This window comes from Hymenobacter miniatus (genome assembly GCF_016427455.1).
Taxonomy (GTDB): Bacteria; Bacteroidota; Bacteroidia; order Cytophagales; family Hymenobacteraceae; genus Hymenobacter; species Hymenobacter armeniacus.
On record NZ_JAELXR010000002.1, the window covers coordinates 344,283 to 401,953 of the forward strand.

The following is a 57,671-nucleotide window of genomic DNA, read 5'->3' on the forward strand; positions in this document are numbered from 1 at the left end:
CAGGGCCAGCACTTTGTATTCAGCTTTGAGGAAGGCAATGGCCCCATCGGCGATGTAGCCAGCAATGGTGGTCATGCGTGCGTCGCCCGCGTCTTGTCGGGACACCCAGCCCGCGCGGAGCCAAGTGTAGAGCAGCGCGAAAATGCCCAGGGCGGGCACAGCGTAAAGGAATGGGGTCATAAAAGAGGGAAAGAACTGAAAAAGAGAAAGTATGGGGAATTCGGTCCGCAAAATAGCGGAAATTGGCAGGAAACCTAGCCGTACGGCCACCGCGTCTCGCATTTACAGCCCGATATACACCCGTAAAGTGCATGTGCATCAGCCAATCCAAACGCTAAAGCATTGTCAATCATAAAGCACTCTATTCGGCCTGTACCAGAAAAGAACGAACGCCTCATCCTAAATAATAGCCCCAACAACTGCGATTTTTACGATGAAGCTTACTTCTAGAGCACTTTCTTAGTGGCACTGTTAGCAGGACTCCCACGGCAAAGCTGTTCGGCGTAATCCACGTCAGTTGGCACACCAATGCAATAATATTGCAAATATTTAATGTATATATGTCTTACAAACGCAGGCCCCTCCTTTCAACATTCTTGTGTTAAATTTGCCCCGAGTACCTACCCACTTAGTGAAGTAAAAATCCTCGTGAATGCTTTTTAATTCTATCCAATTTCTGATTTTTTTCGTTGTTGTTACAACAACTTATTTTTTGATTCCCCACCGGTTTCGGTGGTTCCTGTTGTTGGCAGCCAGCTGCGTTTTCTATGCAGCGTTCATTCCTATTTACCTTCTAATTCTATTTGGCACAATTGTCATCGATTACATCGCGGGCATTCAAATAGAAAAGGCTGAAGGGGCGCGGCGCAAGTCATTCTTAATACTAAGCCTGGTAGCCAACATAGGTGTATTAGCCGTATTTAAGTATTACAACTTCTTTATAGACAACATTAATTTCTTGCTACAGCAGTCGCATGTCGCGGCTGATGGCTTGGATTATTTGCGTATTGCTCTTCCCATTGGCTTGTCGTTTCACACGTTTCAGGCCATGAGCTACACCATTGAGGTGTACCGGGGCAACGTGCCCGCCGAGCGCAACTTCGGCATCTATGCGTTGTATGTGATGTTTTATCCGCAATTGGTGGCGGGCCCGATTGAGCGGCCGCAAGCGGTTATTCACCAATTCTACGAAGAGAAGCATTTCGACTTTGAGCGAGTCATCGTCGGGCTGGAACGAATCCTGTGGGGTTTATTCAAAAAAGTCGTAGTCAGCGACTTGCTGGGCATTTACGTCAATTCCATTTATAATCATCACGAATCCAATACCGGCCTGACGCTGTTAGTGGCTACTTATGGATTTGCATTTCAGATTTACTGCGATTTTTCCGGCTATTCCGACATCGCCTTGGGCACGGCTCAGGTGATGGGCTTCAAGCTGATGGAGAATTTCAATTTGCCATACTTCTCCAAAAGCGTGACGGAATTCTGGCGCCGCTGGCACATTTCACTTTCTTCGTGGCTACGCGACTACCTGTATATTTCGTTGGGCGGCAATCGCAAAGGGACGGTCAAAACCTATCGCAACTTGATGCTCACCATGCTACTGGGTGGCTTGTGGCACGGGGCCTCGTGGAACTTTGTGATATGGGGTTTTCTCAACGGGGCCTACCTCAGCCTGGAGAAAATGTTCGGAGTTGACGTGAAAAGTGGCAGTAAATACAGCTTGCCCTATAAGCTATTGCGCATTTTTATCACTTTTCACCTCATTTGCTTCACCTGGGTGTTTTTCCGGGCTACATCCTTCTCGCAAGCCTTCTACATCATCACTCATATCTTTAACCCCACCAATTTTTGGAACCTGCGCATTCAGGACACGGGTATATTCGCGTCTATGTCGTTGGGCGTGGTGCTTTTGCTGCTCTTCGAATACCTGTACTTGCGTAAGCGGCACATTGCCGAAATCACCCCCGCTTATTCCTGGAAATGGCCAATGGCTTTTTCCATGGTGCTCATCTTTCTCATAGTGGGATTTGGCGTGAGCGGCGGTGACCAGTTTATCTATTTCCAGTTTTGATAGGGCCTTACGAGTATATCTAGCTAATGCGGCGATTCTTTTTGTTTATGGGCCTCTTGGCTCTGTTGGTCATCGGAGCCGATTTTGCGCTTACCAAGCTTTTTGACGGCCTCTATACCCGGGTTCGGACTGGCCAGACGGGAGGCGAGATAAACCAGTACCTGGCGATGCCCAAGGTACCGGCCATGTTAATTATGGGAAATTCCCGGGCTCGCTACCAAGTTGACCCGGATAGTTTTGCGGTGCCAAGCTACAGCTTGTGCCATGCCGGCATGGGACAAGTGTTTCAAACAGGGCTGTTGGACGTATTGCAGCTTCAAAAAAAGCTCCCCCCGGTCATCATGCTGCACGTCGATTTTGAGGAGTACATGGGTGAGGACAACACAGAAGACATTGGCAACCTGCGTTATTATTACAACAAAATACCGTCTATTACAAAAGAAATAGACGGTATTTCAAGATACGAGAAGGTCAAATACCTCTTTCAATTTTACAGATATAACGGCCGTATTATCAACACCCTAAAGAATTACGTGCAGTCCAGGAACTACACTTATACGGGAAATGGGTACCAGAAACTAGCCCCGTTGGTTTATGACACCGCCACATTCAGGCAGCCAGCCCTGAGCCCCCCGAACGCGAGGGTGCATCGGGCAAGCCTGCGGCACCTGGAAGCATTCATTGCCACGTGTAAGCAAAACCGCGTCAAGCTGATGTGTTTCACCTCCCCGTACTTGTCTCCGCATGGCTACGCCAAAGCCGCTGGCTTTACCATTGATTCGTTGATGAGGGTAGAGCATGTGCCCTACTTTAATGCGGCAGCTCATCCACTGCCTGTGCTTCTTAACCACGCCAATTACTGGCAGGACGGCGACCACCTAAACGAATTGGGTGCCGGCTACCTGAGCCAACAATTAGCGCAATGGAGCACGCCTTTGCTCACTAATGCTGCTACCGATTCCTTGGTTTATTCACAACACTAGCCAGTCGTACCCCAATAAATGGTTCGGTTGCCGAACGACTGCACCGCCCAATCTTTCTTACAATTGCTCCATAAGCACTTGATAGAGCGCCAACATGCTGGCAATGTCGCGCTTGTCAACTACCTCGTCAGGCGAGTGCACGTAGTTCTCGGGGGCACCAACAAAACACCAGTCCCAAGGCGCAGCGGCGTGTTGTAGTTCTTTTGCATCGGACCCTCCGCTTCCTTCCACTTCAAGTTGGTGCGGGATTCCCGAGGCAGCAGCAATGGCCCGAATACGGTCGACGTAGGCCCGGCGCGGAATGAGCGAGTCGCGCAAGGAGATGGCGCAGCCCTGCCCGGCGTGCACGCCTTCGGTCACCCAGGTAATATCCGAAATCAGCGCTTGGCGTACGCCGTACGTTTCATAAATGAACTTGGCCAAGTAGGCCACCGCCCCCCCGCCGTGCTCTTCCCAGCAGGAAAAAGCCACGATGCCATGCTCCAACGTTTCGCACAGCCGCAGTGCATTCCACACACCGAGGCGATTGTCGAGGTAACAGCTCTGAACGGTTGTATCGGTTTCGCGGAAGTCGCAGTAGAACGTGAGCTCCGTGCCGCGGTCGATGTCGCGGTGGAACGCATAGCCCAGTTCCCCGGTTTCGTCATCTATTGTTAGTGTGCAATCTATCTGTCCTTGCGAATCCTCTCCTACCAAGCGGTAGCCGGCCTCGGCCTGCGGCCCCCCGATGCGCACCAGTTGCCGGCCGTAGCGCACCGTGAACCCAATGCTGTCCAGATGGGCAAACACGGCCGTGCGCGGCTGCCCAAATACCAGCACAATGCAGTCTTGAAACCGGTCGTCGGCGATGATTTGGGGCTGGTGCCGCCAGCTGCCCTGCTGCTCGCGCACGTAGTCGAGCACGAAGCGCGTAAGGGATTTTTCGTTGCCAGAAGGGGCTTGGATGCGGCAAAGGGAGTGCAACAATTGCATAAGGACAGGGAAAGTCGCCCAAAGCTAGGTCAAAGTCCGTACTTTAGCATGCCCGTTTCCCCTGGCCCGCTTTTGGATGGGCTGCGGCTCAGGTCCGCCTTCTACTCGCTTTATATGCTGCGCTCGCTGTTTTGTATCTGCCTGGGGCTGCTCTTTGCGCCGCTGCTGGCCAGTGCTCAGAAGCCCGATACAATTCGCACCCCTCCGCCCATTAAAACGGTGGCCCTCGACACGGTAGGCGTGTTGCCTTCGGCCATCGATACCAAAGGCTGGCTGCTCCTTGATAAAGACATCCAACTGGAGCTCGACGGCGCGGTTCATAACATCTACAATTTCAAGTACGACCGAGCCGAAAAGCAGTTTCGCTCCTTGCGGCGGCGCTACCCTAACCACCCCATGCCGTACTTTCTGCTGGGGCTGAGCACGTGGTGGAAAATCATGCCCACCAACTTCCAGACCAATCAGTACGATAAGACCTTCTTCGCCTACATGGACACGGCCGTGACCAAGGCCCAGAAGCTCTACGACGCCGACAACAACAACTACGAAGCCAGTTTCTTTCTCTCGGCCGCTTACGGGTTCGATGCCCGCCTGCACGCCGAACGGCACGACTGGCGCAAAGCCACGGTGGGTGCCCGCCGCTCGCTCAACTTCTTAAAAAAGAGTCAGGAGGCCAACGGCTTGAGCCCCGAGTTTCAGTTTGGTCAAGCGCTGTTCAATTACTACGCCGTTTGGATTCCAGACAACTACCCCCTGCTCAAACCGGTGCTGCTGTTCTTCCCGAAAGGCGACAAGAAACTGGGCATGCAACAGCTGCGTAGCGTGGCCAACAACGGGTTTTACACCGCCACCGAAGCGCGCGTGTTCCTCATGCGCATCCTTAAAAACGAGGAAAATAACGCCGAAGAGGCCATGCCCGTGGCGCGCTACCTGGCCACCACGTTCCCGGATAACGGCTACTTCCAACGTTTCTACGCCCTGCTGGCCTACGACCAAGGGGAATTTGCCGACTGCGAGCGGGTCAGCAGGGAAATCCTAGACAAAATCAACAAAGGCATGCCGGGCTACGAAGGCATTAGCGGGCGCTACGCCAGCTACTTCCTCGGCTATTTGATGCAGAACCGTTACCGGGACTTGGCCAAAGCAAAGGATTATTACCAGCGGTGTATCGTGTTTGCCGAAAGCACAGGCGACACTTCCGGCGGGTTTTACTTGTTCGCCAACATGAACCTTGCCCGAATAGCGGTACGAGACAAGGACACTGCTGCAGCCAAGCGGTACTACGCTGTCATTGCCGACAAGGCTGACCGCAAATCTGAGCAGTACAAGGAGGCCAAAGCGTGGCTAAAAAAGAACGGAAAAGTCTGATATGCTTAGTTTAAAAGACTTATTTATCACCCCGATATACTTAGGCATCTTGTATCTGATTGCCTATGCGGTGCGTGATAAATTTTCCAATCATTATACGCGCCCTTATTTCATTCGGGCCCTCACCCTCAAATTTGTTGGGGCCATTGCTCTGGGTCTGATTTACGAATATTATTACGGTGCTGGCGATACCACAGGCTATTTCAATCACGGCACGTACATCCAAAATGCCTTTGCCGATTCCTTCCAGGCGGGCATGAAGCTAATGCTCACCAGCGGTGGCACTTACGACCCCCAAACGGTTAAATACACCAAGGCGATGTATTGGTACCAGCCGGGGTCTTCGGAGTATCTTATTGCGCGCATCACAGCAGTTTTGGGCATGCTGTGCTTCAATACCTACACGGTCATTGCTTTATTCTTTGCGCTGATAAGTTTCAGCGGGGTGTGGGCCATGTACCTCACCTTTATAAAAATCAGGCCCCAGGTCTACAAAGAGTTAGCCATTGCTACGCTTTTTGTGCCTTCTGTTTTTTTCTGGGGTTCGGGGCTAATGAAAGACTCGTTGTGCCTAGGGGCACTCGGTTGGGTGTTTTATGCTTTTTACAAAGGCGCTATTCAGAAGAAGAGCATTCTTTTTTGCACAATAGTGGGGTTCTTCTTCGCTTACTTTCTGGTACTGGTGAAGGTGTACATCTTGCTGTGCTTCCTGCCTGCCGCGTTGCTCTGGGTATTTAACGAGAATAGCTCGCGCATCAAAAGCCCGCTTTTGCGGATGGTTGCCAAGCCCGTATTTATAAGCATTGGGGCCGGTATGGCATTTTTTGCGGCTACTAACCTGACAAAGGGAGACGAAAAATACGATGTAGATAAGATTGGCGAACGCAGCAAAATCGTTTCGGAGTACCTCTACGAAACCAGTGTGAAGCAAAATGGCTCGGCCTATACGCTGGGGGAGCAGGACGGCACGCTACTGGGCATGGTCAAGCTTGTACCCCAGGCCATTGTGGTATCGCTGTACCGGCCATTTCTGTGGGAAGTGCGCAACCCGGTTATGCTGCTGTCGGCTATTGAAGCGCTGGTGTTTTTGGTTTTCACGCTTCGCATCATCATCCGCTCAGGATTTTTCAAAACGATGTCGCTCATTCTCAGCACGCCGTCTCTAACGTTGTGTTTTCTGTTCGCGCTGGCATTTTCGGGCACCGTGGGAGTAGTTTCTAACAACTTTGGCACGCTGGTGCGCTACAAAATCCCTATGATTCCGTTTTACGTGGCGGGCCTGTATATCACGCAAAGCATGAGCGTGCCTCGCCGCAAGTCGGCCGCGTTGGCACAGGCCTCGTCTTCTAGGGGGCGACTGATACCTGGCTAGCGCACCCCGGTGCGGCGCCGGTTGGCCCAGTACTGGCTTAGCGTGGGGTGCGACCACAGCCGCGAAGCGCCCTCGGGTGCGGGCCGCAGCTGGATGGTGCCGCGCAAGGCGGCCCGCACGGCCTCTTTCAATAAGGGCATGCCGGCGATGAGTTGGTGCAGCGGATAGGTGGCAAAATTGTCTTCGGGGCCGGGCTGGATGAGCGCCTGCGCGATGATGCCGCCGGTATCGATGCCGGCATCGACTAGGTGCACCGACACGCCGCAGTGGGCCGCGTCGTTGTTGGCCAGGGCCCAGTAACCGCCGTGCACGCCACGGTACAGCGGCGTGATGCCGGCGTGGGTATTCAAAAAAGGGCAGGGCACGCTGGTAAGCACACGTTTGGCAATGATGCGCGTGCCGTTTACCACCACCACGTCGGGGTTCAGGGCTTGAAGCTGAGCAATGCAGGCCGGGTCGTTCACCGACGGCACCCGAATGGTGCGGTCATCGGGCAAGGGCTGGTCGTTGAGCTGGTTAGCTTTCTTCAGCGCCGTCAGGCGCGGCTGCGAGGCGCGCCCTAGCGGCCCGGCCACGGCCAGCTTAAAAGCAATCTGCCCCAGCACGGTGGCCCAGCCCAGCTTTTCGGCCCGGCGCTTGAGCAGTTGCTTTTGGCTCACGGGCGTTTCGACGATGATGCGATGGACCCCAAACTCTGCATCCAGCGCGTGAAACAGGATGTTGGTAGACTCGCCGGGCCCGGCGAGCATCACGATTTTCTTACCGGCAAATTCTGGGGCAACGCTCATGCAGCGGGAGAATTAGAATACGTGGAAAGACGGTCGGCCACTTCGCCCATGCTCAGGCTCTCGAAGCTGTAGCGGGCCTGCAGGCGACGGAAGTGCTGAGCAATGCGGCGCAGTACGGCCATGTTTTCGGCCAGGTTCACGCCAAAATTATGCGGGTGCCACCACAGGTGGAACACTTCGCCGTGCTTAGCGGCGTGCTCCATGCCCGCCAGAATGCGGCGCAGCCGCAGGCCTTCCAGCGCTTTGAGCCGGCCCGACCACGGCCGCAAAAAGCGGCTGGCGGGCACGTTGTACGGGAAGTTGCGCGCCATGTCGGCCCAGCGCGCCGTGTGCTGGCCCGAGAGGTTAACGTAGGCATCGAGCAGCCGCGCGCCGCGTTTGTACAGCGCCTGCTGCTCCTCGCTGCGCTCCTTGTATATCCACGACTGCTCGTTGCCGCGGTAGCTGGTGATGCCCGCCGCGCGGCAGGTTTCGAGGTACTGGGCGTTGTACTGGTTGCGCGGAAACACTAGGCTGCGCAAGGCCATGCCCTGCTCCGCTCCTACCCGCACGGCGGTTTCGATGTCGTGCCGAAAACTCTCCACCGTTTGGCCGCGCTCCAGGCAGTAATAGTGGCAGAAGGTGTGCGAGGCCATTTCTTGCCCCGGCGTAGCTCGAATCTGGTTAATGAGCGAACGGCCGAAATGGTATGGGTCGTGGGCTTCATCTTCCCCCACTTGGTCGAGCACGAGGTAAGGCGACAGGTTGGGGTCGGCGTATTCGGGGCGCACAGCGGGCAAGTGGGCCAGCATCTCGGCCTTGGTTTCGAAGAACAGCAGGCCCACCGTGGCCCAGGTCACGTGCAGGCCGAACTCGGCAAACAGCGCCAGCATGGCCGGGATGGCCTGGCGCACGCCCAGCAGGTTGGCGCCGTACTGGGCCAGGGTCTGTTGGTCGCGCACGCCCCAGTTGATTTCAAAATCGAGCGAAATGACCAGGGCACCGGGCATGGCCGCGGCGGAAGGTGAAGTAGACATGCTTTTACTGAAAGAGAAATAGAAGCTTCCCGGCCAGGTACGCGGGCCGGGAAGCCCCGGCGCTACACCACAGCCGACTCGATGGGTTTGCCCACGGGCAGCAACTGCGTGTAGGCCTCGCGGGCGCGGTTGATGCTGCGGTGCCGCACCGCCAGCCCGCGGATGCGCGTCCGATAATCGGGTTCGCGCAGCAGTGCGTCGAGCCGCGTCAGGGCCGCGGGCACGCTGCCGGGCTGGCTCAGGTCGAACACGGCCCCGCCGCCTTCGGCTTCCATGATGGCGGAGTCGTCGCCCACGCCGGTGGTCACCAGCACGGGCAGGCCGCTGGCCCAGTATTCGCCAATCTTAATGGCCGAACAGAACAGCCGGCAAGGCGCGGGCCGAATGGGCGCAAACGCAAAATCGGCGGCCGACAGGTAGTCCGGCACCTCGTTGTGCGGCGCTTTGGTCACAAACACGCGGTCGGGGCCCAGCCCCACGGCGGCCAGCTTGCGGCGCACGTCGGCTTCGGCATTGGGTGTGAGGATGATGAGCCGGAAGCCGGGGCCGAAATGGTCGGCAGCGGAGCGAAACAGGTCGAAGGCCTCCTGGTCGTAATAGATGTCGCCGAACTTGCCCACGTAAATGCCCACCAGCGTTTCGGGCGCCGTGTAGCCCAGCCGTTGGCGCACTCGCTGGCCGGCATCTGCATTGGGGGCGAAAGCCGCGGCGTTGACCGAGCACGGTACCGTGACGATGCGCTCGGCCCGCACGCCTTCTTTGATGAGCTGTTGCCGGTAATTTTCGGCTACGGGCATCAGGCCCAGCGCTAGCTGCTTCTGGCGCTTTTCCCAGTGCCGCTGGAACAGGTAACGAGGGTCGTAGGCGCGCCACACGCCCGATTCGAGCATGTAGTCGGCGTGCGGCTCGAAGGACTCCACGTAGAAGGGCATCTTCGTCTTCTGCCACACCAGATAGGCCAGCGCGCCGGCCGGGGCGCCACGCGCCAGAATAAAGTCGGGCTTAAACTCCTCCACCTGCCGCACCAGCTCGCCCGGGAAGCGGGTGAAATCTTCAATTTTGTTGAGGATGACGTTGCGGCTGGGCCGGGAGCGCAAGGGCTCAAACGTGATTTTAGTGGGGGTGAAACCGGGGTCAAACGTCAGTTCGGCCTGAGCATCGGCGCCGCGCTCCACCGTCACGAGCCGAATGGCCGACACGTCGGGCCGCTCCTGCAGCAGGCGCAGGTGCGGGAAAACGGTGGACGACGTGAGGCCGTCGTTCAAGCCCCAATAACTCAAAAACAGAATACGCATACGGATAAGCAGTAATGGGAAGCGCGGCGCCAGAAGAGGACTTAGGCCCGCAGCTTTTTCAGCCAACCCACCGCCCCCTGCCCCACCAGGCAGCGCACCAACAAAACGATGGCCTGCTTGGCGGGCAGAAACGGCGCGGCGCGGCGGGCGAAGGCAAACGCCTCGGCGCGGTGCTCGTCGGCGTAGGAATGGATGGCGCAAAGGTAGTAGACCCGGCCCGTGAGCACGCGGCGCTGGGCCGGCGTGAGGGGCACGCGCACCAGCATCCAGGCCAGGGCCAACTGCAGGCGGCGCACCAGGGCCGTGTTGTCGGAGCGCATGGAGCGTTGGTCGTGGTCGTTCATGGTCAGCGTCACGGCGTCGACGAGGTACACGGCGTCGTCCTGCGTGTTTTCGAGCATGAACATCCAGTCTTCCACGGCCGCGTAGCGGCGGTCCTCTTCAAACAGCCGCAGCTTAGGATTCTGGCGGCGCACGCACACGTTGCAGGCCAGCGCGTTGCCGCTCACAAAAGTATCGAGGCCTAACGGTCCTTCGGGCAGGCCGGCGGTGTCGCTGGGTGCCCGCACGCCATCGCGGTCAAAATCGTATTTAGTGGCAATGAAGTTGGGCTGGCCCCGCTCCTGAATCTTGCGGTGTAGGGTGCTCAGGTGGTTGGGGTGCAGCCGGTCGTCGGAGTCCAGAAACAGTACGTATTCTCCTTGGGCCCGGGCCAGGCCGTAGTTGCGGGCGGCCCCGCGCTCGGCGTTGGCTTTGGGGAGGTAGTGCAGGCGCGGGTCGGGACAGGCCTGCACCACGGCGGCGGTGTTGTCGGTGCTGCCGTCGTCGACCACCAGCACTTCAAACGCCGCAAATTCCTGGGCCAGCACCGAATCCAGGGTAGCCCCGATGAGGCCGGCCCGGTTGTAAGTAGGGATGACGATGCTGAAAAACGGGGTGCTCATGGGGCGGAGTTACGGCAGCAGCTTATACCGCGTTTTGAGGTAGTACAGCTCCAATGGGTTGGCGAACACCTGCTTGTCGATGACTTCCATCAGGGCGGGGTGGCGGTCGTACTGGTGCACGATGTTGGCCCGGTGGCCCTGGCCGTCGAGCAGGTAGCCTTGCGCATCGTGCTTGAACGCGTGCTCGTGCCCCACGGTAAGGATGGGCGAGTTGTCGTTGTAGAGCTGGCGCACGGGCTTGAGCGCCCCGGCGTGCAGCAGGGCGTTGTGCACCGCCTGGTCGGCGCAGGCATACGCATCCTTCAGCCCCAGAATGGCCGTGAGCAGGGTGTGCAGGTAGCGCTTTATCTCGGGCAGCGGCCCAAGAGTGGTGCCCGCGCAGCTCACGATGTGGCCGGCCAGTTCGTTGAGCTTTTCCTGGCCGTAGCCGGCCAGCACCCAGCCAGAATTATAGGTGCAGGACCCGATGATTTTCTCGCGGCTTTCCATGGCCACGTACAGCGCCTGCTCGATGGGAAAGTCGAAGGGTTCCTTTTGAAATACCACGTCGCGCACATCGGTCAGCAGCACGTTGCCGAACTCGTTTTCGTGCTTGAGGATGTAGTCGTAGTACAGGAAATGCCGGAAGTTGTAAATGTGAATGGGGTCCGGCAATTGCTTGAAATTGCCGGGGTGCGGGTTGCTGATGTAGGGGAATTGGGGTTTGTAGGGGATGGTTTCCACGCCCATGCTCTGCAGCTTGCTGATGGTGTGCGCCCCGGTGTTGGGCCCCACAAACAGGCACATCTTACCCTTGAATCCACTTTTATATAGGGACTTAAAGAAGCGCGACAGGTGGAAAAAATTATAATTGTCGCTGATGCTTAAAATCAGGTTCGGCTTCATACGGAATCAGACGGATGGAAATAAACTGGAAAGCACTTCCTGCAAGGCAGCATACTCCACCACCAAGTCGGAGTCGTTGGCTTGCCAATCATCGCCGGTGCTAGCGGCCTGGCAGGGCACGCAGTAGTAGTGCAATTGCAAAGAGTTGGCCAGGTAATAATAACAGGGGTTAAATACCGCCTCGTGGGTGCTGTTGTTCATCAGCTCCACCACGGCAGCGTCGGGCCGCAGAAAGAGCATATTGGTGAGGTTGGCGCCGTGCACGCCCACCAGCACGGTGGTTTCGGTCATCAGGCGCACCTGCTCGGCAAAGCTGAGCTCCTCAAAATACACCGTCTCGAACCCGTATTGCCGCAGCAGGGGCTCGATGGCGGTTTCGTTGAGAAGCCGGCGCAAGCGCTGCCGGCTCCGCGACACATATACCCGCCGTTCGCCAGCAAAGCCCTTGAGGTGCAACGCCTCTATCACCCGGTCGCGCGCGGCCAGGCTCAGGGCCCCGTCCTGGAAGCCCGACGGCGCCGGGTAATCGGGCATGGCCAGCTCGGGCACGTTGGCCACGGTTTCGGGCGGCAAGGGCAGCAGGCGCTCAAACCCAAACATGGCCGCGGTCTGGCGCACGTAGGCCGGAACGGGCTCGAACAGCACCAGCGGGCAGCCGGGGTGGGTGCCTTGCAGCAGCAGCAGGCGCGGCAAGGTGTCCACCATCCAGTGGTAATAGTTGCCCGTGGCCCAGGGCCCGTGCACCAAGCCTACCACCTCCGGGGTAGCTACGTCCTGATGACGGCCCATCCACTGCCGCAGCAGAAACGTGCCGTTGAATTCGGGCGGCAGGCGGGGCGTGGCCCACACGCTGGGCAAAAACAGCCGGAGCTGCTGAAAAACCACCCCGTGCCACGACACCACCGCATTGCGCAGCCGATGCACGCGCCGCTCGGCTAGGGCAATGCCGTGCCCGAACAAGGCCCGAAAGCTGGCGGGCAATTGGTCGGCGTTGCGCGGCAGCGGCACCGGCTGGGCTGGCACCGCGGGCAGGAGCACGGGGCCGTCGGCCACCGTCCAGGGGCCACGCAGCCCACCCAGCACCTGAATGCCGCGGTCCGACACCTGTTTCACCAGCCGGTAGATACGTGCCTTCATTTCCTAGGCCATAAAATGATGAATGCCTTCGCGCCCCGCGTAGAGCAACGCCAGCAGGCCGGCGAAATACGCAAACTGCTCGATGGCAATGCGCCAGGAACGCACGCCCATAGTGGCCAGCAGCACGTAGGAATTCAGCGCCGTCAGCACCAAGCTTACCGCGCTATAGGCGCCCACCGCGTAGAGGAAGCCGTGGCTCTGGACTACAAAATAGACGGCCGCAAACCGCGCCACCAGCAGCACGATGTTGAAAATCAAGTCGTACAGCTGCTTGTGCACGATGGTGTACACCGACACGAAGATGTAATAGTTGATGCGGAAAGCGTAGTAGCCGGCCAGCAGGCAGGCCACCACTCCGGCCGTTTGCCACTGGGCCCCAAAAACGGTGGGGAAAATAAGGTCGCCCAGCACGGCCGCAGCCGCAAAGGGAATGGCCAGGCCAAGGAATATTTTCCGGAAGTAGCCCGCGCAGAACTTCCCCAACTGGTTTACGCCGCCCTCGTGGTAGGCCTGCACCGAGTCGCGCATCACCACCGGCGACAAGGCCCCGCCCAGCAGCGAAACCGGCAGCTCCAGCATGCTGGAGGCAAACGCAAACGACCCCACCTCGGCCGAAGTGCTGAACTTTTTAAACAGCAGAATGGGCAGTTGCGACGACACAATGTTCAGGTAAGTAGAAGGCAATACCTGAACGGGGAAGCGCCGGAAGAAATAAGCCGTTTTCCACAAGCGCCGGAACGGGGCCGGCACCGTCAGCAGCCGGGTGATGCGCAAGGGCAGGCGCACCAGCACCACCCCTACCGCCACGAGGCGGTTGAGCATGTCGCCCAGAATGAAGCCGATGGGCGAAGGCCCAAACCACAGCGCGTGCGCAATGGTGTAGCCCTTGCCCGACAGGTTGGCGCTGACGTCGGACACGGCGCGCACGGAGTACTTATTCTCGCGAATGCACAAGGACTGCAAACACGACGAGAGCACCGACACCACCAACAGAAAGGGTATCCAATACACCATGTTCCCGATGCTGTGAATATCGAAGAACGACAGAATGCTGTCTTCGAACAGCCACAGCAGCCCCAGAAAACCCACCGAAACCAGCGTGCTCAGCCACAGCGTGAGCTGGGCCAGCGCCGCAAACCGGTCGTTGCGCTTGGGCAGCAGCAACGCCCCCAAGTAGTTGAGGCTCGACACGATGGACAGGTTGCCCAGCAGGATGCTGAACACCGCGTACTCGCCGTAGTCGGTGGGCCGGTACAGGCGCGAAATCACCGGCGAGAGCAGCATGCCCGCCGCCGTGATGGCCGCCGACCCCGAGAAACCAATCACCGCTTTGCGAAAAACGGGGTTGCTGAAAAACCCCGTTATTTTGGCAAAGGGAGAAGATACTGTAGGCATCAGATAAGGAATTGCCGGATGGCGCCGGGCAAATGAGAGCCGGCCGCGGGAAAGGACTGCGCCGATTCCGCGGCCGGCTCGTGTGCCGGGGGGCCGGCGGGTTTACTGGTGCTGCTCGTGCTGGTAGTTCACCTTGTGGCCGCCTTTCAGCAGGTAGGCGTCGCGCTTGAACAGCTCCACGTCGGCCTGCACCATGTCCTGCACCAGCGCGGCCAGGTCGTACTTGGGCTCCCAGCCCAGCTTGGCCTTGCACTTGGCCGGGTCGCCGATGAGCAGTTCCACTTCCGTGGGGCGGAAGTAAGTGGGGTCGACGCGGCACACGATGCTGCCCACGCGGGCCTGGTACTCGGGAATGGAGCACGACACCACGCGGCCCACTTCGTTGACGCCTTCGCCCTCAAAGGCCACTTCCACGCCCACTTCGGCAAAAGCCAGGCGCACAAACTCGCGCACCGTGGTGGTGACGCCCGTGGCAATCACGAAGTCTTCGGGCTCGTCCTGCTGCAGGATGCGCCACATGGCTTCCACGTAGTCTTTGGCGTGGCCCCAGTCGCGCTTGGCGTCCAGGTTGCCCAGGGCAATGTTTTCGCGCATGCCCAGCACAATCTGCGCCACGCCGCGCGTGATTTTGCGGGTTACGAAGGTTTCGCCGCGCAGCGGGCTTTCGTGGTTGAACAGGATGCCGTTGCAAGCAAACATGCCGTAAGCTTCGCGGTAGTTCACCGTAATCCAGTAGCCGTAGAGCTTGGCCACGGCGTAGGGCGAGCGCGGGTAAAAAGGCGTGGTTTCGCTCTGGGGCACCTGCTGCACCAGGCCGTAGAGCTCCGAGGTGCTGGCCTGATAAATCTTGGTTTTCTTGGTAAGGCCCAGCAAGCGCACAGCTTCCAGAATGCGCAGTGTGCCCACGCCGTCTACGTCGGCCACGTATTCCGGGGCATCAAACGACACTTTCACGTGCGACATGGCGCCGAGGTTGTAAATCTCGTCGGGCTGCACTTCCTGAATGATGCGAATCAAGTTGGTCGAATCCGACAGGTCGCCAAAGTGGTTGGTGAAGTTCGGGTTTTTATTACCGTCCTCGTCGTTGATGAGGTGGTCGATGCGGTCGGTGTTGAAGAGCGACGAACGGCGCTTCACACCGTGCACGTGGTAGCCTTTATCCAGCAAGAATTCGCTTAGGTAGGCACCGTCCTGACCCGTGATGCCGGTAATTAGAGCAACTTTCATAAGGAAAGAGTAAGTAAGTCTGAGGGCTACGCCTCAGTCAATTAGAGATACAAATGTAGCGAGGAGGCATTGTCGCGGGACTAGTACGGATAAACCGACTCGTAGTAACGCACAGTGGCTTCAATGCCTTCGGTAAAATCGGTGAACTGAAAGTCCGGAAACACCTGCCGGAACTTGTGGTCGTCCATGATTTTCTTCAGAGCGCCGTCGGGCATGCTCGTGTCCCACACCAACTGGCCGGCGTAGTTGAACTTGTCCTGAATGATGCCGATGAGTTCTCGCATGCTCAGACCGCTATTCTGGGCCAGGTTGGTGGGCTGCTCCAAGCCGGGGCGGTCGGGGTTTTGCAGCACTTCCCACACCAGGCGGGCAAAATCGGGGGCAAACAGCCACTCGCGAATGGCCACGCCCGTGCCCCACACCGTGAGTTCGGGCTGGTGGGTACGCTCGGCTTTCACAAACTTGGAGATGAGGGCGTTCAGGGCGTGGGCCTTGTTGGGGTCGGTCGAGTCGTAGGGCCCGTACATGTTGGGCGTCAGCAGATGAATGCTGCGTACGCCGTATTGCATCTGGAAGCTTTCGGCAGTGGTCCACAGAAAGCGGCGACTGGAGCCGTAGCTGAGCACAGACCGGTGCAGGTGCCCGTCCCACCATTCGGCTTCGCGGTACACCAGCGCCTCGGCCGGATAGGCGCAGTTGGCAATGGGGTTGATGACGATGGCACCGGGGCACTCCTGAGCAATGGCCTCGTACATGGCCAGAATCATGCGGGTGTTGTCGGCCACCACCGTGGCGGCCATGGCGGTCACGTAGTGCAGGCTGCCTACGTGAGCGGCGCAGTTCACAATGTGAGTGGGCTGGTGCTGGCGCAGGAAAGCAGCCGTGGCCACGGGGTCGCGCAGGTCGAGGCCGCCACGTAGCGAGGTACCCACCACTTCCACGTCGTGCCGGGCCAGCTCGTCGGTTACGTTTTGCCCAGCAAAACCCGTATTACCAAATATTACTACTTTCATACTTAAAATTCAGCCTCTTTCGGATAGACAAAGCGCATACGTCTTTGCCAAGACAAGCCACGCCGGTGCAACATCGGCGCTTGAGTTTGGCATTTTGAGTGGATAAAAGAGGTTGGTGCGCGTGCCTGCTCTGACAGCAGGCGTGGACAACTTCCTGTTGCACTTTTCGTGCAAATAGAATGCAAAGGTAATGGTCAGTTGCCAAAAGCCTTCGCACAGCTGGCCACCTACCCGGGTTCGGCCACGCCGGCTAGGCCCTCCCAAAATCAGACTGACTGGCCCGGCACGCCCGTCGGCTATTCGGCGAAGGGCACCGGCCGCTGCTCGCGGCTGCTCTGCTGCGCCAGCTCCAGTATGCGGATGACGTTGCGCGCTTCCCGGGGCTTCACCAGTAGCTCAGCGCCTTCGCGGATGGCAGCGTAGAGGTTGCGGTAGAAGAGGCCGTAGTCGCCGGGCTCGCTCTTGATTACGGCCGTCAGGTCGAGGCCGGCGTGGGCGGTGGTCAGGCTGCCCCAGTAGGCTTCGGGCTCGCGGCCCCAGCCGATGGTTTCGGTGGGCGAAGCGCCGCTGCGCAGGGCATCCTCCTGAATGTCGCGTCCGCGCTTGATGAACGAGCCCTGCTCGCCCAGCACCGTGAACTGCGGAAAGGCATCGCCGGCCAGCATGCTGCCTTTGAGAGTCACCTTCACGTCGGGGTAGCGCAGGCCGAGGTCGAAGCTGTCGATGGCGGCGCCGTGGCGGCGCTGCACGCGCAGGTCGGCCGCTACGGCCTGGGGGTAGCCAAAGAGCTGCACCGCCTGGTCGATGAGGTGGGCGCCCATGTCGTAGAGAATGCCGCTGCCGGGCACGTCTTCTTCCTTCCACGAGCCCGCCAAAATGCCGGGCCGGTAGCGGTCGAAATGCGCTTCGTACTCCACCACGCGGCCAAGCAGGCCGCTGTTCATCACCTGCTGCACGGTGCGGAAGTCGCTGGTCAGGCGGCGGTTGTGGTACACGGTGAGCAGGCGCTGCTGCTCTTGAGCCAGCGCTATCAGCTCATCGGCTTCGGCAGCGTTTAGGGTGAAGGGTTTGTCGACCACCACGTGCTTGCCCGCGCGCAGCGCCGCCCGCGCCAGGTCGGCGTGCCGATGGTTGGGAGCGGCTATTATCACCAGTTCAATGGCTTCATCGGCCAGCACTTCTTCGGCGCTGTCCACGCGCACGGCGTCGCCGGGCAGCGGCGCGGCGCGGCGGGTGCTCACTTTGCGCAGCCGGAACTGAGGCAGCGCCGTCAGGAAGGGCGCATGGTAAATGCGGCCCGCGTTTCCGTAGCCTATCAGCCCAACGGCAATGGGAAGTACTTCGCTCATAAGTATTTGTGTAGCTGTCGCACCAAGGCGCGGCAGCCTATTGGCGTGGCGCCTCCCCTACCAAGGAGCGTGCCACAGGTCAGCGGCACCGTCGGGCTAGCGCGTAAACTTCTCGGCCTTCTTGGGGTCGAACGACTGGTACAACGTGGCGCGGTGCTGGGCGTAGGTGGTGGCAAAATCCTGCTGAGCAAAGTTTTCGGCTTTGATGGCCGACGATTTGCGGTGCAGCAGCCCGTACGCCTTTTGCTTCAGCGAATTGATGGCCCGGCGGCGGTTGAGTTCGGACACGGGTCGGCCCGTGGCGATTTCGCGGTACTTGTCGTTTATGCCCTGCTCGATGTTCTTTATTTTCAAAAACTTGAGCGTGTTGCTGTCTTCGTTGATGATGCGCACGAACATGGGCTGGCGGTACCACACCACCTGCAGCGGCAGGCACATGATGCGGTAGGTGTACTCGTTGTCGACGAATCGACTCAGGCTGTGCGTGAGGCCGATGAGGGGCAGCGAAGAGTGCCGGAGCATCAGGCCGGGGCCGTAGAAACCAAAAGGCTCCTTGGTCTGCTTCCACTTGGCAAAGTGAGCGGTGTGCTCAATCAGCTCCAGCGCCTGGCCGGTATAGTTGTCGAAGCCGTCGGCGCCGATAACGTCCACGTCCGGGTTGGCCAGCATGAATTCCTTGCACTCACGAATGGCCGGGTAGCAAAACACGTCATCGTCGTTTATCCATTTGAGCAGCGTGCCGCGGCAAGCGAGCAAGGCCCGGTTCACGCCGTGGGCCTCGCCCTTGTCGGGCGCCGACATGAAGCCCTGAATGCGGCCGGCGTCATACTGCTCCTGCAGCCACTGGGCGGTGCCATCCTTGCTTCCCCCGTCCGACACCACAATTTCCTCGTCGGGCTGCCGGTTTTCTATCAGGTCCGTCAGCGCAATCTTGAGGTAAGGCAGTTTATTGAAAGTGGTGATGTAATAGGAAAGGTTGATGGTTGATGGCTCCATAAAGCAAAAAAGAGAACGGCTGATGCGAAAAATGTTGGCTTTGCCCGTCAACGGGCGGCCTTGAATACGAAAAAAAACAAATGCCGCCTTGTGGGCCGCGGAAAGACTTTACGGCTAGCCGCAGCCCTAGGCCCAGGCATTTGCCACGCAGCCTTGGCCCGGCAGCACCCGCAAAGGTACGCCCGCTCCTCCCCCAAAGTCGCTTTTGCTGACCACAGAAACTCGCCGCGCGGTGGCCGGGCCCCGGGCCCTGCTGCCGCTAAGCCTTCAAAAACACAGATTCTATCCCAATGCGCAGCCCTTTGAGCAGCAGCAGCGTAGCGCCGAGCAATAGAATGGTCCGCAGCGCAATGCGCACCACAGGCAGGCCCAACAGGTGCAGGATGTGCATGTCGATGAGGAAAATGCACGCCAAGCTGCCCACCCCGAACAGCAGCAGCGCCAGGTCCACGTTGTGCAGGTACACGCCCATGGCCAGCCCGGCAGCGCGCGTCACAAGCAGCAGCAGGTTGGTCAGCAGCAGGTAGCGCTGCTTGCCCAGCACCGTATAGAGGTTGCCAGTGGCCTGCGAGGTGAGCTTGAAAATATAGTAGTAGCCCAAATAGCCGGTAAATACGCCGGCCATTTCCCAGCGCGCGCCGAAGGCAATTTTGAAAATCCAGTCGCCGAACACGGTAATGAGGCCCAACGGCACGATGCCGACGTAAAGCAGCTTATTGTAAATGTTGAGCGTGAGTTCGCGCAGGCGAGGCAGGTCGGTGTGGTATAGCTCCGAAGCTTTCTGGTAAAACACCGGCGCAATGGCCGAGCCCGTGAGCCCAACCGGAATTTCCAGCAGCGTGACCGAAAACGAGTATAGCCCCACCACCGTGGCGCCAAACCCGCTGGTGAGAAAGAAAATGGGCAGTTGCGCCGACAGCGTGTTGACGTAAGTCCCCGGAAGCGTGTAGAGCGGAAATTCTCGGAAGTCATGGGCCGCCTTCCGCACCCGCGCCCAGGAAAACGTGCGCCGCAACTCGCCCCATTCGCGGTGAACCCCGCTGCGCAGCAGGGCCACGAAGGTGGTGAACTTACCGAACACATCGCCCAGCACCAATCCACCCGGATGCCCGTGTGTGACTAAGCCACTGCCAATGGTAAATGCCCGCCCAAGCACGGTAGCCACCACGTCGGCACCCGTTCGCGTGCGAAACTCCTTGGTGCGCGTATACCAGGAGCTCAGCAGCAGCGACAGATTGTAGAACAGCAGCAACACGGGCAGCAGGTAGAACCAGCCACCCAGGGCCTGCACGTCGAGCCACGCCGTTATCCAGGGGCCAAACAGCAGCAGCACCAAGCTAATCAGAACAAACGAGCCCACGGACAGCACCCCCGACAGCTGCATCAGCGACAGGGCATCTTCCTTGGTTTTGGGCAGCGGCACGGCGCTCTGGTAGGTGAGCGTGGTGAGCAGCGTCAGGTTGCTCACCGCCGCGTTGAGCACCGCCATTTGCCCGTACGCTGCCGGCGGGTAAATGCGCGTCATGATGGGCGTGAGCAGGAAGCCCAACGCCGTGACGGCCGCCGACCCCGAAAACGTGACGAAGAAGTTCTGAGCGAAAGAGCCTTTCTGGCGCAAGGGCTGCGTCAGGTCGAGCAGGCGCTGTTTTAACATGAGAATAGTAAAAAGCCGGGGATATTACGCCAACGGGCCCACCGCGCGGGCATGACGCAGCTGTTTGTTAGGCCTCAGCCGGCACGCCGGAAGCGCCGGCTACTCCACGACACAGCCCAGGCGGCGGTACTGGCCTTTGAATTCTTCCGTCCAGCGCAGCCATTCGGGGTAGGTGGCGCGTTCATTGGCCGCGGCCTCGAGCAGTGGGCGAAGGTATTCCGGCGCAAAATCCTGCGGGAAATCATGCATAGCGTCCAAGTCGCCACGCAGCCAGGCTTCGTTCAGCAGGTAGTTCAGCACGAAGGGGTCCAGCCGCACGCCAGCGAAAACGTTGGTGGCCGAGGTAATGAACGACGTGCGGGTGAGCTCCTGCCGGGTTTTGGCAAAGCGGCCGCCCGTGCGCCGCCACCACGAATGCGCCCGCCGCAGTTGCTCGGCCTCGTCAACCTGGACCTGGCCCATTGGCCAGAGGTGTAACCAGTACTCCTTCTTGAAAAAGGCCGAAGCCACCGCGTACAAGGCGTATAGCGGCAACTGGTATTCCATGTCGGTCTTGCAGAACCGAAGCAGACGGGCGTGATACAGCACCGAGCGCACGCGAAAGCGGTTCAGGAACACCGTTTGGGTAGATAGCGGGATGCTAGGCACCATTTCCTCCAGCTCCACCGCCCCCGCGGAGGGCAGGATGACCCGGCGGCCGCCATTCAGGCGCTCGTTGCCCAGCCAGCTCAGCTTCACCATGGCCAGGCGTTGGGCCTGCATTTGCTGTGCAAACGCCGCCAGGTCCAGGGGGCCGGTTATCCAGATATCGTCTTCAATCAGCAGAAAAATGTCCGAACACGCCCGAATCTGCTCCACCCAAAAATCAAACGGAATCACCTTTTGGTCGAAGGAAGCTCCGCCGTCGACGTGCCGGCGCAAGGCCGCCACTTTATTGGGGTAGCGCGGCGAGCAGAATATTTGCACCGCCGGATATTGCGCCCGAATGCGGTCCAGGTATTCCGGTGGGGTACCGTCGTCGAGCACCCGCAGCGTAAAGTCGCCCGTGACGTAGCGGTAGATGCTGCGCAAGCAACGGTCGAGGTAATACGGCCGGTTGAATGATTTGATGACGATGTCCATATCCGCGTAAGGTGCCGAGACGGGAGGCGGGTTTTACCGGATAACGGCGGCCTCCGGACGCGCGGCGTACTCCTCATACACAGCCCGCAACCCTTCGGCCAGCCCAATCTGGTAGTGCCAGCCCAGGCCAGCCAGCTTGCTCACGTCCATGAGCTTGCGCGGGGTGCCGTCGGGCATGGACGCGTCGAAGCGCAGGGCGCCGGTGTAGCCCACGGTGCGGGCCACCAGCTCGGCCAGCTCGCGGATGCTCAGGTCTTCGCCGGTGCCCACGTTCACCAACTCGGCCCCGCTGTAGTTGTGCAGCAGGTGGAGGCAGGCATCGGCCAGGTCGTCGACGTGCAGGAATTCGCGGCGCGGGTTGCCCGAGCCCCACACCTGCACTTCGGGAGCGTTGGCTTCCTTGGCCTCGTGAAACTTGCGAATGAGCGCCGGCAGCACGTGCGAGTTGTTCAAGTCGTAGTTGTCGTTGGGCCCGTAGAGGTTGGTGGGCATCACCGAGATAAAATCGCAGCCGTATTGCGAACGGTAGGTTTCGCAGAGCTTGATGCCCGTAATTTTGGCCACGGCGTAGGGCTCGTTGGTTTGCTCCAGGGGGCCGGTCAGCAGGGCGTCTTCGCGCAGCGGCTGGGGCGCCAGTTTGGGGTACACGCACGACGAGCCCAGCATCAAGAGCTTCTTCACGCCGTGCAGGTAGCTCTGGTGCACCACGTTGGCCTCAATCATGAGGTTATCGTACAGGAATTCGGCCCGGTACACGTTGTTGGCGTGAATGCCCCCCACCTTGGCGGCGGCCAGCACCACAACCTCCGGCTTCTCTTCTTCAAAAAAACGGGCCACGGCGGCCTGATTGCGCAGGTCGAGCTCGCGCGAAGTCCGCGTGACTAAGTTCTGGTAGCCGGCCTTGGTCAGGCGACGCACCATGGCCGAGCCAACCATGCCACGGTGGCCCGCCACGTAGATTTTCGCGTTTTTTTCGATGCTAGTCATAGCGATATCGGTAGGGTTCAAAAGCTCGGTTATTTCTTGGGGGCGCCGGCCGGGCGGGCATCGGCGGGGGTTTCTTTCCACCAGTCCAGGTCCACGGCCGCTGCCGGAGCCGTTGCCGGGTCGGGTCGCATGGCCTTAAGTAAACCAGTTGGAACCAGCTTCTTCAGCATTGGGTTCACGCTCGCGCCCAGAATCATGCGGCGGGTGCGGGGGCTGTAGCTCAACAGGCCGGGCAGCTTGCGAAAGGCAATGGGCCGCGCCGCGCTCATGTCGCGCTTGCCGGTCCAGTTGATTTCCCAGTAGGTGTAGAGGTTGCGGCGCTCTTCGTCGGTAAGGCGAAACTTCTGGCCGTAGCGCGGCTCCTGTTCGCATAGCTCCACCATTTTCACCAGGTTGGGGTACCACTTGTCGCTGGTGGTGGTGCGCTGGTCGGGGTGCAACTGGTACACGGCCAGCATGTCGGAGATGTAGCGGCCCGGCGCCAGGTGCGCCACGCGGTACCACTGGTCGATGTCGGCGCACATGTCCACTTCGCGACGCATGCCGCCGGTTTCCTCAAAAAACTTGCGCTTGACGAAGGTGGCGTGCTGTGGCGGAATGGTCTGGAACAGGATGGAGTGCGGCGTGATGTCGCCCACGGGGCTGCTGCTGCTCACCACGTTGCCCTGCAGGTCGATGGCGTACTCGCCGCCCGAAATGAAGCTGGCCGCGGGGTAGTGCTGAAACGCCGCCGCCATGGCCCGGAACGCGCCGGGCAGGTAGTAGTCGTCGGAGCTCTGAATGGCCAGGATTTCGCCGGTGGCGCGGGCCACGCCCTTGGTCACGGCGTCGACAAAGCCCTTGTCGCGCGCCGACCACCAGATGAGCCGGTCGCCGTACTTTTTCAGCACGTCCACGGTTTCATCGGTCGAGCCGCCGTCGGACACGATGACCTCGACCGTGCCCGGATAGTCCTGCTTGAAGATGCTGAGCAGGGTGCGGTCGATGAATCGGCCTTGGTTCCAGGACGGAATGACAATGGAAAGAGAAGGAAACTCCTGCATTGGAACCAGCTTACTTCGTCAGGGCCGCCACGTCGGCCAGCCACAACTCCAACAATTCAATCTCCTGAGCCGTCACGATATTTTCGGTGGCCAGCTCGGCGTAGGCGCGGCGCAGGTTTTCGCTCACGGTATTGGCCGGGTCGATGGCGCGCTTTACGGCCGCAATCACGCGGTTGGGGTGCAGGTAGCAAGGAATTTCCGACTCAAAATCCTTCACGTAGTCGTGCGGGTTGCGCTCCTGCAGCACCGTGGCTTCGGTGAAGCCCAGGCGGTAGCCGTGCGCCCACATGATGGGCTGGGCCACCAGGCCGCGCAGAATGTCGGTGAAGCGGAACGTGACGTAAGCCGGCAGGTAGAGCAGCGGAAACAGCTCCTGGCGCACGGCCGTGTTCTGGGAGTTGAAGGGGCAGAGGGTGCCTTCGGGCAGCACAATGGGGGCGCGCTTGTCGAAGAAAATCTCGGTGTTGTCCACCAAGCGGTAGATGGCGTCCACGTCCGGGTCGGAGTCGGCCAGGCCCTGCCAGAAACCGATTTTGGCGGTTTCGGCGGTCAGGTCGGCTTCTTTCAGGTTGTGGTCGGTGTTCAGAATCAGGTCCAGCGGGTAGCCGCGGGGCCAGATGTGGTGGCTGGTGAAGTTCTTGTAGATGTTGACGAAGCCCTTGTTGGCCGGGGCCGTGTCGAATTGCCCCTCAAATGCCGGAAACACCCAACCGTCGTAGGGAATGTTGTCGTCGTCGGTGTCGACGATGACCGTGGCGCCCGCCTTGATGGCGTGCAGGTAGCCTATCATCTTGCGGCCGTAGTGGTTGAACGGCAGCTTTTCGCTCATGCGGAAGCCCTGGGCCTCCTGGTCGGCCACGGACAGGTAGTGCACGCCATCGGCCTGCCAGTCGGCGGGCGATTTCTTGTCGCCGGCCACCACGAGCTGGTACTCGGGCATGGCCGCAATCTTGGTCACGGCCTTGGTGGGCGCGAAAATGGAGGTAATAACTACGTGGGTCTTCGACATAAAAAAGCAACGAAAAGAAGCCCTCAACCGCCATTCAGGAGGCCGGTGAGTTAGGGTGTAAGTTCGGCAAAGGTAAGGCAGCCTGGTCCGTTAGCCGCCGGCTGGGCTCATAAAGCCATGCGGTCGAGCAGGGCGGCGAAGCTGGCGGCGTAAGCCGGGCGGGTGTGATGAGCGTCCGCAAAGGCCTGGACTTCAGCCGAGCGGCGCGCCAATTCGGCCTCGGGCCACCCCAACATGGTGCGCACGTGCTCGCGGATGGCGGCGATGATGAGGTCGGGCTCCTGGCTGGGTATTTCGAAGCCCAGGTGGGCAGCCCGCACCGTGGCGGTTTGGGTCACGATGGGAATCAGGCCAAAGTGCAGCAGCTGGGCCACGGCCCCTCCCCCGCCCTCCGAAGCGCTGGGGTACACGGCGCCAATGCAATTATTTGCCAGCTTGGCAAAAGCCGGCTTGCCCACGTCTACCCAACCCAGGTAGTGCAGGTTGGCATGCGCTTCGAGCAACGGCTTGAGCCACTGCCAGAGGCGCGGCTCCCGCTCGATGCCGCCGGCAATGTACAGATGGGCGTCGGGGAGGGAGCGAAAGGCTTCCACCGCCAAATCCAACCCTTTGAGCACGGCGCCGCCGCTGCCCAGCCACAAAAAATTGGCGCGGGCCGCGGGCACGTTTTTGGGCTCGTGCGTGGGCACGGCAGCCACGGAAATGTCGAGTTGGTGCCGTTGGGGACGGGCGCTGTAGAGCTGGCCCTGAAACGGCGTGCCCAGCAGAGTGATGTAGTCGGCGTATTCGTCGGAAAAGCTGATGCGGGTCTGGCGCTCGGGCCGCACCCAAATGCCGGTACGGTCCCGAAACGCTTTGATGCGCGTCATCTCGGCCAGGTTTTGAAAGGCCCAGTGGTTTTCGGTGCAGTAAAACACTTTTTTGACGGGCAGCTCCGGGGGGCATTCGGCCAGTCGGTCGCTTTGCACAAAAGCGGCGGCGTAGCGCGGCCAGTCGATGGGCTCCGGGCAAAACACGTCGTAGAAATCCACCACGTAGCCGCGCTCGTTCAGCTGCCGCACCATCTCGGCAATTTCCCAGTACATGGAATGCTCGTTGAGCATGGGCGCGCTTTCCAGCTTGTTGGCCACGTAGTACGGCATGGCGTGGATGACGTAAACCACCAGCGCGCGCGGCGCTGCTGGCCCCAGCTTGCCTAGGCCAATGTCGCGGATGGACCCGCCGCCGGGCGGCACAAAAAGACGGTCGGCCGTTTGGCGCAAAGCCTCGGCGAGGCGAAAACGAATACCGCGAACAGTGGGCATTGAGCTTTATTATAGGAAAAAGAATGAAGAAGCATTCACCCTAAAAACTGCTTCAGCCATCCATAAGCCTGGGCTACACGATTGGCGGGCACACCCAGCCGAGCGAGTTGCAACAAAGCCCAGCCGCGAACACTGGGTTGCACTTCTTGGCGCCGATTAAGCCACTGCACGCTTTCGGAGCTACCAAGCAGGTACAATTCTTCTGAGAAGGCGGCGATGTGCTGATGAATGATGGAATCGCCTTCAGAACTAACACCAAGGTGCTTGCTAACAATACGCAAATTGGTTTCTATTAACTGGCGCTTACGTTTATGCATGAAAGAATTACCGTGAATTCGATAATAACACGTTATTTCGGGCAAGTATAAAAACTCATACTTGCGTGCCAAACGCAGCCACATATCCCAATCTTCGTATGCTAAGTTCTCATCAAAAAACCCAACATTGGTGAAGCATTCTCGGCGAATGAGCAGCGTCATGGCACCCAAAAAGTTAGTTTTTAGCATTTCCAGCCATACGTCACCTGCAAATGGCAAAATTTCTTTTGTATCATATACAGAAGGCACCAAAATATTTCCTGCCGCGTCGATTTTGCTCAAATCGGTATAGACAAGCCCGACTTTTGGTGGAGCAGCTTCCATCAATGCGACTTGGCGTGTCAGCTTATCTGGCGAGAATATATCATCGGACCCGATGGTGGAAACATATTTTCCCTTCGCCATGCCGAGGAAGGAATTAAGAGTATGGCACACCCCCCTGTTAATTTCCTTTGCAACCAGTGTGGCTTTCAATTCTGGATATGCCGTAAGCCAAGAGCGAATCAATTTTACAGAATTATCAGTTGAGCAGTCGTCTATGATTATTAGTTCCCAATTTTTGTAGGTCTGCAGGCGAATACTTTCTAATGTCTGAATAACATAGGAGTCGTTGTTGTAGGAAGCGACGCCTATGCTCACCAACGGCGCACTGTGCTTCAATGAATTATTCATGAACATTTTGGTCGTTGGCCATTATTTTACGCTCCATTACCAAGAAACGGGGGTCTAACTTATCCTCAGTTTTCACGAAGTGGAAGCCTGTTTTGCGATATAGGCGCACAGCGCGCTCATTATCTGGAAGTACTCGCAAGTATATGCGCCGCAATCCACGCTCCTGTGCCAGCCGCACCGCTTCTGCTATCATCCAAAGACCTATTTGGCGTCCCCAATAATCTTTATTACCCAAATAGCCCCAATACTCCGCGTCGTCAGAAGTAATGTGCTTAAGCCCCATTACGCCGATGGCTACATTGCCGTGCCAAATACTTCGAATGAGTACATCTGTTCGTTGGCCTAACGTTGAGAACCAGCGAAGCTGTTCTGCTTTGTCTACGTGCTGACCATCTATTAACGTCCGAATTTCTGGGTCATTTACCCAATAAAAAGACAAGTCTAATACATGCTCATCAAATTTATCGATTCGCAATTGGTCGGCAGGCACTACTTCTAAGGCGCTCATTAGCGAGATATTTTTGCGCCTAAATAATCAGAAGGCTTTTTCATACGTATCAATTAATTCAACGGTGGCTCCGAAGCCTTCTTTCTGCGCGAGCAATCCTGCATTCAATTCTCCTTCGGCAGTGGATATTCCAAAGGAAAAACGCGGAAAAACGCCCTGAACATCGGTGAGCACCTGGGCAATGATGGCGTCGACGGCCCCTACTTGTTTGCCTTGCTCATTGGCCGAAATGTACTGGGTGTGCACGAAGCCGTGGGCAGCGTCGAGAAACAGCAGCACGCCGCCCACCACCGCCTCCGCGTAGCGGGCCACATACAGCTGAATATTGTCGGGGAATTGTTGTTGAAGCAACCGAATTTCAGCTTCTGAGTGTGGCGGTCGCACCCCGTGAGTTTGCCAGAGGTTGGCCACGAGCAAGGGCCAGAACTCCGAAAAGTCATTGCTCATCGCCACAGTCACGCCCGCGTTGCGGGCCTTGCGCACATTGTCTTTCCGCCCCTTGCTGATGCGTAACGGTTGGGTCAGGTCGATTACAGAATTCAACTCCCGTCTTTGCAAGGCGAATCCCTGCTGATGGAAGTAAAATAAGCTGGCCTCGGCGGGCTGACGGCAGAACACCCGGGCTACGGGCTTGACCAGCAAGGAAGTAAATCCATCTGCCCGAAAGGCTGTAAACAAAGCATCATACACCTCCTCCAGCAACGCATACTTCAGTTCGGTGGCGTACACTAACCCACCGTATGTGAGTCCCGGATGCGCAACGAGGGTGGTTGGAATTGAAGAAGTGCGCGAGCGCCCGGCTACGAATACGGCAACAAGCTCGTTTTTGCGCCAAACCAAGTAAGAGTGGTCCTCAAACCGGTCGGCATGATATTCCATAAATTCCCGTCTGAACAAGAAAGTGCCGTTCGCCGACTGGTCGATGAACGCATTCCAGACAGCTGACGCCGATGGTTCATAGTGACGAACTTCGAGTGTTGTTCTTACTTGAGGGATCATAATTGTCGGGGCGCCAAATTTTTAAATTGCTGCTGTAAAGCTTGAAATACAGCGTATTCCCGAATATAATCTTCTTCACTGTACTCCAGAGATGCCAAGCACAGCAATACGGCGTTGTGCGAAAACTTAATTGTGCGCCAGTACAGTTTAGGGATGTAAAGTGCCACATTGGGCGAATCCAACACGAAGGTTTCGGTCTTGCCATCCACCCCTTCCAGCACAAACTCGATGCGCCCGCTGGTGGCAAAAATCAACTGCTCCAAGTCGTGGTGGGCGTGGTGGCCCCGAATCACGGAATCGGGTGTGTAGTAAGTCCAATACACCCGCTGCACAGTAAAGGGGAGGGTACTATTCTGGCTCACCGTAATGTACCCTAAGGCAGGGGAGCCTATTTTAGAAAACTCAATAAGACGAGGAACCGACATGGGAAAGGTATACCGTAAATAAGCAGCAGAAGTTAGCTGCCAATGAAACCACGCACGGCGGCGGCCACGGCCGCCACGTGTTCTTCAGTCATGCCGGGCCACATGGGCAGGCTCAGGCTGGTAGCGGCGAGCTCCTCGGCAATTGGGTAGGTACCGGCCGGAATGTTGAGGTGGGCATACGCCTGCTGGCGGTGCGGCGGCACGGGGTAGTGAATGAGCGTGCCGATGCCGGCCGCCGTGAGGTGGGTCTGCAAAGCATCGCGTTGGCCGGTGCGCACCACGTAAAGGTGATAGACGTGGGTGGCGCCTTCGGCCACGGCCGGCAGCAGGAGCCCACCGATGCCTGCGAGGTGCTGGTTGTAAAGAGCGGCCACGGCTTGTCGCTGGGCCGTCCAAGTGGGCAGGTGCGGCAGCTTCACGCGCAGGGCTGCCGCCTGCAGCTCGTCGAGGCGGGAATTGTGGCCTACTACTTCGTTGTAGTATTTCTGCTGCGAGCCGTAGTTGCGCAAGGTGCGAATTTTGGTGGCCAGGGTTTCGTCGTTGGTGGTCACGGCCCCAGCATCGCCAAGGGCGCCCAGGTTTTTGCCGGGGTAAAAGCTGGTGCCGTTTACCTGCCCGAAGCTGCCCGTGATGCCGCCCTGCCAAGTGGCGCCTTGGGACTGGGCGTTGTCTTCCACCACCCACAGGCCGTGGCGCTGCGCGATGTCCATGATGGGGCCCATCTCGCAGGCCTGCCCGTAGAGGTGCACCGGCATGACGCCCTTGGTGCGCGGCGTGATGGCGGCCTCCAGGCGGGCGGAGTCGAGGTTGTAAGTATAAGGATTGGGCTCGACGGGCACCGGCACGCCGCCCACGAAGGAAATGGCCAGCCAGGTAGCGATGTAGGTGTTGCTGGGCACGATGACTTCGTCGCCGGGCTTCACGCCCAGTGCTTCCAGCGCCAAGTGCAGCGCGTCGAGGCCATTGGCCACGCCCACCGTGTGGGCCACGTGGTTGAAAGCACTGTATTCGGCTTCAAAGGCCTTTACCTGCTCGCCCAGCACATACCATTGTTTGTCATACACATCGGCCAAGGCGGACAGCATTTCCGTACGGATAGGGTCGTGCTGGGGAGAAAAGGAGAGAAACGGAACGGTCATGAACGAAGCTGTAATAGCAGATATATGGGCTGCAAAGATAACAAGGCCGTACCTCCCTTTGCGTCGGGGGCATCGAGTTTTGGGTATGTTCAGCTTTTAAGCAACCTTTCGTGTAACCAAAGTGATAACAATCGGCCTGCGTTCAACACCTCTTGAATGGACCACCGTTGCGTAATGAACTCTTGAGCCTGCCCCCAAACCTAAATCCGCATTCGCGTTCAACTACTTGTCAAAATCATTGTCAGCAGCCTCATTCATACACCCCTGTTATTTAGCAATTGATTTGAGCACGTACAGCACTTCTCCAGAAGTGAAATCCCGGTAGCTGGCCCGCACCAACGGCTGCAGGGAAGCAGGCAGCACGGCCCGGCGCGAGGCGCAGATGAATGCCAGCTGCGCCTCGCGCACCAGTGCCAGCGGCAGGCTATCGGCGCACACGGGGTGTCCTTTCTGGCGTTGCAACTCGGCCAGCCGGTACAGGGTGGTGTTGCGCTGGGCAACCCCGGCCTCCAGGGCTCCTTGGGCGTAGCGTGGGTCGGTGCTCAGGCTATCGGGCACCAGGGCCGAGAGGGAAAGCAGCTGATAGTCGTTTTTAAAATTGGAGACGTAGGTGCCCGCCGTGTACGAATCGGCCCACAGCATGTAGGCGTTCTCGTAGTCGGCATCGGCCAGCAGGTAGCCGCCGCGGTTGGGCAGCGCCCGGAGCACCGGCCCTACTTGCTTGAGAAAGTGGCTGGAGAAGCGGCCGTTGCCGGTGGTATCGGTGCGGGTATTCAGCAACGCCAGCGCGGCCATGCCGGCCACCGCCAGCATGGGTCGTACCGCGTGCGAGCCCTGCACGGCGCGGCCTATCCCCACCGCAACGATGGCCGCCGACAGCGGCAGCACGGGATTGGAAAAAAACTGAAACGCGTCGAGAAAATGATGACCAATGGCGCGCATCAGGGCAGCTCCCAGCACGGTCATTACGGCCCAGACCAGCAGGGGCAGGTCGGCGAGCAGGGTCGCCCGCGTGACGGTGCGCCACCCCAGTCCCGCCATCAGCGCAGCATGGCCAACGAAGTACAGGACGTAGATGAGCAGGGTGCCAACGGCGATGTTGAAGACCAGACGCGCTTCGCCAGCCGGCGGAATGATGGCGGCCAGCGCTACCTCCTGCCCCGCGCCCGGCAGCTGCACGATGCGGGAACTCAACAGGTAAAAAACGCCCAGATACAGCGCTACCCCCGCCGTGGGCGCCACCACGGCCATGGCTTCCCGTAGCGAAGCTTTTCGGGTGGCCCACAAGTATGCAGCCATGCCCACTACGCCCAGGCCAATGGCCGGAGCCGTGGATATAAACGCCAGCGGCACGGCGGCCACAGCCAGCCCCGCGGCCCGGTACCGGTGCCGCAACAGCAGCAACACGCTCAGCAGCTCAAACAAATAAATGGACGCCAGCTTGGGGTGCAGCACCAGCGGCAAATGCGCAATCAGCGAGCCGTCGAGGATGACGCGGTACCGCAGCAGGTAGGGCCAGCAGGTGCCCGTGACGGTGAGCGTGGCCAGGCCCAGCACCACCGCCCAGCGGGGCCGCAGCCCGCAGTGCGCGTAGATGGCGGCAAAGCCCACCCCGCACATGGTCAGCAACACGGTGGCCACGCTCACAAAATACACCCACACCGATGGCAGGCCCGTGAGGCGCACGGTCAGGGCATTGAGCCAGATGCCGAAATAGTGGTAGGGCTGCGCCGTCTGAAACTGCGGGTACAGCATTTCCAGCGAGTTGGTTTCGATGCCCAGGTGGTTGAGTGGCAGCGTGAGGCGGCTGTAGTACACATAGTCCTGAAACGGGGTTTGCAAAAACGGTGAGCCTGGCTCGTATACCAGCAGAAACTGGCCGACAAACACCACCCCAGCCAGGGCCAGCACCCAGGCCAGCTGGCGAGCGGTGCCAAAGGCGGGCCCGGGCACAGTGCCTAATGGAGCCCGCAGGGCGTAGAGAACTCCCAGCACCAGCAGCAGCACCGGCAACAAGGTGGTGGCGCCCCGCGTCTGCCAGATGGCATAGGAGGCCGTGAGCAGCACCGTCCCGCTGAGCAGCCGCAGAAAGCAGTTCCAGAAAAATTCTTCGGCGACGGGCCGCAGCCAGCGCAGCAACCCCGAACCCGCGCCGTAGCACAGGCACAGGGTTCCCAATGCCACCCCCAGCAGCCGTAGGCCTAGTTCCACTGCCACTGCGCGCTAGTGGCCACCCAGCTCCGTGCCAGGCAGCTCATATACGTCGCGCACCACGTAGAGCGGGCGCTGGCGGGCGGCGTCGAGGCCGCGCCACACGTATTCGCCAATCACGCCGAGGGCCACCATCTGGAAAGCCGACACCACGAGCAGCACCACCATGAGCGTGGTCCAGCCGGCCGGCTCATTGGGATGCAGAAACTTGAGGGCGATGACGTAGAGCCCGTAAACGAGGGCGACAAGCCCCAGCCCCAGCCCCAGCACCGAGATAGCGCGAATGGGCACGAAGGAAAAAGCCATCAGGGAATCGATGAGCAGCTTTATCTTCTTGGAAAGCGTCCAGCGCGACTTGCCAATCTGGCGCTTGCGCCGCGTGTAGGGGATGTTGACGTAGGCAAATCCCAGCCACACCATGAGGTAAAACACGTTGGAATTGCGCTCGTGCAGCTTCAGCACCTCAGTGGCCACCTGCCGGTCAAAAAACACGAAGTCGAAGCCGCCGTCGGGGATGTTGCGCAGGGCCAGCTTCTTCATCAGCCAGTGAAACGTCTTGGCCAGGGTTTGCGACAAGCCGGTTTCCTCGCGGTCCTGCCGGTTGCCGATAACCAGCTTGAAGCCCTGCTGCCAGTGGCCGTACATGCGGGCCATCAGCTCGGGCGGGTCCTGCAAATCGGCGGTGATGACGGCCAGGCAGTCGCCGGTGGCGTGGGCCATGCCGGCCACAATGGCATTATAGGAGCCCACGTTGCCGGCCAGGTCCACCACGCGGATGCGGCCCGGAAACTCCGCCTGGGCCCGGCGCAGGGCCCCGAGCGTGTCATCGCCGGAGCCATCGTTCACGAAAACGTACTCAAACGTGACTTCGGGCGGAAAATTGACCTCGTTGGCCACCAGCTCGCGCGACGTAACCGGGATATTCTCCTCGTTGAAATAGCAGGGAATAATAACGGAAAGTTTGGGCATAGCAGAAGAGAGGCGAAGGGCGCAAATAAGGCCGGCTGAAAACCGCAGGCTGCAGCACGGGAAGGCCAAAGTTAATGGCTATTGTACGCCAATACGTGGCTAGTTGCGCCGAGCCGGAACCCCAGCTTCTCGGCCGTCCGAAACACAGCGTGGTTGGTGGCCTGGGTGGTCATCAACACAGCTTCGTGGCCCAGGGCCTGGGCCCGACGCAGGGTTTCGGCCGTGAGGCGCAGGTGCCAGCCCCGATTGGCCGGCCCCACGGCCGTGAGCAGCACCCGCGACAGCCGGGTGCCGAGGGCCTCAGCGTCGTGCGTCAGGTCGCTGATGGCCAGAAACGAATCGACGGGCAGGCCGGGCTCGTCGGGCACCAGCACGGTGGTGGCTAAGCCAGCACTCACGGTGTTTTCGGCGTAGCGGGCGAGGTAGGCATCGGCTCGTTCAACGCCAAACCACGGGTCGGCGTGAAACCGGTCGTAGGGGTTGCGGGCCGTAGCGGCAATCCGGCCAATGTGCGCGTCCTCCCCTACGTCTGCCCTGCGCACCGGAAAGGATGGAAATTGAAAGCTGGCCAGCTCGCTGCGGTAAAACGTGAGCCGGGTTTCGACCAGGCGCCACCCAGCGCCGGTAAGAGCCTGAAACAAGCGTACGTCCTCGGCTGGCACGATGCTGAACGCATAAAAAGCCGGGTGCCGCGCTGCGAGGTGCTCGCGCAGGCCAGCGGCCGCCTGGGTAAGTACCGCGGGCGAGGCTTCCGGGCCAAACAGGCCCGTGAACAGCCGCAGCATGGAAGTGCCAAAGTACGCCGAATCCCAAGGCAGCTGCTGCCACAGCCAGCGCATTTCCGGACTGCCGGGGGCTCTGTAGGTTTCCTCGCCGGCCTGCTGGCCCCAGCGAGCCGCGGCCCCGGTGCCAAACAGCTCCTGCTGCCGCTCGGCGGGCAAGTTCCGCAGGAAATAGTAGGGCGAATAAAAGGCGAGGTCGGCCGCCCTCGCGCCCACCAGCCCGGCTACGCTTTCGGCGTCCATGTCTGCCGGAAGGTGTCGTAGTCCCGAATGTAGTCGTCTTCGCGGTAGGGCTGCGAGGCCAGCGCCAGCTGCACCGCCGTGTGCGAATACTGCATGGTGTGCCACGCGCAGGGCGGGATATAAAGCCCCACGTAGGGGTCTTCGAGCCGGTGAATCTGGATGTCGCCGTCGGCCAGCTCGGTCGTGACGATGATGCGACCGGCCACGGCAATGAGCACCTGTTCGGTGCGGTGGTGCGCGTGGCGGCCCCTCACGATGCTTTCGGGGGTATAATACGTCCAGAACACGCGCTGCACGGCAAAGGGCAGCGAGTCCTGTACGTTTTCGCCCACCGAGATGTACCCAATGCCGGGGTCGCCAAGCTTGGGGAAATGAATGAGATGCGGAGCGGGATAATCGGCCATAAAAACAAAAGTGGGGGATGAAAACGAAAAAAGAGCAGCCGGCTATGCCAACTGCTCTTTTTCGCCTTTGCGCGAAAGCTTTATTTCACGTGCTCCTTGAAATACTCCAGGGTGCGGCGCAGGCCTTCGGCGCGGTCCACCTTGGGCTCCCAGCCCAGGATTTCCTTGGCCTTGGTGATGTCCGGGCGGCGCTTCATGGGGTCGTTCTCGGGCAGGGCCTGGTAGGTCGGCTTGAACTCGACGCCGGTGAGGCGCGCGATTTCCTCGCCGAACTCCTTGATGGTGATTTCCGACGGGTTGCCGATGTTCACGGGCAGGTGGTAATCACTCAGCAGCAGGCGGTAAATGCCTTCCACGAGGTCGTCGACGTAGCAGAACGAGCGGGTCTGCGAGCCGTCGCCGAACACCGTCAGGTTCTCGCCGCGCAGGGCCTGCGAGAGGAATGCCGGCAACACGCGGCCGTCGTCCAAGCGCATGCGCGGGCCGTAGGTGTTGAAGATGCGGATGATGCGCGTCTCCAGGCCGTGGTGGTTGTGGTAGGCCATGGTGATGGCTTCTTGGAAGCGCTTGGCTTCGTCGTAGCAGCCGCGCGGGCCCACGGGGTTCACGTTGCCAAAGTACTCCTCCACCTGGGGGTGGATTTCCGGGTCGCCATACACTTCCGAGGTGCTGGCAATCAGCATGCGGGCGCCTTTCACGCGGGCCAGGCCCAGCAGGTTGTGCGTGCCGAGAGAGCCCACTTTCAGGGTCTGAATCGGAATCTTGAGGTAATCAATCGGCGAGGCCGGCGAGGCGAAGTGCAGGATGTAGTCCAGCTTGCCGGGCACGAACACGAACTTGCTCACGTCGGCCTGGTGGAATTCAAAATCGGGCCGGCCAAACAGGTGCTCAATGTTCTGGAGCGAACCCGTCACCAGGTTGTCCATGGCGATGACGTGGTAGCCCTCTTTCAGGAACCGGTCGCACAGGTGGGAGCCCAGAAAACCGGCTCCGCCGGTAATCAGGACGCGTTTTTTTTCTTCAGTAGGGTTGGTCATATTATCTGGGTAGGTCGTCATGCCGAGCGTGAGCGAAGCATCTTTACTGCGCAAGTAGATGAATTACTCCTGAGGTAAAGATGCTTCGCTCGCGCTCTGCATGACGTTCTGTTATTCTCTGATTGTTACGCCTTCACCGGCTCTTTGTGGTCGGTTTTCACGCCGATGCAGTGGTAAGCGAAGCCCAAGGCTTTCAGCTCGCTGGCTTCGTAGATGTTGCGACCGTCGAAAATGACCTTCTGCTTCATCAGACGGGCCACCACGTCGAAGTTGGGCGAGCGGAAGTCGGGCCACTCGGTCACCACCAGCAGGGCGTCGGCGTCGATGAGGGCCGCAAATTCGTCTTTGGCGTAGGTGATGCTGTCGCCAATCATGTGCTGCGCCTCGGGCATGGCCACGGGGTCGTAGGCCGTCACGGTGCAGCCGGCGGCCAGCAGCTTCTCGATGATAACCAGCGAGGGAGCCTCGCGCATGTCATCGGTTTTGGGCTTGAAGGACAGGCCCCACAGGGCGATTTTCAGGCCCTTGAGGTTGCCACCGAAGTGACGGCTCACCTTGTTGAAGAGCACCGATTTCTGGTCCTCGTTCACGCTTTCCACGGCCTTGAGCACCTGCATCTTGTAGCCGTTTTCTTCGGCGGTTTTGATGAGCGCCTTCACGTCTTTGGGGAAGCAGGAGCCGCCGTAGCCGATGCCGGGGTAAATGAATTTGGTGCCAATGCGGGCGTCGGAGCCGATGCCCTGGCGCACCTTGTTCACGTCGGCGCCCATGATTTCGCACAAGTTGGCCACGTCGTTCATGAAGCTGATTTTGGTGGCCAGCATCGAGTTGGCGGCGTATTTCGTCATCTCCGCCGACGGAATGTCCATGAAGATGATGGGGTGGCCGTTCAGCAGGAAGGGCTTGTAGAGGCGACGCATCACCTCTTCGGCGCGCTCCGAGGCCACGCCCACCACAATGCGGTCGGGCTTGAGGAAGTCGTCGATGGCGGCGCCTTCTTTCAGGAACTCGGGGTTGGAGGCCACATCGAACTCGATGGTTTCGCCGCGCTTCTCGAGGGCTTTTTCAATTTCGGCGCGCACCTTGGCGGCCGTGCCCACGGGCACCGTGCTCTTGGTCACGATGACGCCGTAGCTGTTCATGTTCTCACCGATGCTGCGGGCCACGGCCAGCACGTACTTCAGGTCGGCCGAGCCGTCTTCGCCGGGGGGCGTGCCCACGGCGATGAACGCCACATCGCAATCCTTGATGGCTTCGCCGATGTTGGTGGAAAAGTGCAGACGGCCTTTTTCCACGTTGCGGCTCACCATTTCTTCGAGGCCGGGCTCGTAAATCGGCAAGATGCCTTTGTGCAGGTTGTCAATTTTCTTCTGGTCGATGTCGATGCACGTCACGTCGATGCCGACTTCGGCAAAGCACGTTCCGGTCACCAGACCTACGTAGCCAGTGCCTACAATTGCGATTTTCATATAAAAAGGATTGTGAGAAATTTCATTTTGGCCGCGCAAAGTTAGGGCCGTGGGCCGTTGCTTGCGCGTAGCAGGCTGCTAATTAGCTGGCCATGTACTGTTTCCACCACGTCTGGAACACGATGAGGCCCCAGATACGCGCGTGAACATCACCGGGATTGCGCGAAAACAGTTGCGCCTTCAGGTCGCGAATGGCCTGCACGTCGAAGATGCCCTGCGCCTCAATGAACTCGTCGCGCAACAGGTCGTTTTCGATGAGGCTGCGCAGTTCGCCGCGCATCCACTTCAGCAAGGGCACCTCGAAGCCGTGCTTGGGCCGGTCGTAGAGCTCAGCGGGCAACTCGGAGCGGAAGGCGTCCTGCACGATTTTCTTTTTCATCGTGGCGTCCACCTTGCTGCTCACGGGCAGCGAGAAGGCGAAGTTGACGACCTTATAATCAAGGAAAGGGGTGCGCACCTCCAGCGAGTTGGCCATGCTCATCAGGTCCACTTTCGTGAGCATGTCGTAGGGCAGCACCAGCTTCATGTCGGTGAGCAGCACCTCGTTGAGGTCGCCGTCGGAATGCAGGTCTTCCAGAATGTCCTTGCGGCGCTTGGCGGCGGCCTTTTTGCCCACCTTGCGGCGGCTGTCGGCGCTGAGCAGGCGGCGGGCGTCCTCGGGCGAGGCGAAGCTGGCCCAGTCCCAGTACCGGTCTTTCACGCCGGCCGTCATGCCGCGCGAAAAGCGCTGCAGCTGCCGGATGCGGTTGCCAAAGAAGCTGTTGCGCGACTTGGGCAGCGCATCCCACACAAAGCCCAGGGCCGTCACGGCTTCGGCCTTCACGCCGCCCTGCCGCACCTTGAATTCGCCCATGTGCTTGTTGTAGCCGCCGAACATCTCGTCGGCGCCGTCGCCGCTCAGGGCCACGGTCACTTTTTGGCGGGTGCGCTGGCTGAGGATGTACACGGCCAGGGCCGAAGAGTCGGCAAACGGCTCATCGAGGTACGACAGCATGTCGTGAATGTGCTCGTAGAGGTCGTTGTTGGTGAGCGAAAACACCGTGTGGTTGGTGTTGTGCCGGGCCGCCACGAGGTTGGCGTACTTGGTTTCGTCGAAGAAGGGCTCGTCTTTGAAACCGATGCTGAACGTGTTGAGGTGGGGCGTGTGGCGGGCGGCCAGGGCCGTGATGACGCTGGAGTCGATGCCGCCGCTAAGGAAGGCGCCGAGGGGCACGTCGGCCACGAGGCGGCGCTGCACCGCGCCGTCCATCAGCTCGACCAGCTTCTTCTGCTGCTGCTCGTAGCTGAGCTTGTTCTTGGCGACTTTTTTGGGGTCGTAGGGGATTTTGTACCAGGCTTTGCCCACCACTTTCCCGTCCTTGATGTAGAGGTAGTGGCCGGGCAGCAGCTTCTTCACGCCCTTGAAAATGCTGGCCGGACCGGGAATGTAGTTGAGCTGCAGGTACTGGCTCAGGGCCACGTAGTCGAGCTTGCGGGGCACGCCCAGCGCCATCATCGACTTCATTTCCGAAGCAAAAAACAGCTTGTCCTCGTCGCGGTAAATCAGCAGCGGCTTCACGCCAAACCGGTCGCGGGCAATGAACAGGGAGTTTTCTTCTTTGTCGAAGATGGCCAGGCCGAAAAAGCCGTTCAGCTTCTTGATGAAGCTGCGGCCCTCGGTGATGTACAGCTGAAGAATGACCTCCGTATCGGTCTGCGAATGAAACACGCAGCCGCGCTTGATGAGCTTTTCGCGCAGTTCGCGGAAGTTGAAAATCTCGCCGTTGAATACAATGGTGTAGCGGTTGGCGGCGTCGCTCATGGGCTGGTTGCCGTCGGCCGAGAGGTCGAGAATGGCGAGGCGCCGAAAGCCCAGTCCGCACTGGTCGTACACAAAATGGCCCTCCGAATCAGGACCGCGGCGAATGATGGCGTCGGTCGACGCCTGCAGGTTGGCCAAAGACTGGCGACCCGTTTCGGTAAAGGCAAATACTCCGGTTATTCCGCACATAGTAGCGCGCAAAAGTACGACCCGGCAACCTAAAGGTTGGTACCGGGGTATTACGAAAAAGGGAATTGCCTCAATTCCTTCTGAGCGGCGCCGGGTTATGCGGCGCTGTAGTCAAGCTTCTCGGATGGGTTTCGTTCAGCCCCTGCCCTTCTTCCTACCGTTTCACCTCCCCATCTTTTCTTTCCCATGAACCTCAACGAGCAATTTCAAGCCGCCGCCCAGCAAGTCAACAACCTGCCCGATAACGTGGCGGCCCAGCACATGACCGAGCTCTACGGCCTCTACAAGCAAGCCACCGAAGGCGACGTAAACATGAAGCCCGACGAAGTAGACCCCAACGCCGCCGACCAGGCCAGCGGCCCCGCCGGCCTCTCGCAGGCCCAGTGGGACTCCTGGAACCAGTTTAAAGGCGTGCCCCAGGACGAAGCCAAGCAGCGCTACGTGGCCCGCGCCACGGAAATTGCCGGTAGCTCCTCCGACACGCCCACCAACGCGGTGCCGACCGATGCCGCCACCAACGCCCCCGCCGGGCGTCCCAACGCCGACACCGACAACACCACCAGCTCGCGCCAGCCCGACCACGGCCCCGGCCAAAGCACCCAGGGCGGCTTGCGCGGCGACATCACGGCCGGCGCCCCCTACGGCGGCGAAGACAAGCTGAAAGGCGAACAGGAATAACGCCGGGTCGGTTAATCAGTCAACAAAGCGCACGAGAAGCGTCAGAAGGCAATCCCGAGCGTGGGGCTGCCTTCTGACGCTTCTCGTGCGCTTTGTCGATTGGGTACTGAGGATAAGGTCACGCCAGGGCTGGTTTCAACTGTATCATTGCCCTCCGGAGCAGCCCCGCTCCTGCTTAGCCTCCCAGCCTCTATGGACCGTCGCCTGTTTTTGAACCAAAGCACCCGCGTGGCCCTCACGGCCGCCCTGCTGCCCGCCGTGGCCTGCCAAACCACTACTGATAAGAAAATGACTGCTGAGGCGGCCGAAGCCGCCGGCCCACCTTCGGCCGATGCCGCGCCCTTCGCCCTGCACGAAGCCACCGTGGCCGACCTGCAGGACCGCATGGCGAAGGGCACCGAAACCGCCCGTAGCCTGAGCGAGAAGTACCTAGAGCGCATCAAGGCCCTGAACGAGGCCGGGCCCATGCTGCGGGCCGTCATCGAAACCAACCCCGACGTACTGAAAATTGCCGACGGGCTGGACCAGGAGCGCAAAGCCGGCAAGCTGCGCGGGCCGTTGCACGGCATTCCGGTGCTTATTAAGGACAACATCGACAGCGGCGACCAGATGATGACCACCGCCGGCGCGCTGGCCCTGCACGGGCACAAGGCCCGGCAGGACGCCTTCATTGTGCAGAAGCTGCGGGCCGCCGGCGCCGTGCTCCTGGGCAAAACCAACCTGAGTGAATGGGCCAACTTTCGCTCCTCGCACTCGGTGAGCGGCTGGAGCAGCCGAGGCCAGCAGAGCCGCAACCCGTACGTGCTCGACCGCAGCACCAGCGGCAGCAGTTCGGGCTCGGGCGCGGCCGTGGCGGCCAACCTGTGCGCCATTGCCATCGGGACCGAAACCGACGGGTCGGTGGTGTCGCCGTCGTCGTGCAACGGGCTGGTGGGGCTCAAGCCCACGGTGGGCCTGCTGAGCCGTAGCGGTATTATTCCGATTTCGAGCACCCAGGACACGGCCGGCCCCATGGCGCGCACTGTGCGCGACGCGGCCCTGCTGCTGGCCGCCCTGCAAGGCGCCGACCCAGCCGACCCGGCCCGGCTGCCCCTGCCGGCCGCCCTTCCTGCCGATTACACGTCTTTCCTCAAAGCCGATGCGCTGAAAGGCCAGCGGCTGGGCGTGGAAAAAGCCCACCTCAACGGCCCGCCCGCCGTGGCCAAGCTGCTGAAGGCAGCCGTAGAAACCCTCAAAGCCCAGGGCGCCACCGTGGTGGAAATCGAGCTGAATAAGCTGGTGAACCCGCTGGGCGAGGCCGAGTTCGACGTGCTGCTGTACGAATTTAAGGACGGGGTGAATAAGTACCTGGCCGGCGCCGGGGCATCGGTGAAAAACCTGGCCGATGTCATTGCCTACAACAACGCCCACGCCGCCGAGGCCATGCCCATCTTCGGTCAGGAAACCCTTATTCGGGCCGAAGCCACCGACGGCCTGGGCAACGCCAAATACAAAGCCGCCGTGCAGAAAAGCGTAAGCGGCGCCCGCCAGGCCATCGATTCCCTGCTGAAAGCCAACCAGCTCACGGCTATCGTGGGCGTAACCACGGGCCCGGCCTGGTGCATCGACTGGGTGAACGGCGACTACTCCACGGGGGTGGATTTTTCCTCGCCGGCGGCCATGGCGGGCTATCCGCACCTCACCGTGCCCATGGGGCAGGTGCGCGGGCTGCCGGTGGGCCTGTCGTTTGTGGGCTCCGCGTATCAGGAGGGCAAACTATTGGGGCTGGGCTACGCCTACGAGCAGGCCACGCACCACCGCGCGGCGCCGAAGTTTTTGCCGACGGTGCAGGCGTAACCTCACCCCCTGACCCCCTCTCCAAAAAAGAGGGGGCACCGGCCTTGCTCCTGACGACTGAATAAAGCATCGACTTCACGCACCGGCGCCCCCTCTTTTTTGGAGAGGGGGTCAGGGGGTGAGGTCTTCGTTAGAAAATCTTGCCCGGGTTCAAAATGCCATGCGGGTCAAACACCTTTTTGATGCCGCGCATCAGTTCCAGATTGGCTTCTTTCAGGGCAATGCCGATGTAGCCTTTCTGCACCAGGCCGATGCCGTGCTCGCCCGAGATGGTGCCGCCCAGCTTTACGCAGAGCTCAAAAATTTCGGAGATGGGCTGGCGCAGGCCCACGTTCCACATCTCGTCGTCGAGGTCGCCGCGAATGATGTTGACGTGCAGGTTGCCGTCGCCGGCGTGGCCGTAGCACACGCTTTTGAAGCCGTAGCGGGCCCCGATTTCCTTCACGCCCTTCAGCAGCGTGGGCAGCTCGGCGCGGGGCACCACGGTGTCTTCTTCTTTGTATACGGAGTTGTAGCGGACGGAATTGCCGATGTTGCGGCGAATTTTCCAGAGCTCGTCTTTCTGCGTGGCATTGTCGGCGAGCAGGATTTCGCCTACGTCGTACTTTTCGAGCACGCCGTACACCTGTTCGGCCTCCTTGTACAGCTGGTCGAGGTCCTGCCCGTCGAGCTCGATGAGCAGGTGGGCTTTAATGTCTTCGGGCAGGGTGAGCGGGATTTTCAAATAATCGGACGACCAGGCAATGGCCTCGCGCTCCATAAACTCCATGCCCGAGGGGATGATGCCCGCCCGAAACACGGCCGACACGGCGTCGGCGGCCTCTTCTTCCTGGCGGAAGGGCACCAGCATGAGGATGTTCTGCTGCGGGAAAGGCAGCAGGCGAAACACCACTTTGGTGATGATGCCCAGGGTGCCCTCCGAGCCCACCATGAGCTGGGTGAGGTTGTAGCCGGTGGAATTTTTGAGGGTGTTGGCGGCCGTCCAGATGACGTCGCCGGTGGGCAGCACCACCTGCAGGTTGAGCACGTAGTCCTTGGTGGTGCCGTATTTCACGGCTTTGGGGCCGCCGCTGCTGTGGGCCAGGTTGCCGCCGAGCGAGCAACTGCCTTTGCTGGCCGGGTCGGGTGGGTAGAACAGGCCCACTTCCTTCACCGCGTTCTGAAACGCCTCGTTTACCACGCCCGGTTCCACGGTGGCCTGCAGGTTGCGCTCGTCGATGTGCAGGATTTTATTGAGCCGCTCGGTGCTCAGCACCACGCCGTGGTGGATGGGCAACGCGCCGCCGCTGAGGCCGGTGCCGGCGCCGCGTGGCGTGACGGGAATGCGGTGCTCGTGGCACAGGCGCATAATCTGGCCGATTTCCTCGGCCGTGCCGGGACGCAGCACCACGTCGGGCGCGAAATGGAAGTCCTCGGTGTGGTCGCGGCCGTAGTCGGCGTAGGCATCGGCGGTGGCGGCGGCTTCGGCGCGCTGGGCCGTGAGCACGTGCGCGGGGCCAACAATGGCCTCGAAGGCCACCAATAATTCGGGGGTAAGGGCGTTGAAAGGCATGAGCGGTTAAACTGAACAGGCCGCGCAAACTATCTTTGCGGCTAATGAGGAGGGCGACAACGAAGATACTACCGGTGCTGCTGCTGACTTTGCTCGGGCTGGCCAGCTGCCACCGCAAGCTCAACTACCGCGACGGCCAGTACCGCTCGGCCCGCGAAATGGTCCGGCTGAAAAAAGGCGGCCGCGCCGCGCCCACCCGCCCTGGAAGCAAGGTGAAAGTGGTGAGCGCCACGCCCAGCGGCGGCAAAAACAAGGTGGTGGTGAAGCGCCCGGCTCGCATGGGCAGCGCCACCGGCACGCTGGCCTCGGTGATTGAGACGGCCCGTTCTTATCAGGGCACCCCCTACCTCTACGGCGGCACCACGCGCCTGGGCCTCGATTGCTCGGGGCTGTTGCAATTGTCTTTTGGCGCGGCCGGCGTCAGCATCCCGCGCTCGTCCAATGAGCAGGCCGTGTGGGGCGACCCCATCAAGAGCACCGACCTGCAGCCCGGCGACCTGGTGTTCTTCGGGGCCTCGCCCGGCAGCCGCACCATTACCCACGTGGGCCTGGTGACCGTGGCCGACGAAGAAGGCGTGGATTTCATTCACGCGTCGACCTCGCTTGGGGTGGTGGAGAACAGTTTGGAGTCGGATTATTACCTCAGCCGGTTTATTCGGGCGGTGCGGCCTCGTTTGTAATATTCCGCCGCTACCTTTGTGGCGTTAACGCTTCGATGGGCCCTGACGAGTTAATGGTAAAACTCCCGTAATCTTGGCTCCTTCGCGTCGGCGTTACCTTTGCACTGCTTTCTGCCCTTACCTGATTTTTACTTATCCCACTGTTTCACCAACTCTTTTTTGTATGAATAATTCACGTTTACGCCATTTATTCCTGGTGGCGTTGATGCTCCTCACGGCTCATCTGGGCTGGAGCCAGGGGGCTACCACCGCGGCCATGAGCGGGGTGGTGTCTGACAAAGACGGCTCGGGGCTGCCCGGGGCCACGGTCATCGCCGTGCACACTCCCACCAACACGCAGTACGTAGCTCCTACCAACTCCGACGGCCGCTTCAACATTCAGGGCATGCGCGTGGGTGGTCCTTACACGGTGAAAATTACGTTCGTGGGCTACCAGGATGTGAACCGTAACGACATTTTCCTGGCCCTGGGCCAGAACCTGCGCCTCGACGTGGCCCTCACCACCTCAACCACTGAGCTGACCGAGGTGACCGTGAGCGGCCGCCGCGACCCGGTTATCAACGCCGGCCGCACCGGCGCCGAAACCAACATCAGCCGCGAGCAAATCACGCGTCTGCCCACCCTGAGCCGCAACCTCAACGACTTCACCCGCCTCACCCCGCAAGCAGCGGGCGGCGGCAGTTCGTCGTTTGGCGGCGCCAACAACCGCTACAACAACATCACCATCGACGGCGCCGTGAACAACGACGTGTTCGGTCTGGCGGGTTCGGGCACGCCCGGCGGCCAAGCCAACACCAACCCCATCGCCCTCGACGCCATCGACCAGATTCAGGTTGTATTGGCGCCTTACGACGTGACCCTCGGCAACTTCACCGGCGCCGGCGTGAACGCCATCACCCGTTCGGGCACCAACGAATTGTCGGCTTCGGTTTACGGTTTTGGCCGCAACCAGAACACCATTGGCAAGAGCGTGACCGAGCCCCGCGTGAAAGCTGACAAGTTTTCGAACTACACGACCGGTTTCCGCGTGGGCGGCGCCGTGGTAAAAGACAAGGTGTTTTTCTTCCTGAACGGGGAAATTGCCCGCGTCAACACGCCGCTGGGCTTCCTGCCGGGCGCCAGCGAGTCGCGCGTTTCCATCGCCGACCTCGAGCGCATCCGCAACGCTTCGCTCAACGCCGTGTACACGTCGGGCCCCCGCGCCGGCCAGCTCATCTACGGCGGCTACGACCCGGGTTCCTACGGCGACATCAACGCCCGCACCGAGAGCAACAAGATTTTTGCTCGCCTGGACTTCAACTTGTCTGAAAACACTACCCTGACGCTGCGTCACAACTTCGTGAAGGCGTTTGACGACAACATCACCCGCGCGGCCAACAACGTGCGTTTCAGCAACAACGCCTACAAATTCAGCAACCTGACCAACAGCACGGTGGCCGAATTGAACTCCCGTTTTTCGGGTGGCTTCTCCAACAAGCTGATTCTGACCTACACCGCTATTCGTGACTCGCGCGACGTGCTCGGCCAGCCCGGCCCGGCGTACCAAATCAGCGACAACGGCAACACGTATTCGCTGGGCCAGGAACGTAGCTCGGTGGCCAACCAGCTCGACCAGGACATCGTCGAAATCACCGACAACCTGACCAAAGCTTTCGGCAAGCACACCATCACCATTGGCACCCACAACGAAGGCTTCAAGTTCCGCAACCTGTTCTTGAACAACGGCGCGGGCTACTACCTCTTCGGCGCCACGCCGGCCATTGCCGCCCAGCCCGCCACCGCTACCACCAACGCGGTGGCCGCCGTGCCGGCCTACACCGGCATCCAGAACTTCGAATTGGGTCGTTCGACCCGCATTCAGGCCTCCTACCCCACCGCCGACAACGGCGAAGCCAAATTCAAAGCCGCCCAGCTCGGTTTCTACGTGCAGGACGAATACACCCCCGTCGAAAACCTGCGCCTGACCTACGGCCTGCGCCTCGACGTGCCCTTGTTCATCGACAAGCCCGGCGACAACACGGCGTTTAACACGTCGGTGGCCGCCAACCGCCCGGGCTTCGGCTCCGAATACAAAACCACCAACACGCCGAACGGCCAGTTGCTGTGGTCGCCCCGCCTGGGTTTCAACTGGGACGTGAACAACGACGCCAAAGTGCAGCTGCGCGGCGGTACGGGCATCTTCTCGGGCCGCGTGCCGTTCGTGTGGATTTCGAACTCCTACACCAACAGCGGCATCATTCAGGGCTCGGTGGACCAGACGGGTACCGCCGCCATCCCCTTCAACTCCACCACGGGCGCACTGGGCACGGTGTCGTCGCCGGTACTGCCGACCATCTACCTCTCGCCGAGCGACATCTCCACGCGCTACAACTCTGTGCCGACCAGCCAGATTAACTTGGTGCGCAACGACTTCAAGCTGCCGCAGGTATGGCGCTCGAACCTGGCCGTAGACTTCCGCCTGCCCGGCGACATCGTGGCCACCTTGGAAGGCATCTACTCCAAGACGCTGAACGACATCTATTACCAAGACATCAACCTGACTGCTCCGGTAGGCCGCCTGGCCGGCCCCGACCAGCGCCCGGTGTATGCCGCCGCCACGGCCGACCGCCGCGTAGACGCCCGCTACACCAACGTGTACCTGCTGGCCAACACCAGCAAAGGCTACCGCTACAACGGCAGCTTCCAGCTGCAGAAACGTTTCAACAACGGCCTGAACGCCACCGCGGCTTACACCTACGGCGAGTCGAAGGAAGTGAACAGCGGTTCGAGCAGCACGGCCTCGTCGAACTTTGGCTTCAACCAGATTCAGTACGACCCCAACAACCCCGAGCTGGGCTACTCGCGCAACGACCAGCGCCACCGCGTTATCGCCAGCGCTGGCTACACCTTTAAGTACGGCAACGACGCCTACGCCACGACCCTGACCATGTTCTACGAAGGCCGCTCGGGCCAGCCGCTGACTTACATCTACGGCCAGAACACGGACGTGAACCGCGACGGCAACACCGGCAACGACCTGCTCTACATCCCGACCAACGTGTACGATGAAAGCCAAATCAAGCTGGCACCGGGCTCGGGCGACACCCGCACCAAGCTCGAGATTCAGCAGCAGCTGGACGCCTTCATCGAGAACGACCCCTACCTGCGCACCCACCGCGGCCAAGTGGCCGAGCGTTTCGCCGCTCGCCTGCCCTGGACGCACCAAATCGACGTGCGCGTGGCACAGGATTTCAACTTCATGGCCGGCGGCAAGAAAAACTCCATCCAGCTGACGTTTGACATCCAAAACGTGGGCAACCTGCTCAACAACGACTGGGGCCGCCAATACACCGTGGCCAACAACGCCACCGAACTGCTCCAAGTGGTGAGCACGGGCCCCGGCGTGCAGCCGACCTTTACGTTCCCGGCTTCGTTTGCCACCACCAACCGTCCTTACGACTTTGCCCCCTTCTTCTCGCGGTGGCAGGGCCAGTTGGGCGTGCGCTACAGCTTCAACTAATAAAACCGTTGTGTAAGCAACACCAAAAAATAGGCAGGGCGTTATCCCTGCCTATTTTTTTGCCTTGTTGCCTAATTGTTACACTGGCCTTTTTGCATCGTCGGCCGGGGCACCCTTTGCCTTAAATTGGAAGACCGAATGGGCCGCATTCATCCTACTCCTACACATTGTTTCACCAAACTTTTTTGTATGAATAAGCTGCGTATACACTCCCTGTTCGTGGTGCTTCTGCTGCTCTTCTCGGCCCAACGGGGCTGGAGCCAGGGCGCTACCACCGCCGCCATGAGCGGCCTCATTGCCGACACCAAGGGCCAGGGCCTGCCCGGCGCCACGGTGATTGCCACCCACACGCCCACCAACACGCAGTACGTGGCGCCCACCAACGCCGACGGCCGCTTCAACATCCAGAACATGCGCGTGGGTGGCCCCTACACGGTGAAAGTCACGTTTGTGGGCTACAAAGACCTGGTGCGCGACGGCCTGTACCTGACGCTGGGCCAGAACCTGCGCTTCGACCAGCAGCTGAGCGACGGCAACACCGAGCTGAGCGAGGTGACCGTGAGCGGCCGCCGCGACCCCATCATGAACGCCGACCACACCGGCGCCCAAACCACCGTGCAACGCGAGCAGATTGAACGCCTGCCCACCATCAGCCGCTCGTTCGACGACTTCACCCGCCTCACGCCCCAGGCCAACGGCCAGAGCTTCGGCGGGCGCAACTCGGGCTACAACAACATCACCATCGACGGCGCCATTTTCAACAACTCGTTCGGCCTGGCCTCCACGGTGGGCGGGCAGGCCAACGCCCAGCCCATCTCGCTCGACGCCATCGACCAGATTCAGGTGAGCATTGCGCCCTACGACGTGCGCCAGGGCTCCTTCACCGGCGCCGGCATCAACGCCGTGACCCGCAGCGGCACCAACAAGTTCAGCGGCTCGCTCTACGGCTTCTACCGCAACCAGAACCTGGTGGGCAATAAAGTGGGCGACTTCAAGCAGGACTACCCCAACTTTAACCTGAAGAACTTCGGTTTCCGCCTAGGCGGCCCCATCATCAAAGACAAGCTGTTCTTCTTCGTCAACGGGGAACAGGAAACGCGCGTCGACCCGCCCACGGGCAACTACATTGCCAACCGCGACGGCGTGGCCGCCCCCGGCGCCAACTCCACCACGTCGGCCGCCACAGCGCGCGACCTTTCCATTCTGCGCAATTTCCTGGTGACGAACTACGGCTACAACCCCGGTGAGTTTGAGAACTACAACCTGCGCACCTTCAGCCGCAAGGCCACGGCCAAAATTGACTGGAACATCAGCGCCAACCACCGCCTGAGCGTGAAATACAACTACCTGCAGTCGTACCGCGACGTGCCCCCGAGCGGCTCCGGCGCGCTGGGGCCGTCGAACATCGGCCGCTCGCAGTCGCAGTTCGGCCTGCCGTTCTTCTCGTCGTACTACACCATCAACAACAACCTCAACTCGGTGATTGCCGAATTGAACAGCACCTTCACCAGCCGCTTCGCCAACAACCTGACGGCCGGCTACTCGGCCTTCCGCGACTTCCGCGAAAGCCCCGGCGGAGGGTCGTTTCCGCTGGTCGACATCGGCACGGCCACGGCCCGCACGGCGGCCGGCGGCAGCATCAACGCCGCCAACAGCTACACCTCGTTTGGCTACGAGCCGTTCTCGGCTTTCAACGTGCTGAACTCGGACGTGTACCAGATTGGCGACAACTTCACCATCTTCATGGGCAAGCACAACGTGACGGTGGGCACCTACAACGAGTTCTACAAGTTCACCAACGGCTTCTCGCCCAACTACTACGGCGCCTACGCCTTCAACGGCCTCGACGATTTTTATGCGGCCGCCCGCACGGGCCAACCGGGCCAGCCTGGCTACTTGGGCTACACCCGAGATGCTAACGGCAACCCCATTCCTATTCAGTCCACTCCCACCGGCACAGCGGCCTTCCCGCAGCGCTACCAGCTGTCGTACTCGGCCCTGCCCGATGGCTCGTTTCCCTTCGCCGTGACCAATGCGGCCCAGTTCGGCCTCTACGCCCAGGATGAATGGAGCCCGCGCAGCAACCTGAAAGTGACCATCGGCCTGCGCGGCGACCTGCCGGTGATTTACTCCGACATTGCCCGCAACCAAAACGCTGCCAACCTCACCTTCCGCGACGGCGTGAAGGTGGAAACCGACAAACTGCCCACCCGCAGCGTCCTGCTCTCGCCCCGCGCGGGCTTCAATTGGGACGTGAACGACGACCGCAAAACCCAGCTGCGCGGCGGCACGGGCATTTTCACGGGCCGCATCCCCTTCGTGTGGCTGTCGAACCAGGCCGGCAACAACGGCGTGCAGTTTGGCTCGTTCTCGCGCTCCGGCGCCGACGTGTCGAACGCCGGCAACTACTTCTCGCCCGACGTGAATGCCTACCGCCCCAACGGCGCCGCGGCCAACACCCAGTACAACTTGGCCGTGACGGCCCGCGACTTTAAATTCCCGCAAGTGTGGCGCACCAACCTGGCCCTCGACCAGGACCTCGGCGGCGGCATCATTGCCACGCTCGAAGCCCTGTACACCAAGGACCTCAACGCGGTGTACTTCCAGAACGTGAACCTGCCGCAGCCCGTGGGCCAGGCCAATGGCCCCGACAACCGCCCCATCTTCTACCGCTTTGGCACCATCAACACCACCGGGCCCAACGCCGGCCTTTACACCACGGCTTCCGTGGGCTCCGGTGCCAGCGCCCAGCCCAGCCTCATTGCCAACAACCGCATCTACAACGGCCAGGGCGGCGTATCGGCGGCCAACCCCGTCATCACCGACGCCATTCTGATGAAGAACACCAACAAGGGGTATTCGTACTCCGTGACCGGGCAGCTGCAGAAGTCGTTCAGCAACGGCCTGTACGCCAGCGTGGCCTACACCTACACCGACGCTCGCTCGGTGAACGACGGCGGCACCATTGCCCAAACCAACTGGCGCGACCGCCCCGTGTCGGGCGACCCCAACGCCGACGTGCTGAGCTACTCCAACTTCCTGCAGCAGCACCGCGTCATTGCCTCGGTGTCGTATAAGCGCGAGTACCTCAAGCACTTGGGCACCACGCTCTCGCTGTTCTACGAAGCTGCACCGGCCGGCCGCTTCTCCTACACCTACGCCGGCGACATGAACGGCGACGGCTCGGGCGGCTCGGGCAACGACCTGATGTACATTCCGCGCAGCCAGTCCGAAATTGCCCTGCGCGACATCACCCTGAGCGCCGCCCAGGGCGGCGGCATCTACTCGGCCGCCGACCAGTGGAACGACCTGGACAAGTACATCAGCCAAGACGCTTACCTCAGCAAGCACCGCGGCGAGTACGCCGAGCGCAACGGCGCCGTGCGCCCCTGGCAGAACCGCCTCGACGTGCGCCTGCTGCAAGACATCTTCACCAACATCGGCGAAAACCGCAACACCCTGCAGCTGAGCATCGACGTGTTTAACATCGGCAATTTGCTCAACAGCAGCTGGGGCACTTTCCGCACGCCCAACGTGACCAACCCGCTCACCTTTGTGGGCTACGACGCCCAGGGCCGCCCCAACTTTAACTTCCCCTACCTCACCAACCCGGTGCGCAACGCCGACAACACGGTGACGCCCGGCGTGAAGCTCACCGACACCTTCCGCAGCGACACCGGGGGCCTGGGCTCGCGCTGGCAGGCGCAAGTGGGCATCCGCTACATCTTCAACTAGGCCATTGGGCCCGGTTCGACCCGGAAAGCGGGCAGGAAGCTTTTCCTGCCCGCTTTTTTTGTGGCTGATTGTTTGAGTCTTGCGGTTTTTGGCAGAAAAAAGTACGCCGCGGCCTTGCCAAACCGGCGGCGGGCCGTACTTTTGTCGAACCAAAGCGCAATTGGCACCGCGGTAATCAACAATTCTGGGGGATTAGCTCAGCTGGCTAGAGCGCTTGCATGGCATGCAAGAGGTCATCGGTTCGACTCCGATATTCTCCACAGAAGTGAATAAAAAAGCCCGACCGGGAAACCGGTCGGGCTTTTTGTTTGGCCTGGATTTCACCAGGCCAAACCAAGAACGGCCAGCGACTACACAAACAAGCCTTCCACCGACAGGTACCGCTCGCCGGTGTCGTAGCAGAAGGTGAGCACGCGGCTGCCCTCGGGCATGTCGGGCAGCTTCTTGGCAATGGCCGCCAGCGACGCCCCCGACGACACGCCCACGAACAGGCCTTCCTCGCGGGCGGCGCGACGCGTCATTTCGTAGGCCTCCTGCTGCGACACCTGAATGGCGCCGTCCAGCACGTTCACGTGCAGGTTGTCGGGGATGAAGCCCGCGCCGATGCCCTGAATGGGGTGCGGCCCCGGTGCGCCCCCGCTGATGACGGGCGAAGCCTCGGGCTCCACGGCAAAAGTTTTCATGCCGGGGAAATGGGGCTTGAGCACTTCGGTCACGGCCGAGATGTGGCCGCCGGTGCCCACACCCGTGATGTGAAAGTCGAAGCCTTCGGGCGCGTCGCGCAGAATTTCCTGGGCCGTGGTTTCGGCGTGGATTTTGGGGTTGGCGGGGTTGGAAAACTGCATGGGCAGCCACGCGCCGGGCGTGTTGGCCACAATTTCCTGGGCTTTCTCGATGGCGCCTTTCATGCCTTTTTCGCGGGGCGTGAGCTCCAGGTTGGCACCATAGGCAGCCATGAGGCGACGGCGCTCGATGCTCATGCTCTCGGGCATCACGAGGGTGAGCTTGTAGCCTTTCACGGCGGCCACCAGGGCCAGGCCCACGCCGGTGTTGCCGGAGGTAGGCTCCACAATCAGGCTGTCTTTGGTAAGCAGGCCGTCGCGCTCGGCTTGCTCAATCATGCTCAGGGCAATGCGGTCCTTGATGGAGCCGCCGGGGTTGGCCCGCTCCAGCTTCACCCACACCTCCACATCGGGGCGAACCTGGGCAAACAAACGGTTGAGGCGCACCAGCGGCGTGTTGCCGATGGTATCGAGAATGGTATTGGCTTTCATGTGAGAGAACTTGAGGGCTTTGAGTGTTTGGAACCTGAAAAACGTCTGTCATCCTGGGCGCAGCGAAGGCTGACAGGTTTTGAGCATTCGTGTTAAATCGAAAATACCAACTCCGCCGCGGGGTCTACGGAACGGGAAATATTGATGTGGGCGCGGTGATACACGCGCGAGTGCGAGGGTACGCTCTCGGTCAGCCACACGTTGCCGCCCACAATGCTGTGCGCGCCCACCACCGTGCTGCCGCCCAGAATGGTAGCGCCCGCATAAATCACCACGTGGTCTTCGATGGTGGGGTGGCGCTTGGTGCCCTGCAAGCCTTTGGTCACGCTCAGGGCGCCCAGGGTCACGCCCTGGTATATCTGCACGTTGGCCCCGATGACGGCGGTCTCGCCAACGACGAGCCCCGTGCCGTGGTCGATGCAGAAGGCGGCGCCGATTTGGGCGCCCGGGTGAATGTCGACGCCGGTGCATTGGTGGGCGTGCTCGCTGAGCAGGCGCGGCAGGCGCGGCAGCCCGCGCTGGTGCAGGGCGTGCGCGATGCGGTACATGGCCGTGGCATAAAAGCCGGGGTACGAGCCAATGATTTCGGCCAGGCCCTGGGCGGCGGGGTCGCTGGCCAGGATGGCGCTGGCGTCGCGCAGCAGGGCCGCGCGCAGGGCCGGCAGCTGGGCCGTAAACTCGTCGGCCAGCGCCGTGGCCGGGGCCGGCAGGTTGGGCACCTTGGCCAGCAGCACGGCCAATTCGGAGCGGAAGTGGTAGAGCTCGGCGGCCACTACGTCGGCGTTGGGCAGGGGGCGCTCGGCGCGCTGCGGGAAGAGCAGGGCCAGCAAGCCGTCGGCGAGGGCGCAGAAGGCGGCGCCGGGCAGGGCATCGGGCACCGAGGCGTGGGCCAGGGCCAGCTCGGCAGCAAAAGAATCGGGAAGCACGGGCACTGAAAAAGGAGGGTAAGAACCGGGGGGATTAACCGCGCGGCCCAACGAAGGTTTGTGGCAGCCCGCAGCAACGGCGAGGGGATTTTGGCCGTTAGCGCACAGGCAGCCGCCCCGAGGGGCAGCCGGCCAAAAGATACCTCCTCCCTTTCTTAATCCAACACCTTATGGCTGACACCACCATCATCAAAGTCGATTCCAAGCACTCGCCCAAGGGTGCTGATGGCGAAAAATACCTCGCCTCGGGCAAGCAAGTGGCCATGCGCATGTGGGAAAATGAGCAGCCCGGCGAGCCCAAGGCCTCGGCCTCGCGGCCCTACGAAACCGTGGGCTACGTGCTCAGTGGCCGGGCCGAATTCCATTTGGCCGGCCAAATGGTGCTGCTCGAACCCGGCAACTCCTGGGTAGTGCCCAAAGATGCCGAGCACACCTACAAGATTCTGGAAGCCTTCACGGCCGTGGAAGCGACCTCGCCCCCGGCGCAGGTGCACGGCCGCGAAGAGAAATAGAAGTTTGCATGCAACAGCTCGCCGTGTCGCGGCAGCGCCCGACACGACGTGCTGTTGATACGAATGTTTTGCCAATACCCGAACGCCTTCCCCTACCCTGTTGACTACCATGCAAACACGCGAACTCGGCCGCACCGGCCAGCAGGTTTCGGCCCTCGGCCTGGGCTGCATGTCGATGGCTTCTGACTATGCCTATGGCCCCAGCGACGAGCGCGAGGCCATTGCCACGCTGCACCGCGCCTTGGAACTGGGCGTCACGTTCTGGGACACGGCCGATGTGTACGGCTTTGGCGCCAACGAGGAACTGCTGAGCAAGGCACTGGCCACGCATCGCCAGGAAGTGTTTCTGGCTACCAAGTTTGGCTTCGTGGCCGATGGCGCAGGCGGCGCCAAAGTGGACGTGCGCCCCGAGCGCATCGCCGCCGCCTGCGATGCCAGCCTCCGGCGCCTGGGCGTCGACACCATCGACCTGTATTATGCCCACCGCATCGACCCGGCGGTGCCCGTGGAGGACATGGTGGGGGCCATGGCCGCGCTGGTCCAGGCCGGAAAAGTGCGGTTTCTGGGCTTGTCGGAAGCCTCGGCGGCCTCGCTGCGGCGGGCGGCGGCCACGCACCCCATTGCCGCGCTGCAGTCGGAATACTCCATTTTCACCCGCGACGTGGAAGCGGAAATCCTGCCTACCTGCCGCGAGCTGGGCATTGGCGTGGTGCCGTTTTCGCCGCTGGGCCGCGGCTTGCTCACCGACCCCGGCCCGCAGTTGGCCGAAAAAGACATGCGCCGCGCCCTGCCCCGCTTCGGTGCGGAAGTGGGCGACGCCAATGCGCCGCTGGTGGCCGGCCTGCGCCAACTGGCTGCCGAGAAAGGCATCAGCACGGCGCAGCTGGCGTTGGCCTGGCTGCTGGCGCAGGACGACAGCATCGTGCCCATTCCGGGCACCAAGCGCCGGAAGTACCTGGAAGACAACGCTGCCGCCGTTGCGGTGACGTTGACGCCCGAGGAACGGCAGCGGCTGGCGGCCCTGCTGGCGGCGCACCCGGTGGTGGGCGCCCGCTATGGCGAAGGCGCCCTCAAGCTGGTAAACAACTAGCAGCGAACGGCGAGCGAGTCAGCAGCGACGCGTAGTAACCGTTATGCGTCGCCACGCGCTGAGTGCGAGTCGGCGGGCTCATCATTTATCGCAAAAGGCCCGGCTACCCAATCGTACACCATTTTTACCAGCTCGGCTTCCTGGAAGGGTTTGGTGAGGTAGTCGTTCATGCCCGCGGCAAGGCACTTGCTGCGTTCGCCCTGAATGGCGTTGGCCGTGAGCGCAATGATGGGCGTGCGCAGGCCCAGCTCCTGTCGAATGATAGTCGTAGCCTCGTAGCCGTTCATGACCGGCATCTGCACGTCCATCAGCATGAGGTCGAAGGATTGCCGGCGGGCCAGGTCCACGGCTACCTGGCCATTGCTGGCCTCGGTCACGTCCAGCTCGGCGTTGGCAAGGAAAATACCGGCCAGCATGCGGTTGAAGGCGTTGTCTTCGACCAGCAGCACGCGCTTGCCGCGGAGGTCCTGCGGCGGACCTGCCGCGTCGGCGGTGGGCTTGCGGGGCACGTCGTGCTCGTTGCCCACGGGCAGGCGCAGCGTGAAACAGCTCACCGTGCCGTGGTCTTTGCGGCTGTCGATGCGCAGCTCGCCGCCCAGTAGCTCCACCAGTTTTTTGCTGATGCCCAGCCCCAGGCCGGTGCCCCCAAACCGGCGCGACACCGACGAATCTTCCTGGCTAAAGTCGTTGAACACCTGGGCCAAGTAGTCTGCGTCGATGCCGATGCCCGTGTCCCGCACCGTGAATTCGACCACGGCCTCGCCCGCGGCGGTGGTTTCGAGCAAGGCGCAGGACACTTGCACGGCGCCTCGCTCGGTAAATTTCACGGAATTGCCGGCCAGGTTGAGCAGCACCTGGGTGATGCGGTAGGGGTCGCCGCGCAGCACGTCGGGCATGGCGGGGTCGCAGCTGGTCACGAAGGTGAGGCCTTTTTCTTCGGCTTTGTATTGCAGCGTTTTCTCTACCTGCGCGCACACGCGGCACACGCTGAAACCGATGTGCTCGACGGCCATGCGCCCGGCCTCAATTTTAGACAGGTCGAGGATGTCGTTGATGATGACCAGCAGGTTTTCGGCCGAGGCCGTGATGGCGTGCAGGTAGCTGGCCTGCGGGGCGCTAAGGGCGGTTTTGGCCAGCAGCTGGCTCATACCCAGGATGGCGTTCATGGGCGTGCGGATTTCGTGGCTCATGTTGGCCAGAAAATCCTGCTTGGCCCGCGAGCTGATTTCAGCCACCGCTTTGGCCTCGCGCAGACTGGCTTCGAGCTGTTTCTGCGGCGTCACGTCGAGGTAGATGCCGATGGAGCCCACCAGCCGTTGGTCGTCGTCGTAGAGCGGGGCCCCGCTCACCAGCAGCCACTTTAGCTCGCCGCTTTTAGTCGTCACGGCAATTTCGTAGGAATCGGCAATGCCACGCTGACGCACGGCAAGCTTGCTTTCTACGAGCTCCAGACTCTCGCCGCTGAGCAGCAGCGGCGAGAGCTTGCGGCCCTCCAGCTCGTCGGTGCAGAAGCCGGTCATCTCGCAAAAGCTTTGGTTGGCGTAGAGCAGGTGGTCGTCCAAATCGGCCTCCACCAGTCCCAGCGACATATTTTCGATGATGCCCCGATACTTTTCCTCCCGGCGCTTGAGGTCGGCCTCGGCGCGGCTGCGGGTTGTGATGTCCTCAAATTTCCAGAGGTGGCCGATGTAGCGGTCCTGGTCGAAAATGGGGGCAAAGTCGCGCTGCAGAATGCGGCCGTCGCGCAGGGCCAGCACGTCGCCCACTGCGGGCTTGCGGCGCAGCAGCAGGGCCGTGATGCGGGCCACGTAGCGGTTGGGGTGCTGCAGGGCGCCCCGCAGCCCCTCGGCCAGCCAGTTCCCTTCGCGCCCCACCAGCTGCTCCGGCGTGAGGGGCACGTCGAACAAGCGGCAGAAGGCTTCGTTGGTGAACACGATGCGGCGCTGCTCGTCCTCAAGCACCACGCCCTCGGGAAAGTTGGCAATAACGGTAGTGAGGCGGCGGTTGGAAGCGTCGAGGGCTTCGCGGGCCTGTTTCAGCTCCGAAATGTCGGTGTGCATCCCCGTGAACATGAGCGGCTTGCCATCGGGCGCGCGCATCGTGACCACGCCGCGGCTCAGCACCCATTTGTAGCTGCCGTCTTTGCAGCGCATCCGGAGCTCGGCGCTCATCAGGGGCGAGTCGCCGCGCAGGTGGGTGGCGATGCTGCGCAGCACGTCTTCCAGGTCGGCGGGGTGCACGCGCGAGTGCCAGCTGCTGTATTCGTTGGGAAACTCGGCTTCGGTGTAGCCCAGCATCGAACGGTAGTCGGCCGAGAAAAAGGCCGTGTTGGTGCGCAGGTCGTGCTCCCAGGCGCCATCGCCAAAGCCCTCCACGGCCAGGCGCCAGCGCAGGTCGCTTTCGCGCAACGCGGTTTGGGCCTGCTTCAGCGGCGTGATGTCTTGCAAAATGCCGGCGTAAATCACGCCCTCCGCGTCGACGCCTGTCACGATGGAACGGGCCTGCAGGCAGCGCTCTGGTTGCCCGGGCACCACCACCCGCCCCTCGAACTGCCAATCCGAGTGGGCGCTCACGGCATCGGCCATCGATTGCAGGAACCCGGCCCGGTCGTCGGGGTGAATGAACTCGGGCATGCGCACGATTTCTTCGGGCCGAATGCCGAACAGCTCAAACAGCTTGGGGCTGACGTAATTGAAGCGAAAGCTGCCGTCGCGATTCTTGCGCCACTCGTAAAGCACGCCGGGCACGTTTTCGGCCAGGGCCTGAAAGCGGAGTTCGTTTTCGGCCAGGT

Annotated in this window: 46 protein-coding genes and 1 tRNA gene (2 of these 47 cut by a window edge); 12 read left to right on the top strand and 35 right to left on the bottom strand. The window is 60.7% G+C overall.

The window, feature by feature from the left end:
* Window positions 1-180 carry the 5' end (the start) of a sodium-translocating pyrophosphatase gene (locus JAO73_RS04570; protein ID WP_198975972.1) on the bottom strand. The gene continues 2,058 nt to the left of window position 1, outside the view, so the window shows 180 of its 2,238 coding nt (coding positions 1-180); the start codon lies at window positions 178-180; its stop codon lies beyond the left edge, outside the window.
* 532 nt (window positions 181-712) lie between these two features.
* Here JAO73_RS04570 and JAO73_RS04575 point away from each other — a divergent pair.
* The gene (locus JAO73_RS04575) at window positions 713-2,074 is read left to right on the top strand and encodes an MBOAT family O-acyltransferase (RefSeq protein WP_317191198.1); all 1,362 of its coding nucleotides are present in this window, start codon (window positions 713-715) and stop codon (window positions 2,072-2,074) included.
* Between the two features lie 47 nt (window positions 2,075-2,121).
* Window positions 2,122-3,057, top strand: a complete 936-nt coding sequence (locus JAO73_RS04580; RefSeq protein WP_198975974.1) for a hypothetical protein — start codon at window positions 2,122-2,124, stop codon at window positions 3,055-3,057.
* 57 nt (window positions 3,058-3,114) lie between these two features.
* Here JAO73_RS04580 and JAO73_RS04585 read toward each other — a convergent pair whose 3' ends face one another.
* Window positions 3,115-4,029: a M20/M25/M40 family metallo-hydrolase gene (locus JAO73_RS04585; protein ID WP_198975975.1), complete on the bottom strand. Its 915-nt coding sequence runs from the start codon at window positions 4,027-4,029 to the stop codon at window positions 3,115-3,117.
* Between the two features lie 114 nt (window positions 4,030-4,143).
* Here JAO73_RS04585 and JAO73_RS04590 point away from each other — a divergent pair, with 114 nt between their 5' ends.
* Window positions 4,144-5,397: a tetratricopeptide repeat protein gene (locus tag JAO73_RS04590; protein WP_198975976.1), complete on the top strand. Its 1,254-nt coding sequence runs from the start codon at window positions 4,144-4,146 to the stop codon at window positions 5,395-5,397.
* A 49-nt stretch (window positions 5,398-5,446) separates the two neighbouring features.
* Window positions 5,447-6,769 carry a hypothetical protein gene (locus JAO73_RS04595; protein ID WP_198975977.1) on the top strand — a complete coding sequence of 441 codons (1,323 nt, stop codon included), beginning with the start codon at window positions 5,447-5,449 and terminating at the stop codon, window positions 6,767-6,769.
* Here the strand turns inward: JAO73_RS04595 and JAO73_RS04600 are convergent.
* The 29 genes from JAO73_RS04600 to asnB all read right to left on the bottom strand — a co-directional run bounded on the left by JAO73_RS04600 (window position 6,766) and on the right by asnB (window position 39,098).
* Window positions 6,766-7,557: a formyl transferase gene (locus JAO73_RS04600; protein WP_198975978.1), complete on the bottom strand. Its 792-nt coding sequence runs from the start codon at window positions 7,555-7,557 to the stop codon at window positions 6,766-6,768. The genes JAO73_RS04595 and JAO73_RS04600 overlap by 4 nt on opposite strands.
* Complete coding sequence (locus tag JAO73_RS04605; protein WP_198975979.1) at window positions 7,554-8,573, bottom strand: polysaccharide deacetylase family protein; 1,020 nt, start codon at window positions 8,571-8,573, stop codon at window positions 7,554-7,556. The genes JAO73_RS04600 and JAO73_RS04605 overlap by 4 nt, the downstream gene beginning before the upstream one ends.
* A gap of 62 nt (window positions 8,574-8,635) precedes the next feature.
* The gene (locus JAO73_RS04610; RefSeq protein WP_198975980.1) at window positions 8,636-9,868 is read right to left on the bottom strand and encodes a glycosyltransferase; all 1,233 of its coding nucleotides are present in this window, start codon (window positions 9,866-9,868) and stop codon (window positions 8,636-8,638) included.
* 41 nt (window positions 9,869-9,909) lie between these two features.
* Window positions 9,910-10,812, bottom strand: a complete 903-nt coding sequence (locus JAO73_RS04615; protein WP_198975981.1) for a glycosyltransferase family 2 protein — start codon at window positions 10,810-10,812, stop codon at window positions 9,910-9,912.
* Between the two features lie 9 nt (window positions 10,813-10,821).
* Entirely contained in the window at window positions 10,822-11,697 is an 876-nt protein-coding gene (locus tag JAO73_RS04620) for a hypothetical protein (protein ID WP_198975982.1), read from the bottom strand.
* Between the two features lie 6 nt (window positions 11,698-11,703).
* Entirely contained in the window at window positions 11,704-12,834 is a 1,131-nt protein-coding gene (locus JAO73_RS04625; protein ID WP_198975983.1) for a glycosyltransferase family 61 protein, read from the bottom strand.
* A 3-nt stretch (window positions 12,835-12,837) separates the two neighbouring features.
* The gene (locus JAO73_RS04630) at window positions 12,838-14,229 is read right to left on the bottom strand and encodes an oligosaccharide flippase family protein (RefSeq protein ID WP_198975984.1); all 1,392 of its coding nucleotides are present in this window, start codon (window positions 14,227-14,229) and stop codon (window positions 12,838-12,840) included.
* A 102-nt stretch (window positions 14,230-14,331) separates the two neighbouring features.
* Complete coding sequence (gene gmd, locus JAO73_RS04635) at window positions 14,332-15,456, bottom strand: GDP-mannose 4,6-dehydratase (RefSeq protein WP_198975985.1); 1,125 nt, start codon at window positions 15,454-15,456, stop codon at window positions 14,332-14,334.
* Between the two features lie 80 nt (window positions 15,457-15,536).
* Window positions 15,537-16,469 carry an NAD-dependent epimerase/dehydratase family protein gene (locus tag JAO73_RS04640; RefSeq protein WP_198975986.1) on the bottom strand — a complete coding sequence of 311 codons (933 nt, stop codon included), beginning with the start codon at window positions 16,467-16,469 and terminating at the stop codon, window positions 15,537-15,539.
* Window positions 16,470-16,765: 296 nt separating this feature from the next.
* Entirely contained in the window at window positions 16,766-17,818 is a 1,053-nt protein-coding gene (locus tag JAO73_RS04645; RefSeq protein WP_198975987.1) for a Gfo/Idh/MocA family oxidoreductase, read from the bottom strand.
* A gap of 96 nt (window positions 17,819-17,914) precedes the next feature.
* On the bottom strand, window positions 17,915-18,814 hold the full coding sequence (locus JAO73_RS04650) for a glycosyltransferase family A protein (RefSeq protein ID WP_198975988.1): 900 nt from the start codon (window positions 18,812-18,814) through the stop codon (window positions 17,915-17,917).
* A 259-nt stretch (window positions 18,815-19,073) separates the two neighbouring features.
* Window positions 19,074-20,468, bottom strand: coding sequence for an oligosaccharide flippase family protein (locus JAO73_RS04655; RefSeq protein WP_198975989.1), 1,395 nt, complete (start codon window positions 20,466-20,468; stop codon window positions 19,074-19,076).
* A gap of 99 nt (window positions 20,469-20,567) precedes the next feature.
* Window positions 20,568-21,590, bottom strand: coding sequence for a glycosyltransferase family 2 protein (locus JAO73_RS04660; protein ID WP_198975990.1), 1,023 nt, complete (start codon window positions 21,588-21,590; stop codon window positions 20,568-20,570).
* Window positions 21,591-21,623: 33 nt separating this feature from the next.
* Window positions 21,624-22,568, bottom strand: coding sequence for a GDP-L-fucose synthase (gene fcl / locus JAO73_RS04665; protein WP_317191203.1), 945 nt, complete (start codon window positions 22,566-22,568; stop codon window positions 21,624-21,626).
* A gap of 38 nt (window positions 22,569-22,606) precedes the next feature.
* The gene (locus JAO73_RS04670) at window positions 22,607-23,620 is read right to left on the bottom strand and encodes a glycosyltransferase family 2 protein (RefSeq protein ID WP_198975992.1); all 1,014 of its coding nucleotides are present in this window, start codon (window positions 23,618-23,620) and stop codon (window positions 22,607-22,609) included.
* 10 nt (window positions 23,621-23,630) lie between these two features.
* The gene (locus JAO73_RS04675; RefSeq protein WP_198975993.1) at window positions 23,631-24,629 is read right to left on the bottom strand and encodes an STELLO glycosyltransferase family protein; all 999 of its coding nucleotides are present in this window, start codon (window positions 24,627-24,629) and stop codon (window positions 23,631-23,633) included.
* Window positions 24,630-24,736: 107 nt separating this feature from the next.
* Window positions 24,737-25,933: a glycosyltransferase gene (locus JAO73_RS04680; protein WP_198975994.1), complete on the bottom strand. Its 1,197-nt coding sequence runs from the start codon at window positions 25,931-25,933 to the stop codon at window positions 24,737-24,739.
* Window positions 25,934-25,968: 35 nt separating this feature from the next.
* Window positions 25,969-26,922 carry a glycosyltransferase gene (locus JAO73_RS04685; RefSeq protein WP_198975995.1) on the bottom strand — a complete coding sequence of 318 codons (954 nt, stop codon included), beginning with the start codon at window positions 26,920-26,922 and terminating at the stop codon, window positions 25,969-25,971.
* Window positions 26,915-27,430 carry a GNAT family N-acetyltransferase gene (locus JAO73_RS04690; protein WP_198975996.1) on the bottom strand — a complete coding sequence of 172 codons (516 nt, stop codon included), beginning with the start codon at window positions 27,428-27,430 and terminating at the stop codon, window positions 26,915-26,917. Before JAO73_RS04690 ends, JAO73_RS04685 begins: the two co-directional genes overlap by 8 nt.
* Before the next feature lie 27 nt (window positions 27,431-27,457).
* Complete coding sequence (locus tag JAO73_RS04695) at window positions 27,458-28,429, bottom strand: GNAT family N-acetyltransferase (protein WP_198975997.1); 972 nt, start codon at window positions 28,427-28,429, stop codon at window positions 27,458-27,460.
* A complete protein-coding gene (locus tag JAO73_RS04700; protein ID WP_198975998.1) occupies window positions 28,426-28,854 on the bottom strand; it encodes a sugar 3,4-ketoisomerase in 429 nt (142 codons plus the stop codon). The genes JAO73_RS04695 and JAO73_RS04700 overlap by 4 nt, the downstream gene beginning before the upstream one ends.
* A gap of 32 nt (window positions 28,855-28,886) precedes the next feature.
* Window positions 28,887-29,939 (bottom strand): DegT/DnrJ/EryC1/StrS family aminotransferase, encoded by a 1,053-nt coding sequence (locus JAO73_RS04705; protein WP_233168688.1) that lies wholly within the window; start codon window positions 29,937-29,939, stop codon window positions 28,887-28,889.
* A 321-nt stretch (window positions 29,940-30,260) separates the two neighbouring features.
* A complete protein-coding gene (locus JAO73_RS04710; protein ID WP_198976000.1) occupies window positions 30,261-32,177 on the bottom strand; it encodes a hypothetical protein in 1,917 nt (638 codons plus the stop codon).
* A gap of 39 nt (window positions 32,178-32,216) precedes the next feature.
* Window positions 32,217-33,173, bottom strand: a complete 957-nt coding sequence (locus JAO73_RS04715) for a glycosyltransferase family 2 protein (protein WP_198976001.1) — start codon at window positions 33,171-33,173, stop codon at window positions 32,217-32,219.
* A gap of 71 nt (window positions 33,174-33,244) precedes the next feature.
* Window positions 33,245-34,198: a hypothetical protein gene (locus JAO73_RS04720; RefSeq protein WP_198976002.1), complete on the bottom strand. Its 954-nt coding sequence runs from the start codon at window positions 34,196-34,198 to the stop codon at window positions 33,245-33,247.
* Window positions 34,180-34,602, bottom strand: coding sequence for a sugar 3,4-ketoisomerase (locus tag JAO73_RS04725; RefSeq protein ID WP_198976003.1), 423 nt, complete (start codon window positions 34,600-34,602; stop codon window positions 34,180-34,182). Before JAO73_RS04725 ends, JAO73_RS04720 begins: the two co-directional genes overlap by 19 nt.
* Window positions 34,603-34,682: 80 nt before the next feature.
* Window positions 34,683-35,639: a UDP-glucuronic acid decarboxylase family protein gene (locus tag JAO73_RS04730; protein WP_198976004.1), complete on the bottom strand. Its 957-nt coding sequence runs from the start codon at window positions 35,637-35,639 to the stop codon at window positions 34,683-34,685.
* Window positions 35,640-35,764: 125 nt separating this feature from the next.
* Window positions 35,765-37,108, bottom strand: coding sequence for a UDP-glucose dehydrogenase family protein (locus tag JAO73_RS04735; RefSeq protein ID WP_198976005.1), 1,344 nt, complete (start codon window positions 37,106-37,108; stop codon window positions 35,765-35,767).
* Window positions 37,109-37,190: 82 nt separating this feature from the next.
* A complete protein-coding gene (gene asnB / locus JAO73_RS04740) occupies window positions 37,191-39,098 on the bottom strand; it encodes an asparagine synthase (glutamine-hydrolyzing) (protein WP_198976006.1) in 1,908 nt (635 codons plus the stop codon).
* Window positions 39,099-39,284: 186 nt separating this feature from the next.
* Between asnB and JAO73_RS04745 the strand changes: the two genes are divergently transcribed.
* Both JAO73_RS04745 and JAO73_RS04750 read left to right on the top strand, forming a co-directional pair.
* A complete protein-coding gene (locus JAO73_RS04745) occupies window positions 39,285-39,776 on the top strand; it encodes an acyl-CoA-binding protein (RefSeq protein WP_198976007.1) in 492 nt (163 codons plus the stop codon).
* A 192-nt stretch (window positions 39,777-39,968) separates the two neighbouring features.
* Window positions 39,969-41,612: an amidase gene (locus tag JAO73_RS04750; RefSeq protein ID WP_198976008.1), complete on the top strand. Its 1,644-nt coding sequence runs from the start codon at window positions 39,969-39,971 to the stop codon at window positions 41,610-41,612.
* 130 nt (window positions 41,613-41,742) lie between these two features.
* Here JAO73_RS04750 and JAO73_RS04755 read toward each other — a convergent pair whose 3' ends face one another.
* A complete protein-coding gene (locus JAO73_RS04755) occupies window positions 41,743-43,164 on the bottom strand; it encodes an FAD-binding oxidoreductase (protein WP_198976009.1) in 1,422 nt (473 codons plus the stop codon).
* Between the two features lie 44 nt (window positions 43,165-43,208).
* Here JAO73_RS04755 and JAO73_RS04760 point away from each other — a divergent pair, with 44 nt between their 5' ends.
* The 4 genes from JAO73_RS04760 (at window position 43,209) to JAO73_RS04775 (ending at window position 51,338) form a co-directional block, all read left to right on the top strand.
* Complete coding sequence (locus tag JAO73_RS04760; RefSeq protein WP_233168689.1) at window positions 43,209-43,844, top strand: C40 family peptidase; 636 nt, start codon at window positions 43,209-43,211, stop codon at window positions 43,842-43,844.
* A gap of 163 nt (window positions 43,845-44,007) precedes the next feature.
* Complete coding sequence (locus tag JAO73_RS04765) at window positions 44,008-47,343, top strand: TonB-dependent receptor (protein WP_198976010.1); 3,336 nt, start codon at window positions 44,008-44,010, stop codon at window positions 47,341-47,343.
* A gap of 189 nt (window positions 47,344-47,532) precedes the next feature.
* Window positions 47,533-51,078 (top strand): TonB-dependent receptor, encoded by a 3,546-nt coding sequence (locus JAO73_RS04770; protein ID WP_198976011.1) that lies wholly within the window; start codon window positions 47,533-47,535, stop codon window positions 51,076-51,078.
* A 186-nt stretch (window positions 51,079-51,264) separates the two neighbouring features.
* Window positions 51,265-51,338, top strand: a tRNA-Ala gene (locus tag JAO73_RS04775).
* A gap of 90 nt (window positions 51,339-51,428) precedes the next feature.
* Here the strand turns inward: JAO73_RS04775 and cysK are convergent.
* Both cysK and JAO73_RS04785 read right to left on the bottom strand, forming a co-directional pair.
* Window positions 51,429-52,352 carry a cysteine synthase A gene (gene cysK, locus JAO73_RS04780; RefSeq protein ID WP_198976012.1) on the bottom strand — a complete coding sequence of 308 codons (924 nt, stop codon included), beginning with the start codon at window positions 52,350-52,352 and terminating at the stop codon, window positions 51,429-51,431.
* A 92-nt stretch (window positions 52,353-52,444) separates the two neighbouring features.
* The gene (locus JAO73_RS04785) at window positions 52,445-53,278 is read right to left on the bottom strand and encodes a serine O-acetyltransferase (RefSeq protein WP_317191199.1); all 834 of its coding nucleotides are present in this window, start codon (window positions 53,276-53,278) and stop codon (window positions 52,445-52,447) included.
* 170 nt (window positions 53,279-53,448) lie between these two features.
* Between JAO73_RS04785 and JAO73_RS04790 the strand changes: the two genes are divergently transcribed.
* On the top strand, window positions 53,449-53,790 hold the full coding sequence (locus JAO73_RS04790) for a cupin domain-containing protein (RefSeq protein ID WP_190923034.1): 342 nt from the start codon (window positions 53,449-53,451) through the stop codon (window positions 53,788-53,790).
* Window positions 53,791-53,899: 109 nt separating this feature from the next.
* Window positions 53,900-54,880: an aldo/keto reductase gene (locus tag JAO73_RS04795; protein ID WP_198976014.1), complete on the top strand. Its 981-nt coding sequence runs from the start codon at window positions 53,900-53,902 to the stop codon at window positions 54,878-54,880.
* Between the two features lie 41 nt (window positions 54,881-54,921).
* On the opposite strand, the gene JAO73_RS04800 is transcribed toward JAO73_RS04795, so the two are convergent.
* Window positions 54,922-57,671, bottom strand: partial view of a PAS domain S-box protein gene (locus JAO73_RS04800; RefSeq protein ID WP_198976015.1) — the 3' portion only. Its footprint extends 472 nt past the window's final position; only the last 2,750 of its 3,222 coding nucleotides appear in the window; the start codon falls outside the window, past its right edge; its stop codon occupies window positions 54,922-54,924.

Bases quoted from the DNA above. Each gene is read 5' to 3' on its own strand.
- JAO73_RS04580 (WP_198975974.1), top strand. From the start codon at position 2,122: ATGGGCCTCTTGGCTCTGTTGGTCATCGGAGCCGATTTTGCGCTTACC.
- JAO73_RS04585 (WP_198975975.1), bottom strand. From the start codon at position 4,029: ATGCAATTGTTGCACTCCCTTTGCCGCATCCAAGCCCCTTCTGGCAAC.
- JAO73_RS04590 (WP_198975976.1), top strand. From the start codon at position 4,144: ATGCTGCGCTCGCTGTTTTGTATCTGCCTGGGGCTGCTCTTTGCGCCG.
- JAO73_RS04600 (WP_198975978.1), bottom strand. From the start codon at position 7,557: ATGAGCGTTGCCCCAGAATTTGCCGGTAAGAAAATCGTGATGCTCGCC.
- JAO73_RS04605 (WP_198975979.1), bottom strand. From the start codon at position 8,573: ATGTCTACTTCACCTTCCGCCGCGGCCATGCCCGGTGCCCTGGTCATT.
- JAO73_RS04610 (WP_198975980.1), bottom strand. From the start codon at position 9,868: ATGCGTATTCTGTTTTTGAGTTATTGGGGCTTGAACGACGGCCTCACG.
- JAO73_RS04615 (WP_198975981.1), bottom strand. From the start codon at position 10,812: ATGAGCACCCCGTTTTTCAGCATCGTCATCCCTACTTACAACCGGGCC.
- JAO73_RS04620 (WP_198975982.1), bottom strand. From the start codon at position 11,697: ATGAAGCCGAACCTGATTTTAAGCATCAGCGACAATTATAATTTTTTC.
- JAO73_RS04625 (WP_198975983.1), bottom strand. From the start codon at position 12,834: ATGAAGGCACGTATCTACCGGCTGGTGAAACAGGTGTCGGACCGCGGC.
- JAO73_RS04630 (WP_198975984.1), bottom strand. From the start codon at position 14,229: ATGCCTACAGTATCTTCTCCCTTTGCCAAAATAACGGGGTTTTTCAGC.
- gmd (WP_198975985.1), bottom strand. From the start codon at position 15,456: ATGAAAGTTGCTCTAATTACCGGCATCACGGGTCAGGACGGTGCCTAC.
- JAO73_RS04640 (WP_198975986.1), bottom strand. From the start codon at position 16,469: ATGAAAGTAGTAATATTTGGTAATACGGGTTTTGCTGGGCAAAACGTA.
- JAO73_RS04645 (WP_198975987.1), bottom strand. From the start codon at position 17,818: ATGAGCGAAGTACTTCCCATTGCCGTTGGGCTGATAGGCTACGGAAAC.
- JAO73_RS04650 (WP_198975988.1), bottom strand. From the start codon at position 18,814: ATGGAGCCATCAACCATCAACCTTTCCTATTACATCACCACTTTCAAT.
- JAO73_RS04655 (WP_198975989.1), bottom strand. From the start codon at position 20,468: ATGTTAAAACAGCGCCTGCTCGACCTGACGCAGCCCTTGCGCCAGAAA.
- JAO73_RS04660 (WP_198975990.1), bottom strand. From the start codon at position 21,590: ATGGACATCGTCATCAAATCATTCAACCGGCCGTATTACCTCGACCGT.
- JAO73_RS04670 (WP_198975992.1), bottom strand. From the start codon at position 23,620: ATGCAGGAGTTTCCTTCTCTTTCCATTGTCATTCCGTCCTGGAACCAA.
- JAO73_RS04675 (WP_198975993.1), bottom strand. From the start codon at position 24,629: ATGTCGAAGACCCACGTAGTTATTACCTCCATTTTCGCGCCCACCAAG.
- JAO73_RS04680 (WP_198975994.1), bottom strand. From the start codon at position 25,933: ATGCCCACTGTTCGCGGTATTCGTTTTCGCCTCGCCGAGGCTTTGCGC.
- JAO73_RS04685 (WP_198975995.1), bottom strand. From the start codon at position 26,922: ATGAATAATTCATTGAAGCACAGTGCGCCGTTGGTGAGCATAGGCGTC.
- JAO73_RS04690 (WP_198975996.1), bottom strand. From the start codon at position 27,430: ATGAGCGCCTTAGAAGTAGTGCCTGCCGACCAATTGCGAATCGATAAA.
- JAO73_RS04695 (WP_198975997.1), bottom strand. From the start codon at position 28,429: ATGATCCCTCAAGTAAGAACAACACTCGAAGTTCGTCACTATGAACCA.
- JAO73_RS04700 (WP_198975998.1), bottom strand. From the start codon at position 28,854: ATGTCGGTTCCTCGTCTTATTGAGTTTTCTAAAATAGGCTCCCCTGCC.
- JAO73_RS04705 (WP_233168688.1), bottom strand. From the start codon at position 29,939: ATGCTGTCCGCCTTGGCCGATGTGTATGACAAACAATGGTATGTGCTG.
- JAO73_RS04715 (WP_198976001.1), bottom strand. From the start codon at position 33,173: ATGCCCAAACTTTCCGTTATTATTCCCTGCTATTTCAACGAGGAGAAT.
- JAO73_RS04720 (WP_198976002.1), bottom strand. From the start codon at position 34,198: ATGGACGCCGAAAGCGTAGCCGGGCTGGTGGGCGCGAGGGCGGCCGAC.
- JAO73_RS04725 (WP_198976003.1), bottom strand. From the start codon at position 34,602: ATGGCCGATTATCCCGCTCCGCATCTCATTCATTTCCCCAAGCTTGGC.
- JAO73_RS04730 (WP_198976004.1), bottom strand. From the start codon at position 35,639: ATGACCAACCCTACTGAAGAAAAAAAACGCGTCCTGATTACCGGCGGA.
- JAO73_RS04735 (WP_198976005.1), bottom strand. From the start codon at position 37,108: ATGAAAATCGCAATTGTAGGCACTGGCTACGTAGGTCTGGTGACCGGA.
- asnB (WP_198976006.1), bottom strand. From the start codon at position 39,098: ATGTGCGGAATAACCGGAGTATTTGCCTTTACCGAAACGGGTCGCCAG.
- JAO73_RS04745 (WP_198976007.1), top strand. From the start codon at position 39,285: ATGAACCTCAACGAGCAATTTCAAGCCGCCGCCCAGCAAGTCAACAAC.
- JAO73_RS04750 (WP_198976008.1), top strand. From the start codon at position 39,969: ATGGACCGTCGCCTGTTTTTGAACCAAAGCACCCGCGTGGCCCTCACG.
- JAO73_RS04755 (WP_198976009.1), bottom strand. From the start codon at position 43,164: ATGCCTTTCAACGCCCTTACCCCCGAATTATTGGTGGCCTTCGAGGCC.
- JAO73_RS04760 (WP_233168689.1), top strand. From the start codon at position 43,209: ATGAGGAGGGCGACAACGAAGATACTACCGGTGCTGCTGCTGACTTTG.
- JAO73_RS04765 (WP_198976010.1), top strand. From the start codon at position 44,008: ATGAATAATTCACGTTTACGCCATTTATTCCTGGTGGCGTTGATGCTC.
- JAO73_RS04770 (WP_198976011.1), top strand. From the start codon at position 47,533: ATGAATAAGCTGCGTATACACTCCCTGTTCGTGGTGCTTCTGCTGCTC.
- cysK (WP_198976012.1), bottom strand. From the start codon at position 52,352: ATGAAAGCCAATACCATTCTCGATACCATCGGCAACACGCCGCTGGTG.
- JAO73_RS04790 (WP_190923034.1), top strand. From the start codon at position 53,449: ATGGCTGACACCACCATCATCAAAGTCGATTCCAAGCACTCGCCCAAG.
- JAO73_RS04795 (WP_198976014.1), top strand. From the start codon at position 53,900: ATGCAAACACGCGAACTCGGCCGCACCGGCCAGCAGGTTTCGGCCCTC.